41 protein-coding genes (2 of these 41 only partly in view) are annotated in these 57,671 nt (G+C 44.6%); 25 read left to right on the plus strand and 16 right to left on the minus strand.

Annotation, left to right across the window (positions count from 1 at the left end):
• Nucleotides 1-105, minus strand: the beginning of a protein-coding gene (locus tag Q0590_RS04220) for an NAD(P)H-binding protein (RefSeq protein ID WP_302036227.1). The gene continues 780 nt to the left of window position 1, outside the view; the window shows 105 of its 885 coding nt (coding positions 1-105); its start codon is at nucleotides 103-105; its stop codon lies beyond the left edge, outside the window.
• Between the two features lie 105 nt (nucleotides 106-210).
• Here Q0590_RS04220 and Q0590_RS04225 point away from each other — a divergent pair, with 105 nt between their 5' ends.
• From Q0590_RS04225 to Q0590_RS04235, 3 genes are all read left to right on the plus strand, one after another.
• Nucleotides 211-570, plus strand: a complete 360-nt coding sequence (locus Q0590_RS04225) for a winged helix-turn-helix transcriptional regulator (protein WP_302036228.1) — start codon at nucleotides 211-213, stop codon at nucleotides 568-570.
• A 240-nt stretch (nucleotides 571-810) separates the two neighbouring features.
• Nucleotides 811-1,935 carry a glycoside hydrolase family 5 protein gene (locus Q0590_RS04230; protein WP_302036229.1) on the plus strand — a complete coding sequence of 375 codons (1,125 nt, stop codon included), beginning with the start codon at nucleotides 811-813 and terminating at the stop codon, nucleotides 1,933-1,935.
• Nucleotides 1,936-2,185: 250 nt separating this feature from the next.
• Nucleotides 2,186-3,526, plus strand: coding sequence for a peptidoglycan DD-metalloendopeptidase family protein (locus Q0590_RS04235; RefSeq protein ID WP_302036230.1), 1,341 nt, complete (start codon nucleotides 2,186-2,188; stop codon nucleotides 3,524-3,526).
• A 116-nt stretch (nucleotides 3,527-3,642) separates the two neighbouring features.
• Here Q0590_RS04235 and Q0590_RS04240 read toward each other — a convergent pair whose 3' ends face one another.
• Both Q0590_RS04240 and Q0590_RS04245 read right to left on the minus strand, forming a co-directional pair.
• On the minus strand, nucleotides 3,643-4,380 hold the full coding sequence (locus Q0590_RS04240) for an SDR family oxidoreductase (RefSeq protein WP_302036231.1): 738 nt from the start codon (nucleotides 4,378-4,380) through the stop codon (nucleotides 3,643-3,645).
• A 64-nt stretch (nucleotides 4,381-4,444) separates the two neighbouring features.
• Entirely contained in the window at nucleotides 4,445-5,011 is a 567-nt protein-coding gene (locus Q0590_RS04245) for a Crp/Fnr family transcriptional regulator (RefSeq protein ID WP_302036232.1), read from the minus strand.
• A 662-nt stretch (nucleotides 5,012-5,673) separates the two neighbouring features.
• Here Q0590_RS04245 and Q0590_RS04250 point away from each other — a divergent pair.
• A complete protein-coding gene (locus tag Q0590_RS04250) occupies nucleotides 5,674-8,112 on the plus strand; it encodes a TonB-dependent receptor (RefSeq protein ID WP_302036233.1) in 2,439 nt (812 codons plus the stop codon).
• 72 nt (nucleotides 8,113-8,184) lie between these two features.
• On the opposite strand, the gene Q0590_RS04255 is transcribed toward Q0590_RS04250, so the two are convergent.
• From Q0590_RS04255 to Q0590_RS04270, 4 genes are all read right to left on the minus strand, one after another.
• A complete protein-coding gene (locus Q0590_RS04255; RefSeq protein WP_302036234.1) occupies nucleotides 8,185-8,586 on the minus strand; it encodes a DUF1801 domain-containing protein in 402 nt (133 codons plus the stop codon).
• Nucleotides 8,587-8,739: 153 nt separating this feature from the next.
• Nucleotides 8,740-9,504, minus strand: coding sequence for a Stf0 family sulfotransferase (locus Q0590_RS04260; protein WP_302036235.1), 765 nt, complete (start codon nucleotides 9,502-9,504; stop codon nucleotides 8,740-8,742).
• A 119-nt stretch (nucleotides 9,505-9,623) separates the two neighbouring features.
• Nucleotides 9,624-10,028: a hypothetical protein gene (locus tag Q0590_RS04265; protein ID WP_302036236.1), complete on the minus strand. Its 405-nt coding sequence runs from the start codon at nucleotides 10,026-10,028 to the stop codon at nucleotides 9,624-9,626.
• A 179-nt stretch (nucleotides 10,029-10,207) separates the two neighbouring features.
• Complete coding sequence (locus Q0590_RS04270; protein ID WP_302036237.1) at nucleotides 10,208-10,981, minus strand: NUDIX hydrolase; 774 nt, start codon at nucleotides 10,979-10,981, stop codon at nucleotides 10,208-10,210.
• A 196-nt stretch (nucleotides 10,982-11,177) separates the two neighbouring features.
• Here Q0590_RS04270 and Q0590_RS04275 point away from each other — a divergent pair, with 196 nt between their 5' ends.
• From Q0590_RS04275 to Q0590_RS04325, 11 genes are all read left to right on the plus strand, one after another.
• Nucleotides 11,178-12,815, plus strand: a complete 1,638-nt coding sequence (locus Q0590_RS04275) for a carboxylesterase/lipase family protein (protein WP_302036238.1) — start codon at nucleotides 11,178-11,180, stop codon at nucleotides 12,813-12,815.
• A gap of 613 nt (nucleotides 12,816-13,428) precedes the next feature.
• Nucleotides 13,429-14,304, plus strand: coding sequence for an alpha/beta hydrolase (locus Q0590_RS04280; protein WP_302036239.1), 876 nt, complete (start codon nucleotides 13,429-13,431; stop codon nucleotides 14,302-14,304).
• 15 nt (nucleotides 14,305-14,319) lie between these two features.
• The gene (locus Q0590_RS04285; RefSeq protein WP_302036240.1) at nucleotides 14,320-15,456 is read left to right on the plus strand and encodes an esterase; all 1,137 of its coding nucleotides are present in this window, start codon (nucleotides 14,320-14,322) and stop codon (nucleotides 15,454-15,456) included.
• A gap of 27 nt (nucleotides 15,457-15,483) precedes the next feature.
• Nucleotides 15,484-16,365, plus strand: coding sequence for an alpha/beta hydrolase (locus tag Q0590_RS04290; RefSeq protein WP_302036241.1), 882 nt, complete (start codon nucleotides 15,484-15,486; stop codon nucleotides 16,363-16,365).
• A gap of 292 nt (nucleotides 16,366-16,657) precedes the next feature.
• Nucleotides 16,658-18,304: a carboxylesterase/lipase family protein gene (locus tag Q0590_RS04295; protein ID WP_302036242.1), complete on the plus strand. Its 1,647-nt coding sequence runs from the start codon at nucleotides 16,658-16,660 to the stop codon at nucleotides 18,302-18,304.
• An 80-nt stretch (nucleotides 18,305-18,384) separates the two neighbouring features.
• Nucleotides 18,385-19,941: a carboxylesterase/lipase family protein gene (locus Q0590_RS04300; RefSeq protein ID WP_378410405.1), complete on the plus strand. Its 1,557-nt coding sequence runs from the start codon at nucleotides 18,385-18,387 to the stop codon at nucleotides 19,939-19,941.
• Nucleotides 19,942-20,411: 470 nt separating this feature from the next.
• On the plus strand, nucleotides 20,412-22,019 hold the full coding sequence (locus Q0590_RS04305; protein ID WP_302036243.1) for a serine hydrolase domain-containing protein: 1,608 nt from the start codon (nucleotides 20,412-20,414) through the stop codon (nucleotides 22,017-22,019).
• A gap of 154 nt (nucleotides 22,020-22,173) precedes the next feature.
• Nucleotides 22,174-23,469: a CitMHS family transporter gene (locus tag Q0590_RS04310; protein WP_302036244.1), complete on the plus strand. Its 1,296-nt coding sequence runs from the start codon at nucleotides 22,174-22,176 to the stop codon at nucleotides 23,467-23,469.
• Between the two features lie 9 nt (nucleotides 23,470-23,478).
• On the plus strand, nucleotides 23,479-24,801 hold the full coding sequence (locus Q0590_RS04315; protein ID WP_302036245.1) for an acyclic terpene utilization AtuA family protein: 1,323 nt from the start codon (nucleotides 23,479-23,481) through the stop codon (nucleotides 24,799-24,801).
• Nucleotides 24,798-25,109: an AtuA-related protein gene (locus tag Q0590_RS04320; RefSeq protein ID WP_302036246.1), complete on the plus strand. Its 312-nt coding sequence runs from the start codon at nucleotides 24,798-24,800 to the stop codon at nucleotides 25,107-25,109. The genes Q0590_RS04315 and Q0590_RS04320 overlap by 4 nt, the downstream gene beginning before the upstream one ends.
• 227 nt (nucleotides 25,110-25,336) lie before the next feature.
• Nucleotides 25,337-25,849: a DoxX family protein gene (locus Q0590_RS04325; protein WP_302036247.1), complete on the plus strand. Its 513-nt coding sequence runs from the start codon at nucleotides 25,337-25,339 to the stop codon at nucleotides 25,847-25,849.
• 79 nt (nucleotides 25,850-25,928) lie between these two features.
• On the opposite strand, the gene Q0590_RS04330 is transcribed toward Q0590_RS04325, so the two are convergent.
• Complete coding sequence (locus tag Q0590_RS04330) at nucleotides 25,929-29,426, minus strand: ThuA domain-containing protein (protein ID WP_302036248.1); 3,498 nt, start codon at nucleotides 29,424-29,426, stop codon at nucleotides 25,929-25,931.
• A gap of 148 nt (nucleotides 29,427-29,574) precedes the next feature.
• Between Q0590_RS04330 and Q0590_RS04335 the strand changes: the two genes are divergently transcribed.
• Nucleotides 29,575-30,342 (plus strand): NUDIX hydrolase, encoded by a 768-nt coding sequence (locus tag Q0590_RS04335; RefSeq protein WP_302036249.1) that lies wholly within the window; start codon nucleotides 29,575-29,577, stop codon nucleotides 30,340-30,342.
• A 5-nt stretch (nucleotides 30,343-30,347) separates the two neighbouring features.
• On the opposite strand, the gene Q0590_RS04340 is transcribed toward Q0590_RS04335, so the two are convergent.
• The 4 genes from Q0590_RS04340 to Q0590_RS04355 form a co-directional block, all read right to left on the minus strand.
• Nucleotides 30,348-30,524, minus strand: coding sequence for a hypothetical protein (locus Q0590_RS04340; protein ID WP_302036250.1), 177 nt, complete (start codon nucleotides 30,522-30,524; stop codon nucleotides 30,348-30,350).
• A 170-nt stretch (nucleotides 30,525-30,694) separates the two neighbouring features.
• On the minus strand, nucleotides 30,695-31,579 hold the full coding sequence (locus Q0590_RS04345; RefSeq protein ID WP_302036251.1) for a CE1 family esterase: 885 nt from the start codon (nucleotides 31,577-31,579) through the stop codon (nucleotides 30,695-30,697).
• Nucleotides 31,580-31,740: 161 nt separating this feature from the next.
• Nucleotides 31,741-32,994, minus strand: coding sequence for an aminotransferase class V-fold PLP-dependent enzyme (locus Q0590_RS04350; RefSeq protein ID WP_302036252.1), 1,254 nt, complete (start codon nucleotides 32,992-32,994; stop codon nucleotides 31,741-31,743).
• A 141-nt stretch (nucleotides 32,995-33,135) separates the two neighbouring features.
• Nucleotides 33,136-35,058 carry a hybrid sensor histidine kinase/response regulator transcription factor gene (locus Q0590_RS04355; protein WP_302036253.1) on the minus strand — a complete coding sequence of 641 codons (1,923 nt, stop codon included), beginning with the start codon at nucleotides 35,056-35,058 and terminating at the stop codon, nucleotides 33,136-33,138.
• A gap of 572 nt (nucleotides 35,059-35,630) precedes the next feature.
• On the opposite strand from Q0590_RS04355, the gene Q0590_RS04360 reads away from it, so the two are divergent.
• Together Q0590_RS04360 and Q0590_RS04365 are read left to right on the plus strand one after the other, a co-directional pair.
• Entirely contained in the window at nucleotides 35,631-35,984 is a 354-nt protein-coding gene (locus tag Q0590_RS04360; protein WP_302036254.1) for an EthD family reductase, read from the plus strand.
• A gap of 174 nt (nucleotides 35,985-36,158) precedes the next feature.
• The gene (locus Q0590_RS04365) at nucleotides 36,159-36,698 is read left to right on the plus strand and encodes a DinB family protein (protein WP_302036255.1); all 540 of its coding nucleotides are present in this window, start codon (nucleotides 36,159-36,161) and stop codon (nucleotides 36,696-36,698) included.
• Between the two features lie 301 nt (nucleotides 36,699-36,999).
• On the opposite strand, the gene Q0590_RS04370 is transcribed toward Q0590_RS04365, so the two are convergent.
• The 4 genes from Q0590_RS04370 to Q0590_RS04385 form a co-directional block, all read right to left on the minus strand.
• Entirely contained in the window at nucleotides 37,000-39,441 is a 2,442-nt protein-coding gene (locus tag Q0590_RS04370; RefSeq protein ID WP_302036256.1) for a TonB-dependent receptor, read from the minus strand.
• Between the two features lie 443 nt (nucleotides 39,442-39,884).
• Nucleotides 39,885-40,415 carry a VOC family protein gene (locus Q0590_RS04375; RefSeq protein ID WP_302036257.1) on the minus strand — a complete coding sequence of 177 codons (531 nt, stop codon included), beginning with the start codon at nucleotides 40,413-40,415 and terminating at the stop codon, nucleotides 39,885-39,887.
• 188 nt (nucleotides 40,416-40,603) lie between these two features.
• Nucleotides 40,604-41,500: an SDR family oxidoreductase gene (locus tag Q0590_RS04380; protein WP_302036258.1), complete on the minus strand. Its 897-nt coding sequence runs from the start codon at nucleotides 41,498-41,500 to the stop codon at nucleotides 40,604-40,606.
• An 89-nt stretch (nucleotides 41,501-41,589) separates the two neighbouring features.
• The gene (locus Q0590_RS04385) at nucleotides 41,590-42,975 is read right to left on the minus strand and encodes an FAD-binding oxidoreductase (RefSeq protein ID WP_302036259.1); all 1,386 of its coding nucleotides are present in this window, start codon (nucleotides 42,973-42,975) and stop codon (nucleotides 41,590-41,592) included.
• A gap of 547 nt (nucleotides 42,976-43,522) precedes the next feature.
• Between Q0590_RS04385 and Q0590_RS04390 the strand changes: the two genes are divergently transcribed.
• From Q0590_RS04390 to Q0590_RS04420, 7 genes are all read left to right on the plus strand, one after another.
• Nucleotides 43,523-44,167 (plus strand): RNA polymerase sigma-70 factor, encoded by a 645-nt coding sequence (locus Q0590_RS04390; protein ID WP_302036260.1) that lies wholly within the window; start codon nucleotides 43,523-43,525, stop codon nucleotides 44,165-44,167.
• A 349-nt stretch (nucleotides 44,168-44,516) separates the two neighbouring features.
• Nucleotides 44,517-45,557 carry a FecR family protein gene (locus Q0590_RS04395; RefSeq protein WP_302036261.1) on the plus strand — a complete coding sequence of 347 codons (1,041 nt, stop codon included), beginning with the start codon at nucleotides 44,517-44,519 and terminating at the stop codon, nucleotides 45,555-45,557.
• 170 nt (nucleotides 45,558-45,727) lie between these two features.
• Nucleotides 45,728-49,147, plus strand: a complete 3,420-nt coding sequence (locus Q0590_RS04400; RefSeq protein ID WP_366970305.1) for a SusC/RagA family TonB-linked outer membrane protein — start codon at nucleotides 45,728-45,730, stop codon at nucleotides 49,145-49,147.
• An 11-nt stretch (nucleotides 49,148-49,158) separates the two neighbouring features.
• On the plus strand, nucleotides 49,159-50,679 hold the full coding sequence (locus Q0590_RS04405) for a RagB/SusD family nutrient uptake outer membrane protein (RefSeq protein ID WP_302036262.1): 1,521 nt from the start codon (nucleotides 49,159-49,161) through the stop codon (nucleotides 50,677-50,679).
• Between the two features lie 126 nt (nucleotides 50,680-50,805).
• Nucleotides 50,806-53,406, plus strand: a complete 2,601-nt coding sequence (locus tag Q0590_RS04410) for a PSD1 and planctomycete cytochrome C domain-containing protein (protein WP_302036263.1) — start codon at nucleotides 50,806-50,808, stop codon at nucleotides 53,404-53,406.
• A gap of 60 nt (nucleotides 53,407-53,466) precedes the next feature.
• The gene (locus Q0590_RS04415) at nucleotides 53,467-54,909 is read left to right on the plus strand and encodes a DUF1501 domain-containing protein (protein WP_302036264.1); all 1,443 of its coding nucleotides are present in this window, start codon (nucleotides 53,467-53,469) and stop codon (nucleotides 54,907-54,909) included.
• Nucleotides 54,910-55,163: 254 nt separating this feature from the next.
• Nucleotides 55,164-57,671, plus strand: partial view of a PVC-type heme-binding CxxCH protein gene (locus Q0590_RS04420; RefSeq protein ID WP_302036265.1) — the 5' portion only. It continues 657 nt past the right edge of the window; only the first 2,508 of its 3,165 coding nucleotides appear in the window; the start codon lies at nucleotides 55,164-55,166; its stop codon lies off the right edge, out of view.

Below are 57,671 nucleotides of genomic sequence, written 5' to 3' on the forward strand. Positions count from 1 at the left end.
GGCTTTGCTTGTGATTACCTTCACCTCTTTCCCTTGCTTTACCAGGCCTTCTACCAGGGGCCGGCTAATGTTTCCTAAGGAACCTGTTATTACATATTTTTTCATAGTCTTAGTATTTTTTTCTTCAAAGTTACAAATTAGTCTTATTTTTGTAAGTAGTTATAAAAAACTGATATAGTTACAAAAAACAGACTAATATTGATTATCAGCATGGTAGAGAAAATAAGTTATGAGAATATAGAACGTTGTCCGGTAACCACAACGATGGAAATTATTGGCGGCAAATGGAAAATTTTAATTTTGTACCTGATTAGCAATAAGATTAACAGGTTTGGCAAAATGTCTATGATGCTTCGCAACATCAGTAAACAAATGCTTACCTCACAACTCCGGGAACTGGAAGAAGATGGCCTGATTGAGAGAAAAATCTATGCGGAAATTCCACCCAGAGTAGAATATTTTTTAACAGCCAAAGGTCATTCGTTGCTTCCGGTAATAGAAAGTATGAAAGAATGGGGCTTAAATCATTTTAAAGAACAGCAAACAGCCGTATTGGCAACGGAAGCTTAATGTAAGCAACAGGTGTAACCTGGCTTCCTAACCTGTTAGATTTCGAAAACCTAACAGGTTTATATATAGCAAGCTGTGTAAGCATTACAAAACCGGTATTGCCATGTGATAAGCTAATCCAAAACCCATAGTCTGGTTCAGCTAAGCTTAACAGATTTGATATTTCAAAACCAAGTTTCTATCTTGTTCTTTCAGTAAGTTTAGCTCAGATATTACCAACCTACTTTTACCCGCTTTCTAATGGTGGCAAAACTATTATTTTCTATTCTGTTTTTTACTGGCTTATTTTTCGTGCAGGGCAATCCGGCAGCTATGGCACAAACGCAAAGCTCAAAACCAGCCGCCATAGATTTTCCGATCAAGCGGGGAATTAACATTAGCCACTGGCTTTCGCAGAGCACAAAAAGAGGGACCGAACGGAAAGAGTATTTTACTAAAAAGGATGTAGCTTACCTGGCCGGTTTAGGATTCGATCACCTGCGCATCCCGGTAGATGAAGAACAACTCTGGACAGCAGATGGCAAGAAAGATCAGGAAGCTTTTGGTTTGTTGCACCAGGCGCTGGAATGGTGTCAGCAAAATAAGCTAAAAGCCATTGTAGATCTGCATATTTTACGTTCCCATCATTTCAATGAAAAAGAAAAACCTTTGTGGACACAACCTGCTGCCCAGGAACGGTTTTTCCAGTGCTGGCGTGACTTGTCGGCTGAACTAAAAAAATATCCGGCAACCAGCCTGGCCTACGAGCTGATGAACGAACCAGTAGCTGACGATCCGGAAGACTGGAACAAGCTGGTAGAAAAAGCCGTAGCGGTGGTACGGGCACAAGAACCGGAAAGAAAGATTGTTATTGGCTCTAACAGGTGGCAAAGCGCCGATACCTTTGACCAGCTACGCGTGCCTTCAAATGACCCGAATATTATTCTCAGCTTCCATATGTATGAGCCTTTTTTGCTTACCCACCACCAGGCTTCCTGGACGGACATTAAAGCCTATAAAGGCCCGGTAAATTATCCCGGTCAGATTGTGAAGAAAGAAGATATAAAAAACCTCCCGGAACCGGTTGCTAAAGCGGTATCCAGCAAAAAATTGTACTATACCAAAGAAGATATAGAAGCCCATTTTCAAAAGCCCCTGGCTGTAGCCAAAAAGTATAACTTACCTCTGTACTGCGGGGAATGGGGATGTTTGGCTACCGTTCCTGAAAAAGCACGGCTGCAATGGTATACAGACATGAAATCGGTGCTGGAAAAACACAATATAGCCTGGGCTACCTGGGATTACAAAGGCAGTTTTGGTATTGTTGACCAGAAGCAAACCGAGCAGAAAGAGATGATCCGGATATTAGTAGGCACTCAGAAATGAGTATAGCAAGCTAGCAGGTATGTTTATAGCCTGATAGAATCTAGGGGTTTACAGAAGCTACGTGCTAATTTTATTCATTTTTGATTCTATTGACAGTCAGGAATTTAGTAACTTATTGAAGCATTACTTAGGAGATAACATACAATAATAGGATTTTTTCGCGTTAGCTTAGAGTGAAATCCCTATATGTCTGAATTCTTCAGGCTGTTATCATATACATAGATTAGTTTTTCTGGTAAACTCTTAACTTATGCGTAAACTTTGGGTTGGACTGGCATGTGGCCTGGTTTTGTCTGTATCCTTTTTTATCTTGTCTACTTTTGGTTATCTCTCCCCGGCTGAATCTACAACCGTAACCGTACTATCTCCCGAACCCTATGTGATAGAACAGCAATTAGAAGAAGTTCCACAAATAAAAGAACCTACCCTCGTATTTGGCATTCCCAGCGATTCATTTCTGGTAATTAATGAAACTATTAAACCCGGGCAGAGTCTGTCGCATATTTTGCAGAAGCACAACATCAGCACTGCCCAGATGGATGAATTAAGGCAAAAATCTAAAAATGTTTTTAACCTGCGCCAGATCCGGGCAAACAGACCGTACACCTTGCTTGTTGAGAATGATTCTGCGCAAACCGCCCGTTATTTTATTTATCAGCCAAGTGATACGGAGTATGTGGTAGTCAACCTGCACGATTCCCTACATATTTACACGGAAGAAAAAGAACTGGAAACCGTAGAGCGGACATTGGCAGGTACCATTCAAAGCAGCCTTTATGTAGCTATGGCAGAAGCAGGCTGTTCTCCAGGCCTCATCAACCACTTTGCCGATATCTACTCATGGAAAATAAACTTTGGGGCTGTACAACCCGGCGACAAATTCAGATTAATTTATGAAGAGCAGCAACTGGAGGGTAAGCCTGTAGGATATGGAAGAGTAAAAGCCGCCGTATTTGAGCACAACGGGAAAGAAATGTATGCCATTTATCACGGGGAAGGCCAACAGGCCGGATACTTTGATGAGGAGGGAAAAAGCTTACAGAAAGCCTTTTTGAAAGAACCCTTAGAATATAGCCGCGTGAGCTCCCGTTTCTCCTTAAAGCGCTTTCATCCGGTGCAAAAACGTTTCAAGGCACATTTAGGTACCGATTTCGCTGCTCCCAGGGGTACGCCTATCCGGAGTGTTGGCGAAGGCGTAGTAATAGAAGCCGGCTATAACCGGGGCAACGGCAACTATGTAAAAATTAAGCACGACAATACCTATACTACGCAGTATTTGCATATGTCTAAATTTGCCAAAGGCGTTAAACGAGGCGTTCGTGTTAAAATGGGGCAAACCATTGGTTTTGTTGGCAGCACTGGCCTGGCCACCGGACCGCACCTCTGCTACCGCTTCTGGAAAAACGGCAGGCAGGTAGATCCCTTAAGAGAAAAACTACCCCAGGCAAAGTCTATAGATAAAAATGAAAAAGAACAGTTCGCCCAACGTAGCCAGGAAATGCTGACCAAACTACAGGAAGTGGAAGAAGGCAAACCGGTGATAGCAGCCGGAGAAAATACCCAGGATAATCTGGATGATGCGGATATGTAAACCTTATGGTAAGTTCATGGTCCGTTGAAAAGAAAACAATGCAACCAAAAACTGGCTTTAGCTAACCCTAAAACCGGTTTTTCTGTTTATGTTGTTTCCCAAAGTTCATCCAATGGTTAGTCCTTATTTAACATTTTGAAAGCTAGGGCAGGAAAAAATCTGGCAAATTTTTCCAAAGCCACAGATTGCCCGATCGTAATGGTTTCTTCACCTTTGGCAAGCATTTTAATAAGCCGGTTGGCAAACGTTTCAGGGGACATTTTAGGAATATCTAGTCCTTTATTAAAATCTGTATCCAGCGTTGGCGGCAATACTTCTATTACCTTTATTGGTGTATCTTTTAACTGATGACGCAAAGACATAGCGAAAAAGTGCATAGCTGCTTTGGCTGCACAGTATCCGGCAAACTTAGCAACCGGCATATACGCTAAACCTGACGTAAGGAATACAACGGTTGGTTGTCTGGATTTCTGAAGAAGATATAACGCTTTTTTGGTGAGTAAAACAGGTGCCATATAATTGGTTTCTATTTCCTGCCTAAGCACATGCTGTAATTCTGTCTCTGGGCATTTGGCAAAATCCACAAAGCTGCCTTTTCCGGCGTTATGAATGAGCATATCTATTCTACCGAATTTTTGAGAAATTACCTCAAGCGAATGCGATACCTGTTCAGGATCTGTTATGTCGGCTTGTATGCTTGTTACCTGGCTAAGGTTTGCTGTAAGCCTGTTAATTTTTTGCACATTGCGATCCAGTGACACAATTGTATTAGCTTTTAGCAATTCCTGTATAATTGCATAGCCAATACCACTGGCCCCGCCAGTAATGACAATAACCTGGTTGTGTATGTTCATTTGTACGCCTTTTCTACAAAAGTAGAAAACCGCTTTCTGCCAGAAGTTGCCTTATGACAAGAAATTAGAAGAGGCTTATTTTTCTCCTAAGCCTACTTAAGGAAGTAGGGGTTACACCTAAATAAGAAGCCAAATATTTTTGTGGAATCAGTTTAAGGTAATCTGGCTCTTTCATTAGCTCCAGGTACCGCTGGTCGGCCGTTTGAGACTGGAAAGAAATCAGCCGGTCTATCACATCTACTATACATTCTTCACAAAGCTTATTATAGAATAGGTTTAACAGGGGTTGCTGCTGGCAAGCCAATACAAAAGCTGCTTTTGATAGATACAGATATTCGGTATTTTGAATAGCCTGCACAGAAAATTTACAAGGCTTGCCACTAATATAGCTTTGAATTTCGGAACCAATAGTAAATGGAAAGCTAAACCATACACTAATTTCTGCTTCATGGGGCATGTAAAAGAAACGCAAACAGCCTTTATTCAAAAATATAAGTTCATTACAGACATCGCCTTCCCTATAAAGGTAATGGTACTTTTTAATGGATTTCTTTTTAAACAGGGAGACAAAAGCATCTAGCTCTTTATCGGGTATTTCTATATAACGGCGGATAAATTGATGTAAAGACATGGGAAATTATATGGCAATAGTTACCATGGGGAGTTTGCTGATTCTGACAAGCCTGAATAACGTTTGTTCGTTAAATTAGAAATAACCTGTACGCAAAACAATAGTAAGTCAGGTTAACCCTTTTTATTGTGCTTACTTCGCTATTCAGCTTTCATTCAGCATTGCATCAGAAAAACAGGCACCGACGCCAGAGGTTAGGACATACTAGTGTCCATGGTAGACCTAACAATGCATACCTGGTAAATAAAACAGCCATTAACAAATCTTTACTGTTGCTACATCCTGGAAACTGGCAGATTTTATATAGTGTTTCAACCACTCATCAAACAAGTGTGTACTCCCTCTATCCTGTTCCGTAATTTTAATCATGCGATTGTCCACTCCCGCACAAAAAGTGTACGATAACGGACAGTTGTTAAGATATAAGCAATCCATAAGAATAACAAAATAACTAACAATCAATACTTTACAGATAAGGCAGATTTATTGAGAAATGGCAAGGCAACTTAAATAGAATTTCGACAGGCATACAGGCTAAAATACTTCTTTAGAGATACGTTTTTTTTGGAAAATACAACCTGTATGCGCTTTTAGAAACACAGTAAACCAATCACCTAGAATACCTTTTAATTCATCACATTAGTATTTTAACCTACGTATCCATGAAAAATAGTTATCGAATTGTTTTCCTTTTTTTATGTATCCTATCGGCTGGAGCAGGGTTTAGTCAGGAGGCAGGAAAGCTTTCGGGAATCGTAATAGACGATAAAGGCGCAGCATTAAGTTATGCTACGGTTGCCATTCTGCAAGCCGCCGACGCCAAATTAGTTACCGGCGGTGTATCGGATGATGCCGGCAAATTTGAACTGAAAACACCTGCCTCCGGCAAGTATACACTCCGCGTAAGTGTAATTGGTTTTACCGAAGTAAACCTGCCTCTGGAAGTAGATAGCCCTGGTTTTTCTAAAGACTTTGGCAAAATTACGTTGAAACAAGACACCAAAGTGCTCAATGAAGTAACCGTACAATCGTTGCGGCCTACGGTTGTCAGCCATGCCGATAAGCTGGTGGTAAGTGTGGAAGGTACAGCCTTAGCAGCCGGAAATACAGCCTATGAAGTATTAGCCAAATCGCCAGGTGTATTTATAGACCAGGATGGCAATATTCAGCTAAACGGCAAAGGAGGCATCCGCATTATGATAGACGGCAAGCTTACCTTTTTGTCTGGCAAAGAACTACAGACCTTTCTTCAGGGCATGTCTGCCGAAAACCTGAAAGATATTGAGATCATTACCAATCCCTCGGCCAAATACGATGCAGAAGGCACAGCCGGTATTCTGAATATCAACTTAAAGAAAAACACCATGACTGGCTTAAATGGAAGCATTAATGTGAGCAGCCAGTACAATGGCATGGCGGGTTATTCTGGTGGTGCCACTATTAATTACAAAAAAGGAAAGTCGAGTTCATTTGTTACAGTAGATCTTTCCCGTCGTCCTTTCTACCGCGATGCTGTATTTACCCGTGAGTTCAACGAGCCCGGAATTTCTACCCGCTTCCTGATGACTGGCCGGCAAGAAGATATGCGGGTAGCGCCCTCTATCCGCCTGGGTACCGATTTTGATATTACCGATAAACATAGCATAGGCGCTACAGCCAACCTGTATTACCAGAGGTTTGACGGGGAATTTGCAAACGTTACATTCCAAAGTAACGGTAACCCGGCTCAAGATTCGCTGATTACGGCAACCAACCTCATGCAAGGCCCTTTTTCCAACCGCAGTTTTAATGTACATTATTTAGGGAAACTGGATACAGCCGGTACTACCCTTTCTGCCGATGTAGACTATGTGATGATCAGTGACCGGACTGATTCCAGGTTTATTAATCAATATGAGCAAGTCAATGGTGATTTCCCCCCCAGACTGGACCTGTTAAGCAGCGATAATCCCAGTAATTATAACATTCTTTCTGTGAAAACCGATTTTACCAAACCCTTTACGAAAGATACCAAGCTGGAACTGGGTGCGAAAGCAAGCCATGTGATCTCGGACAACAACCTGATGTTCTTTACCGATACCGAAACTGCCCGTATCCCGGATATCAGCCGGACCAGCCATTTCATTTATGAGGAAAATATTTATGCAGCCTATGCCAACTTCAATACCAAGCTGAGCGAAAAATGGAGCTTGCAGAGTGGCTTACGGGCCGAAAAAACGGTAGGCAAAGGTAATTTAAAAACCACGAATACCACCTTTACCCGTAACTACCTCAACCTGTTCCCGAGCGTGTTCCTGTTGCATAAAATCTCCAAAAACTACCAGATTTCCTATAACTACAGCCGCCGGATCAGCCGCCCGGATTACGAAAGCATGAACCCTTTTGTGTTCTACCTAGACCCTTATACCTATGCGCAAGGCAACCCCAATTTGCGGCCAGCCTATACCAACTCCTTTGAGGTAACCCAGACGCTGAAATCCAGTTATATTCTGACAGTGGGTTATGCCCTCACTACCGATTTTATAGCCGAGATTCCGGAGCAGTTTATAGAAACCAAAAAAACCATTTTCCAGCAAAGCAATGTAGAAAAATTTAAAAACCTGAATGCCAACTTAGTCATGCCTTTTAAAATCACTAAGAACTGGGAAATGAATAACAACCTGACCGTGGCTTACCAGGATTTCAGTGTAGTACAACAGGGACAAACCCTGCGCAATGAGCAGCTTTTTTACTATGCTCAGTCTACCCAGAATATTAAACTGCCTAAAAATGTATTGATGGAGATTAATGCCGGATACCAGGGCCCGGTAGCCTACGGCTTGTATAAGATTTCCCCCATGTGGTGGGTAGATGCCGGCGTAAAACGTTCTTATATGAAAGACAAAGTGGAGGTAGCCCTGAATGTGACCGATATCTTCAAAACCCGCAGAGTGATAGGCGCAGCTAATTACAATGGCAACATCAATGAGTTTAACCAGTATTTTGGTTCTCAGAGTGTACGGTTAAGCCTGCGGTACCGCTTCACCAAAGGAGCTTCTTTTGAGATGAAAAACCGCAATTCCAACCTGGAAGAACTAAACCGGGCCGGTGGCAATAATTAACTTTCTACATACTTTATACCAAACAATCCCGGTTACCTGCCGGGATTGTTTGTTGTAGTAATTACCAAAATGTTACCTGGCGGCTACTACCCAATCATTTATAAGTGTAGATAGTGCCTGTTTGCTTGCAAGAATTTGCTCCATGTTCTTAAAAGCAGCAATAGCCCGGTCATTGGTTTTCCATGTTAAGAGTCCGGAACGGTCATTAACTAACTTCTCGTTAGGTTGTTCCAGAACCTTAGCTCCCCGATGGAAAATAAGCTGAATTTGTTTGGGTGGCTGTATTCGCATGGTTATCCTATCTTCCCCATGGAAACAGTAATTCGGCCCATTCCACTTAATGTTCTCGGTTAGTCCGGTATTTGCATTCAAAATAGCTTGCCGGAGTTGCGTTATCTCCTTTTGTAATGGATGGTCAAGGCCATCTACAAACCGGGTCACTTCTTCATTTAAATTACTTGTTTGTTTCAGCATAACCAGGATTAGTAATTGTTTGAAATAGTAAAATACTTATATAGGATCGTTCAGCAGCTATGAACGTGCCCCCACGCATATGTTTGCTTCAAGCTTGGGTTTGCTCTACTATTCCATAGTGTAGGATGTATTTGTTGTTACCTGCTGCTTTACTCACCAAATTACATTTTTCCAATCCTTTTGCAGTTGAATCCGGAATCTTTCTACCCATTGATCGGAAAGTTCATCAGCAAGCCTTTCATAGTGAGGCTCTTTAATAGGATACTGTGTATCAGTAATGCCTAAGAAATCAATTACACTCCGTATACTCTGTTGGTATTGCTTAACAAAATCCTCATATACTACTGTGAGAGGTACGATATTTCCTTCTTCTAAAAAGGCTTGAATTTTACTTTCCCGCAGGCTAATTTCTAACAGCAAATGCTTTATTGCTTCAAAATTATAGTGTTGGCTTATAACCTGGCTGTCTACTTTTCTCTCGCCTCCCTTTTCTAAATGCCACTGCCCGGTAACAATAGCTTTCCACCACGAAACTGCCTGCCTGATTTTATTTCTACGAGTAAGAAAAATATGCTTGCCGTTTGGAAAGGCGTTTTCCCATACAGCATACGGGGTAGGAGCCGCTACCTTGAGACCGGATAGTTTGGCTAACTGGCCAATAATTGGATCACTTTCCTTTCTGGGCGCGTTGGCCTTCATGCCAAACACGCCATTTTCAGTCATTCTCTGCTGCCAAAGTTTAGCTTGTAGCGCTGCGTAATCATTAACCTGATAAAAGTCGAGCAATGAGGTAGCTGGCGGTAATTCCAACAGCTCTGCGGGTTTGCCTGCTATCCCGGTAGCTGTTAATCCCTCACAAAGAAGGGTACTTCTGTTACGTTGACTAAACCAAACCGTATAGCAAATCCTCGGTTTCATCTTTGTGCTTGTTTATTATAGGTAATCTACTAAAGCCACCCGGCGGCGTGGCTCCATGCGTAGGCTCTGTGGTGGAGCAGGCTGTTGACCGGTCATGTTTGATGTTGTGGGTTCGGGGTTTAATCGCCTATAAAATTACAACTAATTTCAATCTGTCCTTTTGTTTTTGATGTTGGCGTAAAGCTTATATAACAAATATCCGAATACCAATCGCTCTTATGTTTTATATCTACTCTTCCTGAATCTAATTTAATCGCCCTATATGCTGTAGAGTCATTATATCCAATTGTTAATATGCCTGTTCCATGAATTTCTCCATCAGCCCATATCTCAATTCCTGTAATTGATCCTTTTGTCTCAAATTTTATACTCTTTTCTGATGCCAGATCATTCATATTGTCTAAATAGATTGTTTCAACTTTACAATCCAACGGTGTATTCCGAACTCTATATATGTTTAGCCCATATATCCCGAGTGTAATCAATGCTAATATTAAAAATATTGATCTCTTCTTGGTCATCATTTTATTTTATGGCTGACGCCCAACATCCAAACATACACAACTACTCATTAAAGTAATTGCTTTAGTAATATAGAAAATCCCTGACTAGTGAGCAAAGCCTCCTTCGTCTCCAAACCTGTTAGGTTTTGAAAACCTAACAGGTTTGGAGGTTCATCAACCAACTTAATTTAAGGAAACTGTTATAGGAAGCTTTTTTCTGGCACAGCTACTTCTCTGCTTTGCCGGAAACGGTAGAGATAAGGGGCTTTGTGCGCACCACCAGTCCATTTTTTTTCCAGTCGTTCCAGAATATCCAGGCTTAGTATTTTGCGCTGAAAACTAGTCCGGTTCAGCTTTTCGCCCAATATGGTTTCATACAAACTCTGTAAATCGCCCATAGTGAATGTTTCCGGCAACAAATTAAACCCGATCAGTTTCCGGTCCAGGTTAGCCCGGAGTGTTTCCAGGGCTTTTTCTATCATGGCCTGGTGGTCCAGCATGAGGGGGGGTAAATTGGCTAGGTCGTACCAGTCACAGCGTTCGGAGAGCAGGTCGGGACTGGGTACGGCTTTTGTAAAATCAACGAGTGCATAAAAGCCTACCGAAACAAATCTTTTGAGTAACCAGTGATCATCTCCCGGATTCATCCCTTTGCTCTTCAGAATCTTCCGGAGGGGCTCCGGGTCAAAACGGGAATAATCGCCAAATACATAATACTGCTCCAGGTAAATATTGTGCAGGCCGGTCCGGTGAGTCAACGCCCGTTTAGCTGCCTCATTTAAATTTTCTTTCTCCTTAATAAAGCCGGCCGGTAACCCAAGCAGATTCGTATTCTGGTATTCCAGCAATAATACCTTCAACTGCTTTTCATGAAAACCAAAAATAACCATATCAATGGCCAGGCCAGGTAGATAACCTGACCCATCGGGGTGATCCACCTGCAATTGATTATCGGGAGTGGTTTGTTTACGCATCCTTTCCAACATTTGTAGCTGCACTTAGGGGTATATGAAATACTATTGTCGCAAAATGCAACATTAAATTTGCTTATTCAAGAATTAATCGATATTATTGTTCCACTGTGCGACAATGACATTTTATTTTACTAAAATATAGTTGATTTATTAAATAATATACAAAGACTAGTATCCTAAACCTATTAATTACTTTATGAAAACGCTTATTTTTCTGCTTTTTATGGCTACCTTACTTTCATCTACAGCAGAAGCTCAATCTAAAAACAATGCTGCCACAGGGATGAAGCAAGTAAAAACAGCGAATGGAATGCTGGAAGGAACTGCTGAAAAAAGTGGCGTAGTTTCTTTTAAAGGCGTGCCTTTTGCCCAGCCTCCGGTAGGTGACTTACGCTGGAAAGAGCCGCAGCCAGCCAAGAATTGGCAAGGAGTACGCAAAGCCGATAAGTTTGGTCCCAGAGCCATGCAACGGGCTATCTTTGGTGATATGGGTTTCCGCTCTAATGGCATGAGTGAAGATTGCCTGTACCTGAATGTATGGACACCTGCCAGGTCGGCCAATGAGAAATTGCCAGTATTGGTCTATTTTTATGGCGGCGGATTTGTAGCCGGCGATGGGTCTGAAAGCCGGTACGACGGGGAAAGCATGGCACAGAAAGGCATTGTAGCCCTTACCGTAAACTACCGCCTGGGCTTATTCGGATTTTTGGCCCACCCGGAACTCACCAAAGAATCAGGTAAGAATGCTTCTGGTAATTATGGGTTACTCGATCAGGCGGCTGCCTTAAAATGGGTGCAACAGAACATTGCCGCCTTCGGTGGTGATCCGAAGAAAGTAACTATTGCCGGGGAATCTGCCGGTTCCATGAGTGTAAGCGCCCAGATGGCCTCTCCGCTGTCTAAAAATCTGATTGCCGGGGCCATTGGCGAAAGTGGTTCTATGATCTCTTTACAGCCTATGCCTTCCCTAAAGCAAGGCGAAGAAATGGGTGTAAACTTTGCTAAAGCGGTAGAAGCCAAGTCACTCGCCGATTTACGGGCAATGCCTGCCGAACAACTGCTGGAAGCTACAGCTAAGCCTGGTATTCCCTGGTTCTGGCCCATTGTAGATGGCTATTTCTTCCTGAAATCTCCTGCCGAAATTTTTGCAGCTGGCGAACAAGCAAAAGTACCCTTACTGGCCGGTTGGAACTCAGAGGAAATGGGAGCCCAGTCTATTTTAGGAAAAGAAGCACCCACGAAAGAGAATTATACCGCAGCAGTACAAGAATTATATGGTGATAAAGCGCAGGAAGTGTTAAAACTATACCCTGCCTCCACTGAAGAAGAAGTTATGCAAGCCGCTACGGATCTGGCTGGCGACCGGTTTATTGGTTACAGCACCTGGAAATGGGTAGATGTACACAGCAAAAACAGCAACAAACCAACATACCGCTATTATTATACCCGTCCCCGTCCGGCCATGACAGCCGAAATGGGTGATGCAGCTCCTGGACTGGCTGGCGGGGTAGTAAAAGGGTCTGATGCCAATGCTATTAAAATGCCTCCTGCCCGGGGTGCTGTACACTCAGCGGAAATTGAATATGCCATGGGAAATTTGCCCTACAACAAAGTATACGCCTGGACTCCAGAAGACTATAAAGTATCGGAAACCATGCAAGCCTACTTTGCTAACTTCATCAAAACTGGTAATCCGAATGGTTCTGGCCTGCCGCAATGGCCTGCTATTAAAGGAAATGAGGTACAGGTAATGCAGATTGATGTAACCAGCCAGGCTAAACCTGACCAGACCCGCGCCCGCTACCAGTTCCTCGAACAAACAGCCGGAAAATAGGGAGCCATTGAATAATGAGTATTGACTAAGGAATACCTATTATTGAACGAGGAAGTCAGTAGAAGTAGGTTATACATCCTAGTAAAATCTGGCAGTTCGATGTTAAGAGAAATGATACGTTGGCACTATAAGAGTTACTTCTGTTGAACTAGTTAGCTCTACTTTGTCACTTTTGATAAAACAAATTATTCCATGAGCGCAGGCTTGAAAAAACAGCGGGCTTTGTGTTGGGCGTGAGCGGGGAAGCATTGTTTTTTCTAGATGTTGATTTGCATGGCACAGGCTGGCTCAAAGCATGCGCTTTGCCCCTTTCTTTGCAGCAATGGCACATCGAAGATTCATTAACTCCTTTAAAAATAAAACACATTGTTAATAAAGAAAGTAAGAGAAGCTATCAATAAGGGCTAAGTTTAATCTTTTAGGCCTAATTTAAATGAAGAGACAATATAGAGTTAGGTCCATAGTCCGCTTTACATGCTCATGCACTACTCTTTTAAAAAAAATACAATTAGCTCTATAAACTGGTAAACACTTTTTTAACTGTGTAAACCTGCCCGGCTAGCTACCTGGCAGGTTTACCTTCATTCAATTCATTAATCCTATTAATTTCCCTATGAAGTTCTTCTATACTGTTTTTCTAGTTACCTTGTTAAGCTCCACCATTTCTTCCTTTGCTGCCAGAGTAGATACCTTGAATATTCCCAGCACCGCCATGAAAAAGAATTACCGGGCGGCCATAGTACTGCCAGATTCCTATGCAAAAAGTAAAGGTACCTACCCTGTATTATACCTGTTGCATGGTGGAGGCGGACAGTTCAGCGACTGGCTTAAACAAACCCCGGACAAACAACTGCTACACAAACTGGCAGATCAATATAACCTCATTATTGTAACGCCAGAAGGAGAAAAACTGGGAGGCTATTTAGATAGCCCCTTTCAAAAAGATAACCTGTTTGAGACCTATATTACGAAAGAGGTAATTACCAAAATTGATGATACCTACCGCACCATCCGCAGCCGCAATGGACGGGTAATTACCGGATTGAGTATGGGCGGGCATGGGGCTTTGTATCTGGCCACCCGCAACCCGGACCTTTTCTGCGCCGCTGGCAGCATGAGTGGCGCCCTGGATTTAAATCCGGCCAACTGGCGGATAGACCCAGAATTCGCTGAACGAATCAAGCCAGGATTTGAGCGCATTTTAGGACCACAAGGTGGCAAGCCCGATCAGTATGCCGCTCACTCTGTAGTAAACATGGCCGATCAGATAAAAGCCAACGATGTGAAGCTGATTATTGATTGTGGGGTAGATGATTTTCTGATTGAGCCAAACCGGGAACTGCATCGTCGGCTGGTGTATAATAAAGTAACGCACGACTATACGGAACGTCCGGGTGGCCATACTTGGGATTACTGGGAAAACTCCCTGCCCTACCATGTGTTGTTTTTCAACAAAATCTTGAAATCAAACAGCGTAGTTATTCCTTAATGTATAATAGAAATAATGCTGAACAGATATCTCTTTGCTCTTTTAGCCACCTTGCTGTCCGGAAGTATAGCACAGGCACAGCAATTTCCCGGACGTACACCTACACCAAATGACACCCTGGTTTCTCCGAGAATACTGCCGGATAACCGGCTAACTATCAGCATCTATGCACCCAAAGCCAGTGAAGTTACGCTTATGGGCGATCTGCTACCCACATATACACCAGTAAAACTGGTAAAGGATGAAAAAGGTGTATGGACGCATACCTTAGGCCCGCTAGCTCCTAATGTATATACCTACGACCTTAATGTGGATGGTGTAAAAACCTTTGACCCGAAAAATGCGAAGTTCAAAGAAAGTCAGAATGGCATATCCAATATTGTGGAAGTGCCCGGCAAGGAAACAGCTTATCTGGCAGTTAAAAACGTACCGCATGGCAGGGTAGAATCGGTGTGGTATTACTCTTCTTCTTTAAGCGATACCCGCCGGATGCATATTTATACCCCTCCAGGGTATGACCAACTGAAAGAAGCTTTGCCAGTGCTGTATCTCTTACATGGCGGAGGGGATAACGATGCTTCCTGGACTACGGTAGGCAGGGCTAATTTTATTCTGGATAATTTACTGGCAGAAGGCAAAATGAAACCCATGATAGTAGTTATGCCTGCCGGACATGTGCCTGGCAAAGGACCTGCGATGGGTGCCGGACCAGATCAAGACCCTTTTGCCAAAGATTTTCTGTCTGATATTATTCCCTATGTAGAAAAGAACTACCGGGTATCTGCCAAGCGGGAGCACCGGGCACTGGCTGGTTTATCGATGGGTGGTATCCAAACAATGAATATTGCCTTGTTCAACCCAGATAAATTCAGTTATGTACTGCCTTTAAGTACTGGTTACTTTCCCCCGGTTTTAGAAGAACTGGAGAAAAAATACACCAGTGTGCTGAAAAATCCGAAAATAAATCAGTGGAAACTGTTCTGGATTGCTATGGGTGGCGAGAAGGACATAGCTTACCAGAACAACAAGAATACGATGGCCCTTTTCGATAAATATGGCATCAAATACAAATATATTGAGGTGCCTGGTGGTCATACATTCCTGGCCTGGCGGGACAACTTGTATACATTTGCTCCTTTGTTATTCCGGTAAGCCTTTTTAACTATTTTACATTCTGCTATGAACCTGTTCCCTAAACTTATTTTTTTCGCCTTTCTTAGCCTGACTACAAACCTTTGTTCGCTTGCTGCCAAAGTAGATACCCTGGATATAGCCAGTACCGCTATGCAGAAAAACATCCGGGCAGCGGTAATTATACCAGATAGCTATAAGAAAGCAAAAAAGCCTTTTCCGGTATTATATCTGCTGCATGGGGGCACCGGCAGTTACCGCGACTGGCTTAGCAAAACTCCCGACAAACAATTACTACACCGGCTGGCAGATCAATACAACATCCTGATTGTAACGCCAGATGGCGGGCCTACCAGTTATTATTTTGATAGTCCACTGGATAAAACGAGCCAGTACGAAACCTTTATTTCCAAAGAACTGATAGAGAAAATAGAGGCTACTTATAAGACCATTAAAGAGCGTAACGGACGGGTAATTGCCGGCTTATCCATGGGTGGCCACGGGGCGATGTATATCTCTACCCGCCATCCGGAACTGTACTGTGCTGCCGGAAGCATGAGTGGCGTCATGAACATTAACACGGCCACCTGGAAAGTACCGGCCGATTTTGCAAAGTTACGTGCTGAAAACTTTGCCAAATTATTAGGGCCTCCACAAGATGCCACTAACCCTTATCCGGAATACACCGCCGTTGGCCGGGTAAACGAATTTAAAACGAGTGGCTTGAAGCTAATTTTTGATTGTGGCGTAGACGACTTTCTGATTGATACGAACCGGGACCTGCATCAAAAACTAGTAGCCAGCCAGGTACCGCATGATTACATTGAACGGCCGGGAGCGCATACCTGGGAATACTGGGAAAATGCCCTCCCCTACCAGGTCCTGTTCTTTCACAAAATACTAAAGGCAAATGGAGTAGCTATTCAATAGCCTGAGTAATTCTCACATGTGCTTTTCACTAAACTGTCAAATTAAAAAAATCCTTGAGCGTGGACCCGAAAAAATAGCGGGGTAAGCGTGGGCACTGTGCGTGGAAGCATTATTTTTTCTAGACCTTTTTTGTTACTTTTTTGTGGCAATGACAAAAAAGTAAAAGACAGTATCGATAAGAACAGAATTTAAATATTTGAATATCCATCAATTAAATAGGAAAAAATTGCTTAACAGAACTAATACTATTCAAAGAGCCTAAATAACACTAAACCTTAACCCAAACCCATTTATGACTCATAAACTGTCCCTTTTATCTCTACTCCTGCTACTCCTGCCTGCACTGGTATGGAGCCAAAGCAAAACCCCATCTGCGGCTTCCACAACTCCTATTATGGCTGGTAAGGATATAGCCGTTGTCCAAACAAACTATGGTAAGGTACGCGGCTACATTCACAATGGTACGCATACCTTTAAAGGCATTCCTTATGGCAAAGCAGAGCGGTTTATGGCACCCTCCAAACCAGACACCTGGGAAGGCATCCGCAGTTCAATGACCTATGGCCCGGTCTCCCCAACAGACCCTACCACCACTGTATATGATGAAATAGAGTTTCCTTTTCAGCACAACTGGGGTTATACCAATGAAAATTGCCTGACCCTGAATGTATGGACACAAAAGGTGAATGATGGCAAAAAACGCCCCGTAATGGTATGGTTCCATGGTGGTGGATTTACAGGAGGCTCCTCTGTGGAATTACCTTCCTATGATGGAGAAAATCTGGCAAAAAGAGGAGATGTAGTAATGGTTACAGTAAACCACCGCCTGAACATACTGGGTTTTCTGGATCTATCTGCTTATGGAGATAAATACAAATCGTCTGCCAATGCCGGTTTGATGGATCTGGTAGCCTCCCTGGAATGGGTAAAAGCAAATATTGCTAATTTTGGCGGAGACCCTGCGAATGTAACCATTTTCGGTCAGTCTGGGGGCGGCGGCAAAGTAACGTCGCTGATGAATGCTCCATCTGCCAAAGGATTATTCCATAAAGCCATTGTGCAAAGCGGCAGTTATATTACTAACTTTACCGAAGCTTCTTTAGCCAAACAAGTAAGTGCCGCCTTGCTGGAAGAGTTGAAATTACAACCTTCTCAAATTGATTCCCTGCAAAACATATCTTATGAACGCCTAGCGGCTGCCGGCAAAAAAGCCATGCGGAAAGTGCAGGATGATTTAAAAGCACAAGGCAAACCAGTAGGAGGCTTTGGATTAAGCTGGGGACCTGTTCTGGATGGAAGTTTTCTGCCTTATCAGCCTACGGAACCTGCAGCAATAGAGCTTTCTAAAAACATACCGCTGCTGGTAGGTTCTACTAAAACAGAATTTGGTCCATTCAATCCGGCTGTACGGAATTTAGCTACCATGGATGCAGCCAAAACAGACCTGCAAAAAAGATATGGCAACAATACCGATGCGTATGTAGCAGCTGTAAAAAAGGCCTATCCGGAAACCACTGCTCCTACCGACTACGCCAATATTGATATCAACTTCCGGTCCCTAGCTATCAAGCAAGCCAATGAAAAGTCTGCTGTACCAGGGGCGGCGCCAGTGTATATGTATTTGTTCACCTGGGCATCCCCGGTAATGGATGGTATGTACAAATCGATACACTGCATGGAACTTCCGTTTGTGTTTGACAACATTGCCCGTTGCGAAGAAATGACAGGAGGCGGAAAAGAAGCACATGCCCTGGCTGCCAACATGAGTATAGCCTGGATCAACTTTGCCAAAACCGGCGATCCGAATCATAAAGGCTTACCCGCATGGCCAAAGTATACGGCTCAGAATGGTGCCAACATGATATTCGATACCCAGTGCCAGGTGAAAAGTCACCACGATCAGGAGTTGCTGCAGGTAGCTTCCGGAAACAAATTATAGCATATTAACCAGTAAAAGAACTCATCAGTAGGCAACTAGAGGTGAGTTCATTTTACATTTTCTACCCAACTTACACTTCTATGCAATTCTCTCTCCGGTTGTTCTTTATGGCTTTTGTAGCGGTGATGGGCTTTGTATCCTTTACGCCTACAACGGCCGATCTTGCAACGGTTAAAACAGACGCCGGCCTGGTTTCCGGCACCAAAAATACAGATGGTACTATACAGATTTTCAGAGGTATCCCTTTTGCAGCCCCGCCAGTAGGAGATCTCCGCTGGAAAGCCCCACAACCAGTAAAACCCTGGACGGGTGTAAAAAAATGTGAGGCATTCAGCGCAAGCCCGATGCAAGCCAGTCCGGCTCCCTTCAGTATGTGGTCCGAAGAATTTCTTATTCCCAAAGAACCTATCAGCGAAGATTGTTTGTACCTGAACGTGTGGACTGGGGCCAAAACAGCAATAGAAAAACGGCCGGTGTTGGTATGGATTTATGGAGGTGGCTTTAATAGTGGCGGCAGTGCCGTACCAATTTACGACGGAGAAGCCTTGGCAAAAAAAGGAATTGTGTTTGTCAGCATTAACTACCGGGTAGGGGTATTTGGTTTTCTGGCGCATCCGGAACTTACGAAAGAATCTGGGAAGAATGCTTCCGGAAATTATGGATTGATGGACCAGATTGCGGCTTTACAATGGGTACAGAAAAACATTGCCGCTTTCGGGGGAGATCCAAAGAATGTAACCATCGCCGGACAATCGGCCGGCTCCATGAGTGTAAATGCCCTGGTTGCCTCCCCATTAACCGCAGCTCTGTTTCAGAAAGCCATTGCCCAAAGTGGAGCTAATTTTTCCAGAGGTACAGTAAGCCTGCAACAAGCGGAGGAAAACGGAGTAAAATTCGCACAATCGGTCAATGCTTCTTCCATTAAAGAACTTCGCAGTATAACGGCCCAGGAACTGATGCAGAAATCCCAGGGTATGCGTGGAGTTATCGTGGATGGTTATGTGCTGCCAGATGCCATTGCTAACATCTTTGCCACAAACAAACAGAATAATGTAGCCCTATTGACCGGGTGGAATGAGAATGAGGGCTTGGTATTCGGACCCATCAAAAATGCAGATGAGTTCCGGAAAGAAGCAGAAACACAATACGGCACAGAAACCAGTACATTCCTGAAGCATTACCCGGCCACCACTGATTCCGTAGCGGCTGTTTCTCAACTGAACCTGTCCAGAGATATGATTTTTGGCGTGCAGAATTATACCTGGGCCAATGTACAAAGCAAGCAGGGAAAATTGCCAGTATATGTGTACCGCTTTACCCGAAAAGTGCCGGCTACCGGAGAATATGTAAAATTCGGTGCCTTTCATACTGGAGAAGTACCGTATGCGTATGACAACCTAAAATTCGTAAACCGGCCCTGGCAACCCGTAGACCGTGAACTGGCTAACAGTATGTCTTCGTACTGGGTAAACTTTATTAAGTCTGGCAATCCCAATGGTAAAGGTCTGCCTCAGTGGCCTGCCTATACCACCAAAGACAAACAGATCATGATACTAGGTGATAAACCGGGAGCCACTACATTACCAGACGAGGCAGCCCTGGATTTTATTTCAGAGAAAATGAATAGGCAGCAATAGTCAGTGGTCATTGGTAAGTAGTCAGCAAAATCTATATGATTAATCTTTATGCAACTATTGAGTAGTAAATTTTAGTAATCTTTGCCCTCGTGGCCGGGCAGGCCACGCCTTTGCAACACCGCTGTATAGAATCCGCACAAACCTACTCCCAGTGCCAAAGATTCTATAAGGCGTCTTTTGCAAAGGCTGTTGTCGGTTTATTAGCATTAATTTTTGATGAATGCTAGATTTCAATAAAACATAAAGTCTTTATGTGTTGGCCTGGAAAAACTGCAGGCCATGTGTAGGCCAAGAGCGGGGAAGCGTTGTTTTTCCTAGACCTTTTTTGTTACTTTTTTGTGGCAATGACACATGCGAAGCATTCATGAACACCTTTGAAAATTATTTGATTGTGAATAAAAAAGTAAGAAGACACGGTCAAAACTATCTAGTTTAGTCAACATTTTCTTCAAAAAACTCTTTACAACCCCATGACCCTAACCCGTAGAGATTTCCTCAAACAGCTAAGTGCAGGAACAGCCGTAGTGGGCCTAACTGCATGGCTCCCCTCCGCTTATGCCAGTGACCTAAAAAGAACCAGTGGCCTGGCCCGCAGCATTCCAGAACTACAAGGATTATCCTCCAAACATATCCTGGCTTTTATAGAGGCAGTGGAGAAAGCTAATCTGGGTTTGCATAGCCTGATGATTGTACGGCATGGCAAAGTGATAGCCGAAGGATGGTGGGACCCCTATAAAGCCGATTTGAAACACACCCTTTTCTCTCTAAGCAAAAGTTTTACCTCTACGGCCATTGGCTTTGCCGTAGCCGAAGGGCGGTTAACCGTAGAAGACAAAGTAATCTCCTTTTTTCCGGAGGAGAAACCAGCCGCGGTAAGTCAGAACCTGGCAGCCATGCGCATCAAAGACCTGCTCACGATGACGACAGGGCATGAGAAAGATACCATAGGGCCGCTGCTGGGAGAAACAGAATGCTGCTGGGTAAAACGTTTCTTGTCCCTGCCGGTAGAACGGGAACCGGGCACCCACTTCCTGTACAATACTGGAGCTACCTATATGCTGTCGGCCATTTTGAATAAAGTCACGCAAACGAGCTTACTAAACTACCTGACACCCCAGCTATTTAAACCGCTTGACATAAAAGGTGCCGATTGGGAAACAGATCCGGATGGCATAGATACCGGCGGTTTTGGGCTACGGCTTACTACAGAAGATATTGCCAAGTTTGGCCAGTTATATCTCCAAAAAGGAAGCTGGAATGGTAAACAACTCTTACCTGCCAAATGGATCGAAGAAGCGACTTCGTTCCAGGTACCCAATGCGCCCCTTACCGGCAAAACCACCGAGCACGAGTGGAACCAGGGCTATGGCTACCAGTTCTGGCGGTGCCGGCACAATGCCTACCGGGGAGATGGAGCGATGGGCCAATATTGCCTGGTGATGCCAGACCAGGATGCAGTGATTGCTATCACCAGCGAAACGCACGACATGCAAGCCATCATGACACAAGTATGGGAAATTTTGCTGCCTAACATGACTAAAGGACCACTGTCCCAGGATGCGAAAAGCCATACAATGCTGAAACAGAAACTAGCTACCCTTACCTTGCTTCCACCAGTAGCTGCGCCTGCTTCTTCCCTTGCGTCTACCTTGTCAGGCAAAACGTATAAGCTAAAAGAAAATACACTTAACCTGGAAAAAGCCTCTTTCACTTTCCGCAAGAACAGCTGCACCTTTACAGTAAAAGATACCAAAGGCGAACATACCATTGTTTGTGGCTTCAACCACTGGGAAAAAGGCGAAACCCAGATGCCCGGTGATCCGCCCAAGTTTGTACCCTTGAAAAATACAATGGATACCGCTAAAGTAAAAGTGGCCGCTGTAGGCACCTGGAAAGACCCGGATACATTCGTGATGACCTGGAATTTCTATGAAACGCCTCATTCTGATATAGTCACTTGCCACTTTGAAAAAGACACCGTACGGATGGAATTTATGAATAGTGTAGATACCAAAGCCAGAAACAGCAAAGAACCCAGATTGATTCTGGAAGGGAAACTGGAAGAAATGAAAGGCTGATAAAGTCAGTCATTCCTGACATTTGCTGACCTTTTTGCAAGATTAAACTCGCCTTTATGAGAGTTTAAGCAAATCAACAAAAGCAGTTTGTAGAAACAATGCTACAATGATGAGCAAAGTATAATTTTCAAATTTTCACATCTACAATTTACGTATGCTGGCTTTTTTAGGGCTTCTAACGATTATACTTCTGTTGATTCTGGTCATGGGGAAAATGGTGTCACCAGTAGTGGCCCTCATTGTGGTACCTATTGTTACAGCCCTGATGGGAGGGTTTACTGCGGAGATACTTACTTTCATTACAGAGGGCATTAAAACTATTTCTACCACAGCCGTCATGTTCATCTTTGCTATTCTCTTCTTTGGTATACTGATGGATGCCGGCACCTTTGATCCCATTATTTCCCATTTGCTAAAAGCCGCTGGCAACGATCCACCCAGGATAACCGTAGTTACGGCCATACTCGCCATGATTGTACACCTGGATGGCTCCGGAGCTGTTACTTTTCTGGTAACTATTCCTGCTTTACTTCCCCTTTATGATGCGCTGAACATGCGAAGAACCACCCTGGCTACTATTGTAGCACTATCGGCAGGCACCATGAATATATTGCCTTGGGGAGGCCCCACCATCCGGGCAGCTACTGCTTTAGAGGTGCAGGTTACGCAACTGTTCAATCCTTTACTTGTTCCAGCGCTGTGCGGGTTGCTTACGGTTTTAGGAATTGCTTACGTTTTGGGTATGAAAGAAAGACAATATGTACGAATTCCAGAAGTAACGTCTATAGAAACGCAAACTCAGGCGGCTGCAAAAACAAATAGCCTAGCCAGGCCAAAGTTATTGTGGTTTAATATACTTTTAATCATTATATCAATTATAGTCCTAATCTCTGCCTGGGCACCGCCGCATATTATCTTTATGATAGCTTTTGCGATTGCCATTAGTATAAATTACCCCAATCTGAAAGACCAACGGGAACGGATAGATGCCCACGCCAAAGCGGCGCTGCTAATGGCAAGTATTTTATTTGCTGCTGGTTGTTTTACCGGAATTTTGAAAGGCTCAGGCATGATAGAAGCCATGGCTTCCTCTGCCGTAAAGGTGATCCCTGCTTTTGTGGGCAATCACTTAGCGTTGGTTACCGGCCTGCTCTCCATGCCCGCTAGCTTACTGTTCGACCCGGATTCGTTTTACTTTGGGGTACTTCCTCTCTTAGGCACTACGGCTACGCATTTTGGAGGAGAAAGTATAGAAATAGGCCGGGCAGCTATCCTGGGCCAGATGACTACTGGTTTTCCTATAAGCCCCTTGACTGGTGCTACGTTCTTATTAATTGGCTTAACAGGGGTAGACTTAGGCGAACATCAGCGGAAAACCATTCCTCTGGCTTTTCTGGTGACCATGGTAATGTTACTGTTTTCTCTCCTGTTAGGTGTTATTAGCTTATAAATACATTAGATGAAAAATAAAATCAGAATTGGTTGTGGGGCCGGGTTCTCCGGAGATAGACTGGAAACAGCAGTGATTCTGGCAGAAAAAGGCGAACTGGACTACCTAGTACTGGAATGCCTGGCAGAACGGACCATTGCCTTAGCCCAGAAACGGAAAATGCAGGATGCCAGCAAAGGCTATGATCCCTTGCTGGAACGCCGGATAGAATTGTTGCTGCCTATCTTAACACAGAAGAAAGTAAGGTTAATTACCAATATGGGAGCCGCCAACCCGATAGCAGCCGCCCAGGTTATTTGCCAGATTGCTACCCGGTTGAATATTTCAGTCATGGTAGCTGCTCTTACCGGAGACGATGTATTGTCACAGCTTACAGGCGAAGAAATGGCTTTGGAAACCGATAAACCTCTTAATGCCTCCGGGCAGCCCATTTCAGCCAATGCCTATCTGGGCATTGAAGCCTTACTACCCGCTTTAGCTACCAGTGCAGATATCATTATCACAGGCCGGGTGGCAGATCCATCCCTGTTTGTAGCTCCACTGGTACATGAGTTTGGTTGGTCTACAGATGATTATGAGAAGCTCGGGCAAGGAACTGTAATCGGCCATCTGCTGGAATGTGCCGGACAACTAACCGGGGGTTATTTTGCAGATCCGGGTAAGAAAGACGTACCTGATTTTGCCCATTTAGGCCATCCCTTTGCCGATGTATCACCGGATGGAACAGCCCTATTTTCTAAAGTAGAAGGAACTGGCGGGATATTGAGTCTGGCTACGGCCAAAGAACAATTGCTGTATGAAGTGATGGACCCCAGCCAGTACATTACCCCGGATGTAGTAGCTGATTTTACGGGTGTGTATTTACAGGAAGTGGAGAAAAACAAAATCAGAGCCTGGGGTGGACGAGGAACCGCAAAGCCTGCCACGCTAAAAGTGAGTGTAGGCTATGCAGCAGGGTTTGTAGGCGAAGGAGAAATATCCTATGCAGGGTCTAATGCCTTAGGCCGGGCACAGCTCGCCGGACAGGTAATTAAACAACGGCTGGCATCTTCTTTTTCTGACTTGCGCATTGATTACATCGGCAGTACATCTGTTCACCGTAAAACATTCGGGCAGCACCCGGAACCGTATGAAGTTCGCTTGCGTGTGGCAGGAAAAGCGAAAACTGCTGCCCAGGCGGCAACTATTGGGGAGGAAGTAGAAGCGTTATATACCAATGGCCCTGCCGGAGGAGGAGGAGCCAGAAAATATGTACATGAGGTAGTAGGCATAGTGTCTACTTTGATACCCCGAAATAAAGTAAATTCTACCGTTACGCTGGTAAAATCATGAAAACCAAACTTTACGACATAGCTCACAGCCGGGCAGGCGATAAAGGCAATACCCTCACCCTATCTCTAATTCCTTACCTTGCAGAAGATTACCATCTGTTATGTGAACAAGTAACGGCTGAGGCAGTAAAGAAACAGTTACAAGGGATAGTAGCTGGAGAAGTTACCCGGTACGAATTACCCAATCTGCCTGCCTTGAATTTTGTCTGCAAACAAGCCCTAATGGGTGGCGTTACTATCTCATTAACTATGGATACCCATGGAAAAAGCCTGAGTTATGCTTTGCTGGAGATGGAAATTGAGAAATAATACATTTCTACATCAGGTGTAATAACTTTCTTGCGTAACTGCCTTTTTATTAGTACCTTACCTTTATCATTTCTGTCATAGGAACGTTTCTTCTGTGGAGCGTCGTCACAGGCATTTATCCTGCTTGCCTGGTTTTTATTTATTCTTTTTTGCTTTTACCAAACGTACCTGCTCAAACCTTCTAATTAGGTATTTTATAAAGCACTCTTCTCTTTAATCCTCATTTTATGGAAACCCACACACCTATTGATGAACATCCTGGTGGCCCTGTACTGGCGCACCATGGTAAAAATGTATTGCTCAGCACAGATGCTACCGATATGGCAAGTTTTTGCTTACGGGTTACGCTTGGCCTGGTTATGTTTCCGCATGGTATGCAGAAATTGTTTGGCTGGTTTGGCGGTGCAGGGCTACAAAATACCATCGGATATTATATTACCAACTACGGAGTACTTCCCATGATTACCCTGCTGGTGATTGTAGCTGAAGCAGCAGGTTCCATTGCCCTGATCATCGGATTCTGGAGCCGTTTGGTAGCTGCAGGTATCGGACTAATCATGATTGGAGCTATATTCTCCGTGCATTTTCAGCATGGCTTTTTCATGAACTGGACCGGACAGCAAGCCGGGGAAGGATTTGAATTCCACTTACTAGTAATTGGTATGTGTATAGCCCTTATTATTCGGGGCAGTGGCAAATGGTCGGTAGACAGTTATCTGGATCACAGGCTAAACCCTTAACAATAATAGTTACCTTTGTTAAACAAAAAAGCTGCTGAAGGAGTACTTCAGCAGCTTTTTATGTATTAACCTATTCTGATTACTTTACAGAACCAACCGCTGCGCCAGCCTCACTGTTGCTTTCAAACAGCATGTTTATGACAGAAAATATCATTTGTCCGCTGGCGGCTTTATCGTTTTTGAAAACAAAATGCAGATCATGTACGCCGGTGGCTCCTTTCAAACCAACTTTTACTTGCTGAGGTGGAACTGTATTCGCTGCTCCTTCGGCTGGTGTTATAAAGTCAGATTTGCCCACAAGTGGTCCGGTGGGTGAATCCAGATGTACTTCAATTTCGCCACCCAAAAAGTTATAGGCTTTCGGAGCCGATGCTGTGAAGGTAATCTGATGGATACCTGTCAGGTCTATTTGTTTCAAGCCGATACCCGACTTAGCTCCGGAAGCAATTACCAAAGCTGGTCCGCCCGGAATCTGGAACTTCTGTACGCCATCAAAAATATCTACGGTACTGGCCGCTACACTGGGGTTACGCAACACAATAGATTGTTCGGCAGGAATACCCGCAATACCATTGGCTCCCTTATCCTGGTAAGCAGCCCGTAACATATATACGCCTACACCCTTATCGCCGTCTGGCAGGCTGGTTGTGAAGGTGCCTTTTGCCGGCATAGAAGTGCCATTTGCTTTTTCATCGGATAAGCTCAAGATATACTGCACCATTTCCGTAGCATCCGTTACGGATAATTGCGGGTGTGCACTCATAGACACTTCTCCCCAAACGCCACTTCCGCCAGAAATCACTTTCTTCGCCAGGCGTTCGGTAGCACCTGCATCTCCCTTGTATTTTTTGGCTACTTCTTTATAGGCCGGACCAATAGACTTTTTATCAGTGCTATGGCAGGCTTTGCAGTCGCTGCCTTCTACCAGCTGCAAACCTTTGGCAAACTGGGCAGACGCATCGGCGCTGCGGTGGCCCTGGGCAATACTTACTTTATCAAACCCTTCCGGCAGGTAATCTATATTAACAGCCACTTGTGCCGGTGTGATCTTGCCACTAGCCAGGCTGCCATCTTCCTTATCAGATACTTTTACATCGTAGGCAATGGCTTTGCCAGGGAAGAAGAAGGTTTTGTTGCCTTTGGTAATATCAAAAGCTACTACCGGAGGTTCATTGCCTGCTTTAATATCCAGCGTCTGGCTGCTTTTCTCGCCCTTCGGATCAGTTACCGTAAGGGTAGCTTTGTATTCACCGGCTTTTGCCAGCGTAACGCTTGGGTTAGCTTCTTTAAAAGTTTGAGAAGCGCCAGCGGCAGAGGTAATTTTCCACTCATAGGTCAGTTTATCCCCATCAAAGTCCTTGGTACCTTCAGATGAAAGCTTTACTTTGAGCGGCAAGGCTCCGGCTTTTTTATCTACACTGACAGCAGCGATGGGTTTGCGGTTGCCACTGGTGTACTCAATGCGTACCAGGCGGGCATCGTCGTTGCCCTGGAACCAGCCGGTACCGTATTCCAGCATGTACAAGTCTCCGTCCGGACTGAATTCCATATCCATCGGGTTAGCGAATTTATAGCTTGGCATAAACCGCTCCATCGATAGATAGTTCCCATCTTTATCCATCGTTACGGCCATTACCCAGCCCCGCATCCACTCATAAATAAACAGTTTGCCATTATAATAATCCGGGAAGGCACGTTTGGCTCCTTTAAACTGATCCTGGTAATATACCGGGCCGGCCATAGCTGAACGTCCGCCAGTACCTACCGCCGGAAACTCTTTGGATTCTGCGTAGGGATACCAGATAAAGGCCGGTTGGGCAGCAGGCAACTCTTTTAAACCAGTGTTGCTGGGCGAATTATTGATAGGCTTGGCTACATCATAGAGAGGTCCGGAGGTGCTATCGGTAAAGTTGAAATAATGATAGGGTTTGTTGTTGCCAATGAAATGAGGCCATCCGAAGTTACCAGCTTTGCGGGCCTGTCCTACTTCATCATGACCTTCCGGACCACGTTTTTCTCCGGGCTTGTTGGCATCTGGCCCTACTTCGCCCCAGTATAAGAACCCGGTCTTTGGATCAACCGAGATACGGAACGGATTGCGATGGCCCATGGTATAAATTTCCGGGCGGGTTTTGGCAGTGCCTTTCGGGAATAAGTTGCCTTCCGGAATGGTATAGGTGCCATCTGGCTGGGGTTTAATGCGGATGATTTTTCCGCGCAGGTCGTTGGTATTGCCGGAAGATTTCTGGGCATCCCAGGCTTCCCGGCCCGGGCGTTCGTCTATCGGGTTGTACCCATTAGAACCATGCGGATTAGTATTATCCCCAGTAGATAAATATAAATTTCCTTGTGCATCAAAGGCCATAGAACCCCCTGTGTGGCAGCATTGCTCCCGCTGGGTAGCTACTTCTAACATTACTTTTTTGCTATCCATCAGCAATTCATCGCCGCGCATCTGGTAGCGGGTAAGTATATTTTTAGATTCCCCTACTTCCGAATAATATAGGTATACAAATCCGTTTTGTGCAAAGTTAGGATCTTGTGCCAGGCCCAGTAACCCATCTTCTGCTTCGCTTACTTTACCTGTTTTATCAGTGTATTTGGTGCTTACCGGGATAGTTGCAATTACTTTGGTTTGTCCGGAAGTGGGGTTAAATAACTTTACCTTGCCTCTTCTTTCAATCAACAATACCTGTCCATCTTTCAGCACGGTTAGTTCCATGGGTTCTTCCAGCTTCTCTTGCAGCACTACTTTATTGAAACGGTTTTCTTCCGGTATTTTCGGTGTACGTACCTTGGCGTAATCTACTGGTTTAGGCGCCTCGCCCCCCATTACATACTTTAAGCCTTCCCATAGATGCCGTACCATCAGCGGCTCTTCAAAAGATTTGTCGGTATGGCCCATACTGGAATAAAATGCCCGTCCACCGTCGTATTCCTGATACCAGCTCATGGGATGATAGTCGCCGTTGGTGCCGCCAGTGTAGGTTTTTTCGTCAATAGTCACCAGCACTTTTATTGCCGGACTAATCTGCTTATAGCTGTAAAATTCATCTTCCCGCTCAAAACGGTCGGGCAGGAAACTACTGGCCGGATGGTTTTTATCTACGGTTACAAACGTACCCTTCTTTACATTGGGATTATTGGGGTGGCTTTCAAAATAAGCGCCTACCAGCTTACCATACCAGGGCCAGTCGTATTCTGTGTCGGCAGCGGCATGTATACCCAGATAGCCACCGCCTGCCTGGATAAACCGTTCAAACGCATTTTGTTGCTCGGCATTTAACACATCGCCGGTGGTGCTTAAGAAAATAACCGCGTTGTAGCGCTTTAAGTTTTCTTCCGTAAATTTGGACGCATCTTCGGTAGTATCTACCGCAAAGCCTTTCTCTTTGCCCATTTTAATCAGGGCTGCCTGTCCGGCAGGGATCGACGTGTGACGAAAAACAGTTGTTTTGCTGAATACCAGAATTCTGGGTTGTTGCTGAAAGGTAGCAAAAGACCAGAGGCCAAAAAGGAGTACCAGCAATCCGGCAGCAAAAACCAGGGATTGAGGAAAACGTACGAAACGAAACATACAGGTTTAGGATTAGTAAAGGTCTTTAAAGAAATAAAAGATATAAGATTATATACTACATTGCGTTACACTAACACAATGATACTCATTATTTAGTAATTAACAAAAGATATATGATTCGTTATATTCCAAGCCAGTCGAAACTCTAATGTCTGCATCTATGGAAAGTAGTATGTTCACCCCACACAAGTATTTTTTAGCACATATCTCCCTGGATTGTGTGGTTTTTGGTTTTCATGAAAATCAATTAAAAGTTTTATTAGCTAAACTGAAAGGCCGGGATGAATGGGGGTTACCAGGTGGATTTGTAGGAATCCAAGAAACAGCCGAATATGCAGCCAGCCGGGTGTTGAAAGAACGTACCGGATTGGATCAGGTATTTTTGCAGCAATTTTATGTATTCAGTGATCCAGACAGGGGTGAGCAGCTCAAAGAAGTAGAATCATTAAAAGCCATTAGTGGATCGGCTATTGATATAGAATGGTTTAAGCAACGGTTTATTTCTATTGGCTTTTATGCACTGGTAGAATTCTCCCAGGTTGAACCAACACCTGATGTTATTTCAGATGCCTGCCAGTGGTGGGATCTGGCAGAGGTAAGCAAACTGATGCTAGACCATAATCTGATCTTGCAGAAAGCCCTGGAAACCCTACGGCTGCAACTGAACTACCAACCTATTGGGTATAATTTATTACCCGCTACCTTCACGATGCCAGAACTTCAGCGGCTGTACGAAGCCATTCTGGGCAAACAACTCGACCGCCGCAACTTTCACCGGAAAATTACCGGCTATGGCATTCTCAAAAAGCTGAATGAACGCCGCACCGGTGTAGCCCACAAAGCTCCTGACCTCTACAGTTTCGATCTGGACAAATATCATCAGGCATTAAAGGAGGGGTTACAGGGCGGGTGGTAGATTAATTACTTCTTTGGCTTCTGAAGCAAATCAAATACTACCGGGCTAAAAAAGGCAAGGTTTTCCAGGATACAGGTCATGTTGTAGAACTTATCTACCGGCACTTCCGGACTATCCGCCATCTGTTCAATCAGGGTATCCAGGGTCTCCCGGAATTTATCAGTAAACTCTTCTTTGCTCATATTCATTTTTACGCATACGCTAGCTTCTGTTTAACCATAATATCCGGAAGAAAATTTCATGCAGGAATGGGTATTTACCGGCTATTTTCCATATTCTTACAAAGGGTGACATACACTAAAGAAAGAAAAACGTATGAGAGCCTACCTCTTATAAAAGGTAAAAGTCTAGTTTAGTTCTTAGTTGCCGCCAGTTGCCGCTTGAAAAATGCCCAGGCTTCTTCATAAACATCAATATCATTCGGGTAATCATGTTTGCCGCCGATTACCTTGAGAAGCACCACCTCAGGCTTCCCTTTTTGCTGATACGTATAACGTTCAATAGTTTTGCCATCCTGCGGATCTGTATCAGGGAGCGATTCTTTTTTGGGTTTTTGCCGGTAGCCTGCTAACTCTGCCCAATATTGCAATGTCTGATCGGTTGAACGTACCTTGCCCAGATATACCCCGGTGCCTGCCTGTACCAGGCCCCCCTCATATGGATTTACCAGGTCGCTTGTTCCGTTAACGATCAGTACCGGAACGGCGATTTTTGCCTCTGTGCAGTCCAGGTTGTCGGGTGTAGGTAAGTTTGCAATTAAAGCTGTAATGGCCCGGATACGGTCTGGCATTGTTAGCGCAAGTTTGTAGCACATATGTCCGCCGCCGGAAGTACCTACGGCAAATACCTGCTTTTCATTAATGGCATGTTTCTTCTTGAAGTAGTCAATAAGTGCAGTAAAAAAAGCTTCTTCATTTATATTTTCCACGTTTGCCGCAGAAGTAGCGGCTTTCCGGCACTCGTTCCAGTAGTTTTTATACCCATCCGGATACACTATCAACAGGTTTTCCTGGGAAGCTCTTTGGGCCAGTTTTTTTGTACCATCTATCACTCCCTTGCCATTGCCTCCGGAGCCATGCAATGCAAATAGTAAACTAGCCCCGGTTTGTAGCCCATCTGGCTGCTGGTAATGAAAACTCCTGTAATGCCCATCTACTAACAGAGAATCGCTGACCAGCTGGCTTTTGGCTAACAAAGAACTAAATAACCCAAGCAGGAGAAGGAAGTAGTTTCGCATAGTTGTATAGTAACAAGGTGATAGAAGTTGATTTTTGCTTTTTACAGAAAGACATTTAACATATAAACTTTCCCCTATCCTTTGAAAATTGTTGGTTCAAATACAAACCATATTTTTGAGAATAAACACTCAGTAAGATAAGCTGGCTGTAAAAATAGCATTCAACACAGTTGCTTAATTGCTTCAACAAATTGTTTCAATTCTTCCAGACCCGTATATACATTGGGCGTCACCCGGATGCCTTGCATATTCTCCCAGGTTACAGCCGTTATGTGGATTCTGGAGTTTTCGAATAGGCGTTTTTCCAAAGCAGCTGGTTGCCAGTCAGCTAAAGCCATATTCACAATTACACAGCAACGGTTTTCTACCAGCGGTGTATGAAACCGGATATTCTCCAATTCTTGCAGTTGCGTAGTCCAGTATTGCCGCAGGTAGCGTAAACGTTGTTCTTTGTTTTCGCGGCCTAGCCACAGGTAATATTCGATGGCATAGCCCAGGGCCAGTATAGCGGGCATGAGTTGAATACTGAGTTCTTCAAACTTGCGGATGTTATCAGACAGCGGGTTGGCACCGGAAGCCAATGGCCAGAGCTTAGCTATTTTCTGTTTGTTTACATACAACACGCCTCCGGGAATCGGCCCGGAAAGCCATTTGTGTGAGGCAGCCGCAAAATAATCGCAACCTAGTTGGGCCATATCGGTTTCCAGCAGGCCAAAACTATGGGCACCGTCTAACACCACTTCTATATTCCGGGCTTTTGCCTCCTCAATAAGCCGTTTTACCGGCAGTATCTGCCCGTTCCAGTTGATTACGTGTGTGAGATGCAGCACTTTTGTTTTTTCGGAGAAAAGCGCCACATAACTGGCAATTACTTCTTCGTCTGTCTGGGCAGGGCCTTCCAGGTTTACCCAACGTACGTTTATTTTATCGCGTAGTTCGCGCTGTTTCCAGGAGGCTACCGCTTTTGAGTAATCCTGTTTACAGGCGACTACCTCATCGTCTTCCTTTAGTTCCAGGCCAAATATCACGTTATTCAGGGCTTCGGTAGTATTGCGCAGCATGGTTACTTCTTCTGCTGAACAGTTCAGCAAGCTTGCCAGCCCTTCGCGTATCAGTTCCCGGCCCTGCTCCATGTATTTAAAAATCTGATAACTAGGTATCCGATTTGCTGTCTGATAATACGTTAAAAAGGCTTTTTCTACTAGATGAGGAGAGGAACTGACAGCCCCACTATTCAGGTTGATGAGTCCTTCTGATGTGGGATACGTGGATTTGATCTGCTGCCAGAAAGCTTCATCGGTGGCCAGTATCTTCGCAGAGCCTGCCGGTACGTGTAAAGAAGGTATTTCGGGTTTTATATTTAAGGATGGATGGGTATGCAGAAATTGCTTCCATTGAGAGGTCCAGTTAGCCATACTAGGAGTAAGTGGTTGGTTTATGAAGCGGAAATTTATGCATTCTTTTTTACTCCTGCACCAATCAGGTATAAGATGATTGCAGCCACTAAAATTTACCTTTGCAGACCAGTTTGGCTGAAGTATATAATCCGGGTTATGCTATTTTTTCTCCTCACTATAGATATTGTTCCGCTGGTATTCGGTTGGCGTCTGGCCGTAATACTCTCTGAAACATTTGGTAAAATAATTTAAGCTACTGAACCCAACCAGGTAGGCTACTTCACTTACATTGCCACAATGTTGTAACAGCAGGCTGGCTGCCCGCTTCAAGCGGAAGTGCCGGATAAACTCACTGGGCGACTGGGCTGTAAGTGCTGTCAGTTTCCGGTGCAGGTGTGCCCTGCTCATCCCAATTTCCTTGCTGAAGCCCTCCACATCAAATTCTGTGTTGGCTACATTTGCTTCTACAATGGCCAGGGCTTTTTGCAGAAATCGTTTATCAGTAGAAGTAAGTTTTACTTCCTGCGGATTAAGCTGAATGTGTTGCGTATACTTTTCCTGCAACCTTGCACAGGCCTCAATCAGATTTTTTATGCGGATTTCCAGTTCGGGTATCTGAAAAGGTTTTACTAAATAAGCGTCTGCCCCGGTATCTAGCTCCTGCCATTTGCTTTCGGTATCCGCTTTGGACGTAAGCAGCAATACCGGTATGTGAGAGGTCTGTTCGTTGGTTTTAAGTTTATGGCAAAGGGTAATTCCATCCATATCTGGCATCAGCATATCAGAAATAATCAGGTCTGGCATGGTTTCCAGAGCCTGGTGGTAGCCTGCCTGTCCGTTTTCTGCGGTTAGCACATGGTAGCTGGCCGCTAAGTGTGAACTAATGAAATAGCGGAGGTCAGCATTGTGTTCTATGAGTAATAGTTGCTTTTGGGAATGTTTGGCTATTTCCGGTGCAGCCGTTTTGTCTTCCATACCATTAGTAGAAACCATGGCTGCATAAAAAGGAAGATGGATGGCAGGTGGTTCCATACCCGCCTCCACAGGACATCTATCCAGAGGCAATTCGATATAAACCGTATTCTCTTTGTCTGGCACACCTTCTACCCATACCTTTCCCCGGTGTAAGGCTATCAATTCTTTTACTACAGCCAATCCAATACTTGCTCCTTCATAGGCTCTGGTTAGCGGTGTATCTGCTTGCTGGAATTGATTGAAAATTCCGGTTAACTGCCCGGAAGCAATGCCCATACCTGTAGCTGTTATGTGAATGTGTAGATCTGTGTGCTGATTGTCCTTATCTACTATTGTCACAGACAATTGAACCTGCCCTTGAGGCGGAGTACATGCATATACGTGTGAAAGCAGGTTGCCTAGTAGTTTTTCCAGTTTCTCTGGATCAAACAGTACATAACATGGCCCTGCAGGTAGTTGCTGGTGGTAAGCAATTTTTTTGCTTTCAAACAGGGAAGTATATGCACTGCCCAGAAGCTTTACATATCTGGTAAGCTCGCCCGGTTGTAGTTGTAGGGTAAGTTGGCCTGCTTCCAGCCTGGAAAGGTCCAGTAACTGGGTAATCAGTTGCAGCAGCTGGTTGCTATTGCGGATAATTAAATCAAGGTCTGGTTTAGCAGCTGTATGAGCATAGTTGTGCTGAAGTTTTTCTGTAGTGCCTTTGATCAGGGTAAGGGGTGTATGGAACTCATGGGTGATAGCAGCAAAGAGATGCGATTTTAGTTGATTTAATTCATGCCGTTTCTCTGCCTCTAGTTGTCTTATTTGTGCGTTAGCTTTTACCCGTTCTCTGCGGATTATTTCTCTGATAAGAAGCACGAGTATACTTGCCGCCAGTAGCGCATATAAGCTATATTCCCATCCCATATTTGGCTGAAAAAATATAAAGCCATTCCGAGCATCAAGCCACAAGAAACGATCCTGCAACATGTTGTTTACATAGGTATAAGAGAGCCCTGGTTGTGTAGCCAGATGCTTAAATTGCAAGGAGAACCAGCCAAAACTGCTGCACCAGAAGCCAGTCAGCACCACACTACCCAGTAAGACTACAATGGACAATGGCTTCATAGGTCACAGAAAATACGCGTATAGGTAAACAGGAACTTTGTACTTACTGATTAATTCTTGGCTTTTTCAGAGAATGGCCGCTGACTGGAAAAAAAGGATTAGAGTATATTAGTTAGGAGAAGGTATATTACCTTAACTTATTCGCTGATTGAAGTGCTGCAATTATCTGATGAAACTAACGAACGAATGAGCCAAAGTCAATACTTAAAATTAGGTATTTTGCCAGTTCAGCAGCTTATGCGACATACGTGCTATGGAATGCGACATATGTGCTACTAGTTTTACCGGAACCAGGCAAATCCGATGTGTCAGAAGAAAGAGAAGTTAGAAAGGAGGCCTTGCTGTTGATGAACAGACCATCTTCCCCTCGTTCTGATTTAAAAAAGTAGATACTAAATGTGACCGTAGCAACAACCTTTGAGACATCTGTGCTAACACACCGGTGTTTGATTTTAGTAGATTTAGGTTAGATATAAGCTGTTTTCTGATTGAAAGAAAGCCACCTTCCCAGCGGGTGGTACTGCCAGGCTCTTCATTAATTACTTTCTGCTAACTTCTCCCCCTTAATCTCTATGATACGCATAACTGTACTTTACCCCAATACCGAAGGTAGCCACTTTGATATGAACTACTACCTAACCACCCATATTCCCTTGGTTAAAAATCGTTTAACACCTCTGGGATTACTCCGTGTAGATCTGGAAGAAGGCTTGTCAGGAGCGGCACCTGGTACCCTGCCACCTTACTGGCTAATTGGTAGCCTCAGCTTCGATTCTATAGAAAGTCTGCAAAAAGCGATGGCTACACATGGGGAAGAATTGATAGCTGATATAGCTAATTATACTAATATACAAGCACAAATGCTGATATCCCAGGTAGTTGAACCTATAGAAATGCCTATGCCTATGGCAGCAGTTGCTACATAGCTTAACTCCCTTGTTATATACAGGCACAACTTTACTACAGCCTGTTTTTTTGTATTTGCGGGTGGACCATTTTTTATCCGGCAGGTATTTCCGGCTATGTTCACCCGCATTTTTTTGTGTACTGGCTTATACCTATATTCAGGTCTGAACTTTTTACACCTCCACTTTTATCCGATGAATAGCCTAACCCGTTTTGCTGGTTTCCTGCTCTTACTTGTTACCAACAGCCACACCCTTTTTGCTCAAACAGATAGTTTTCTAAGAGATTTTGCTGAACGCTGGGAAACCTCCCGCCAATACATGCTTACGGTGGCCGAAGCAATGCCGGAAAGTGCGTACACCTTTAAGCCTACACCCGAAGAAATGACTTTTGCCCAGCAACTTATGCATATTGCCGTTATTATTGACTGGCATGCATTCAGCAAGGCTGACGGGCAGGAATACAAACCCCGCTGGGATGAATTTAAGGCAGAAGGCCGTTCCAAAAAAGAACTACTTGACATAGTAAACCGGGAATTCGCACGGACAACTACGCTGCTTGCTTCTTTCGATCCGGCTAAGCTGGACGAAACCGGCAGCTACGACAAGTTTACCCGTACCCGGCGTCAGTTCCTGCTATTACTAGCCGATCATGTCACTCACCACCGGGCACAACTTCTGGTGTATTTGCGGCTAAAAGGAATCACACCACCCAAATACTGGGAGTTTCAATAGGTATCGAAAAAGTTTGCTAGCACAACAGTTGCTATAAACCTTCAAGATGAGGGCAACCGAATTTCCGACAGTTACAAGCTGGTTAGGCAAAGTTTTCGTGAGTGTATAGCTGATACTATAGGTATCATTGCTCCCGGCACTATCGGTATAGTACCAACGCTAAAATATATCTATCCTCCAGTTCACTAGTACTCACTTTATAGCTTTTACAGGGAATGATTACCCAAGTAGAAACCTGTTAGATTTTGAAAACCTAACAGGTTTGAGCGTAAATCTCAAGTAATTATTTGCAAAAAAAACTTTAATTTCCTACCCGTTTACGCTCTTCATCCGAACCGGTAGCCCGGCGGTTAACAGCCTTCACCGTTTTGCTGCCAAAGTTACGCGAGTAGGTAAACCGCACCACACGGGGTTCACTGAAAAGCCCGAGAAAGCGGTGATGCAAATTCAGGCTTGGCTGGTCGTTAACCATATAGAAGCGTTGAGTCCAGAATACATCGTCTATGGTGAGCCGGAGGGTGCCGCCTTCATTCCGTAATTTTTTCTGTAAGCCAGCATTAAATGTCCCTAAAGCTTTCATGTAGGCTATTCCCATAAGGCTACGTGTCTGGTAAAAACCGGTCAATTCCAGAGTAAAATCGGCAGGCAAAGTAAAAGTGTGGGTAGCATTTATCCGTCCATAGCCAGCTTGCACCTGCACGTTTGCCCCATTGTAGGTGGTATTGTTTTGCTGCCATGTTCCTAACAGGTTGTACTGCATCTGCCACCAGTGGCTTATGCGGAAGGGAAAAGAGAATGTTAGTGAATAGGTATGCGAATTCTTCAGGTTTTCGGCACGGGCATACTGCTTGTTTGTCTGGGGGTCTACATGCACCTGCCAGGGAATAATAGTATGCTTGTCGTAGCTGTAGCCCAGGCTAATCAGGTAACTTTCTTTAAACCGGTAGTTTGCCAGCAGGGCATCGGTAATGGCAGGTAACAGGTAAATATTGCCGGAGAAAAAGGTACTCGGATCGGTAAAGTATACAAAAGGAGCCAGATTATTATAGGTAGGCCTGGTAATGCGCCGTCCGTATGAAAGTTGTAAGCTGCTTCCTTTCCGTAAATCGCGGGCAATGAAGACACTGGGGAAAAAGTTACCATACCGCCGCCTGATCAGGTCGGGTTTTTCAAGGGTACCCAGATCCGTACGGGTATATTCGTAGCGTACCCCTGTTTGTAGCTTAGTTTTAGCATTTACCTGGTGATTCATAGTTACATATGCAGCAGCTATATCTTCGGGCATGTCCATCTGACCACTGAAATCCGGATCTGTTATCCATTCTCCCTCTTGAGACTGCCTTACCAGAACATCATTCTCCAGCCAGGAAATCGTGGCTTTTACTCCAGCTTCGAGTTTAGTTTTGCTGCTAAAGGTTTTAAAATAGTCTGCTTTGCCTACCCACAGGCGAATAGGTGTCTGCTTACTCATAGTCAGCTCGTTTTGTTGCGTTGTGTTTTCGGCAATATGCTGAAAGTTGTTTGTATAGGTATGCGGGTTATCGTTATCATAGAGCAAATAGTCCAGATCAAGGTTTATTTCCTGATCATGCGCAAAGGAGTGACGGAAATTCAGATTCCCCATCAGGTGACGCCAGAGATTTACTTCCCAGTGATGTACATCAATAGCCGTAGCAGCTGCCCGATTTTTCCAGATAGCTGTATGCACATCTTCGGTAATTTTATATTTATTGCTGAAGCCGGAAATCAGTCCGCTGAGGGTTGTACGCGGACCAATGGAATAATCGAACCCCAGCTTGGCTGTATGGCTTATGGCATAGGGTTCACGCTTGCTACTGCCCTCGGTCTGCGTGAACTGGCCTTGATAAGTTACTTCCCGGTAGTTGTAAAACTGCTGCCGTAAATGATTCCACAGGAAGGAATAGTCGCCGTAGAAGTTGAGTTTGGAAGTACGGTGGTTAAAGCTGACATTTGCCCCCGGCTTTTCAAAAGCCCCATAGCCCATCGTTAAAGCCATTGAGCCATTTGTACCGTATTCCGTATTCTTTTTAAGCACAATATTAATTACTCCGGCATTTCCTTCGGCATCATAGCCCGCTGAAGGAGTTGTAATCAGTTCTATCTTTTCCACATTGCTTGCCTGCATACCACTCAGCATCTGAAGCACAGCCGCCATAGGGATCCTGGTAGGTTTACCATTAATGAGTACATTCACCCCATCTTTGCCACTCATGGAAAGACTATTACTTTGCTGATTTACACTAATCCCTGGCGAACGCCCTAGCACATCCAGTACGGTGCTTCCGGCCGCTGTAATAATACTTTGCACATTCACTACTAGTTTATCCATCTGCTGTTCAAAAATAGGCTTAGCCGCCTTAACAGCTACTTCTTTCAGTTCATAGGTTTCGGGCACCAGCACTAAGGCCTGCTGATTTACCTTATCGTGGTTGCTAATAATGGTAAAGGGTACAGAATACGTTTTTTTGTAGCCCACCAGTGAAGCCATTACTAAGTATCTGCCCTGGGGTATATCTTCCAGAGTGTACAGCCCTACCTCGTTGGTGACCATTCCCTTTACCAGGGATGAATCTTTGGCCGACAGCAACAGCACATTAGCAAAAGGCAGGGGCTTGCCCTCTCCTTCTACTTTTCCGCTAAGCTGGGCATATCCGTAAAAAGGCATCCAGCAGAAGATTACCAAACACAACAGCAGGAAACAGGATCTAGTAAAGGTATGCATAGGAATGGCAGGTAAAATGACCGGAACAAAACGAAAATGTAGCAACCCTAAAAATCAGTAGCCTTCTGGCTTACATGCTATGAAGCAACAGAACAAGCGGCTTTTACTGATCTGTGAAATGCCACCATTTGTCTTCTCCAACAGAAGACATCTATTCCACAAAGGGCCAGATTATTGGCGACTTCCAGGTTTGCTAAGAAAAATTATTATGTAGGGCTTATGGTTGAAAGGAAAAGCTTGATGTTTTCCCAAAGAGAATTGTATGTTTTAGTGTCCGGAAAACGGACGTGAGTGTACTGTCTTATAAAGATAAGAATAGCGTAGGTATGGGGGTTAGTACGTATGTTTCAATTATTTATACAAATGTAACATCACGCAAGAGACTTTACCTTTATTGCCTGCTACACCCGCAAGAGAAGTGTAGCAGACAGTTTTCTAGCTTACTACTCTCCACGCTTCAGCTGTTCTACAAACTCAACGCCAGCCTGAGTAATACCAATTACTTCGGTAACTACCCCTATCTGTGCATACGTATCAAAATAGGCAGCCTTTGCTACTGGCAGGTGCAAGCCTTGAAGTACCGGAAATCCTCGGTTAGCCATTTGTGAAACGGCTTCGTCAAAATCTGCTTCTGCCACCACATAGGCTATGTGCTGTACACCGCCTTTGGGTTGAGTAGCCAGAAAATCCTGATACATGCTATTGCCGGAAACAGGCTGTATTAGTTCCAGCATCGAGTCTCCGGAGTAAGCGAGGTATAGATGGAACTCAAAATCGGCCGGCTGTCCCTTATAAGTTCCGGCTAGCTCTTGCGCACGTAAATTCCGCATCTTAAAAAATGTTGGAATCCCCATACTTTCCTGAAAGAACTTGGCGGTAGCTTCAATATCTGGTACTACCCAGGCCACCTGGGCAAATTGCTTTCCAAATAAAGTATTCCCTGTGGCGGGTGATGATTGTGTTTGTGTTTGCATGGCGTAACTTGCTTTTGTATAGATAAGGGGTAAACCTGTTGATTATGGCAATGCGATAGCTTCCGGAAATGCCGGATGTATAAGGTAATTCCTGGAAGAACACCCTTTCAATCAGTGCTCATAAAATGCAAATGAGTATACACCGCTTGCTTTCTATGAGCACTAAGTCATACGACTGTTAGAGAAAGTTAAGAGAGCACAGCAGCCTGCGGCTGTTTAGGCATATACGGCATTACCTCTAAATGCAAGCCTTCTTTCATTCCGGCTGCCCAGGTCTGTTCATCTACCATCACGGAGTTTATCCAGTCTTCATCGGTTAGCGAACTCCTCCAGCCTAGCAATGGCAACGCATCGGGGCCGGCGGTATGTCTTAGCTGGGTGGTATCACTTTCGATGATATTTCTAATCACTTCGGCTACTACCATTGGGGATACGTGGTTTTCTTTAGAAGCGGCAAAAAAGGCTCTGAACCTGGAGATATTGGGGTAATTGGAGTGCTCATCGGCAGATTTCATTTTTTCCAGGATAGGCGTTTCGATAACCCCGGGCTCGACAATAGCTACCCGGATACCAAAAGGTTTAACTTCCTGCCCTAGTGATTCGCTCAACGCCTCTACGGCTGCTTTGGAGGCACTATAGTGTGAATGAAAATTGCTAAATATTTTACCTGCAACCGAAGATATATTAATGATGCAACCGCTTTTTCTCTCCCGCATAGCAGGCAGCACGGCTTTTATGCAACGGAGCGTACCAAAGTAGTTGGTTTCCATAGTTGCTCTGAATACATCCATAGGTGTATCTTCTAGAGGAGAGAGTGGGCCAATACCTGCATTATTCACCAATACGTCAATGCAATCTTCTTTGTCTAACACCTGCTGTATAGCCTTTTCTACCGATGCATCCGTATCTACATCCATCGGGAGTACGGTGAGCGGAAGATTTTCTTTAATGGCCAACTCCTGCAAATAGGGAGAATGTTGAGGGGTACGCATGGTGGCATATACGGTGTGCCCATGCCTGGCAAGTAACTCTGCTGTAGCCAGGCCAATGCCTGTACTACAGCCTGTAATTAATATAATAGCCATTGATGATAAGGGTTAAGGTAGATAAATTGAATTTCTATATTCGGGCCAGGCAGGTAAATCCTATGTATTATGTCAGGAGAAAGGAAGGGCTAAGGCACTATGTTATTATTAATGCGGAACAAATTAGCCGGATCGTATAACCGCTTAAGCTCCACCAGCCGATCATAATTTACTCCATAAGCTGCCCGTACCCGGTCGTTTCCTTCATCGTCGCTCAGTGCATTAACGTAGACTCCATGCCGGTAAAAAGGCTTCATGGCTTCAAAAAATTCGCGGGTCCAGCGGACATGGGTAGGTGAATCTTTGGGATCTGTCCAGAGAGAAAGAATAACCAGGTCATAACATTCTTCCCGGTGACGGAAAGCAGTTGCCTCAGGATCTACACGGCTCATGGCTCCATGGTGATGCTCGATGAGCACAGCTGTACGCGGAGAGCTAATAGGGCTTACATATTTTACAAAGGTATCAATGGCTTCATCCGTAAGACCATCCAGCTGATTAGCTTTCCAATAGCTTTGCAACCCATGCGGAGCTGCCGCATCAAAAAGTGTTTGTTGCTCCAGGTAGGGCATAGGACGGAGCATATCTACCATAGGTGGGCCAAATTGCCGTACCGGGGCTATCAGCCGTTCGCCTTCTTCCATATCAGCTCCGCAATAACAAAGCACTATTGCAAGCATAGGATGGCCGTCGGGCGAAGTAAGGGCACCAGCATAGGTGGTAAGCTCATCTGGTGCAGTGGCTGTAAATTCGCGGTAAAACTGAAGCACTTCTTTAGCACGGCTTATTGGATGGAGCACCATGCCGCCAAGCACCTTTCCTACCCGGTGTAGCTGGTACTCAAAAGAAGTAACCACGCCAAAGTTGCCACCTGCCCCGCGAACCGCCCAGAAAAGATCTTCGTTCTGTGTTCGGCTGGCTGTGCGTACCTGTCCATCGGCGGTAACTATTTCTACCGAAAGCAGATTATCACAACTGAGGCCATATTTTCCCATAAGCCAGCCGATGCCACCGCCGAGCGTAAGTCCGGCAATGCCAGTAGTGGTAACCACGCCACCTGTGGTAGCCAGGCCATGCTGTTGGGTTGCCTGGTCAAACTCTCCCCACAATACACCGCCTTGTGCCCGGGCTGTCATCGTAGCAGGATCTACTACAATCTCCTTCATCAACGACAGATCGATTACCAGCCCATTGTCGCATACAGCTAAGCCTGCTGCATTATGGGCACCACCCCGGATGGCTACTGGCAATTGCTGCGTCCGGGCAAAGTTTACCGCGTGTACCACATCAGCTGTATTAATGCATTGCACAATGAGGCAAGGCCGGCGGTCAATCATCGCATTCCAGACTTTGCGGGCCTGGTCATAGCCTGCGGCATCGGGTAAAAGTATGGGCCCTTGAACAGCCGTTCTAAAAGCCATGAATGCTTCGGGAGAATAAAAACCGGAAGCTGTGTGTGTTTCGTGAGCAATCATATTACCTAACGTTTAAGTGGTGGCAGATAACTAACATACACTCTCCATAGCTGTTGGGGTGACCCGCAAAAAATAAGGCAGGCATTGCTGGTATAGAAATACGGCTGTATGTTGTTTCCTGACAGGAACAGGGTAAAATGTGTTGAAATAAACAAGCAGGCGGACAACATGCGGCTAATCAAATCTACTGCTTAAAACCTCAGGGGGGTTAGTACATATGTCTCAGGAATTATAACATATGTAGCATTTGCCTTTTTACTCAGCAATGCCAGTCTGCTTTACCCCGTATATAGAAGAAGGCGGAAAAGCAAAGGTGCATGTAACGGCGACTATGGTTGCATTTGCCCATACTCACCGAACGTGAGTATATATGATTCAGTTGTTAATTTTTCATTGGCTTTATCCAAAAAAACCAACATAATTTCATACTTAGTCTTTCTTTTCTTTAATTTAATTAGTAGTTTACCTTGCATAAATGTTCAGACTTCTATTTTGATTGCCAAATCAGTCTTTCCTGTTGATAAGTTGTTTGTATTATTTTTTTCTGATGAGTATAGAAGCCAAGAAAGCCTATGTCAAAGAGTTGCTTCACCGTATAGCCGAATACGATGACAAGGAAGCATTCAATACTTTTTTCTCTTTATATTATACAAAGCTGATCAGGTTTGCCTTACTTTTTGTGCCGTCCAAGCAACAGGCAGAAGATATTGTATCAGAGGTATTGATCCGGCTGCTAAAACGGCGGACTACGTTACCCACCATTGAAAACTTTGAAGGATACCTGTTTTTATCAGTAAAGAACCAGGCATTAAGTTTTATCAAACATACTTCCTCCAGAATGTCTTTTCATGCCGTAGATCCGGAAGGGGTATTACTACAGAGTGAACAGGTAAACCCCGAGAGATTATTGCTGGATGATGAACTCCGCAACCTTATTCACCAGACAGTCGAAAACCTGCCACCCCGCCGGAAAATGATCTATAAGCTCATTAAAGACGATGGCCTGAAATACAAAGAGGTGGCCGCTTTACTGGATATTACCCCTAAAACGGTAGAGAATCATCTGGATATTGCCATCAAAGAAATCCGCAAATCAGTATCCTTTTACCTGAATGGCAAAAAGGTAAAGACGGTGCTGGAAAAAATTCCCCAGAACCTAATCTTTCTTTGTGTGCTTTGCACCCTTGTTTAGTTAGGAATATTTTTTTGTTATCTACTCTTTTCCAATTAATCATCAGATACTATATGCATGCTGCGCACCAATCCGATCAGGAGTCTTGCCTGGGCATAAGTAAAAATCTACCTAAGATAGCCACAGGTAAAGCATAGAATAAAAGCTGTACCATTCTTTGTATTCTCTCTTTTTAAATCTCTTTAACCACACTAGATGCTAAAGCATATAGCATTTAAAAAATATTTTTTATAAACAATTGGGGGTTTTGTAACTGTCAGGAGTTTTTAGTCTAGCAGGCCAATAAGTATGCAACGAACAGAGAGTTTACCTGGGTTAGGCATACTTGTGCAGTAAGGCGCTTAATTGTATGCAAGAAAAAGATATTGATGAAATAATCCGGTTGGTTCTTACTGGCGAAGCCACCAGGGAAGAAGCCAGTATACTGGCTCAATGGCTAGCAGCCTCTGACGAAAACAGGCAGGTGTTTGAACACATGCAGCAGCTGTGGCAGGAAAGAACCCCCGAACCTCCCCTACCCAATGCCGGACAGCTAAGCAACCAGATATGGGCCAAAGCTTTACAAACAGACCCAACACCCCAGCACCTACACCCAGCTCCTGCCCCTTCGTTACTTACGTATTATACCAGAGTAGCAGCCATTGTGCTGTTCATTATTGGCCTTCCACTGCTTATTTTCTTCTATATGGCTACTCCGGCACACAAACCGGAGAAAACGCAGGTTGTCTATACAGAAAAGAAAAGTGCCATCGGGCAAAAGCTGAAAATTACCTTACCCGATGGTTCCCTGGCCTGGCTCAACGCCGATAGTAAAATACAGTATGCGGCTAATTTTGAAGGTAACACCCGTACCATAGTTCTGGAAGGAGAAGGCTATTTTGAAGTAAAGAAAAATGCCAGCAAACCATTCATTGTAAAATCAGGCAAGGTTTCTACGACTGCCCTTGGTACGTCTTTTAATATACAGGCCTATCCGGAAGATAGCACCATTCAGGTAGCCCTTCTGACAGGCAAAGTGCAGGTAAAGTCGCCACAGGTAGGTACGGCGGGCATTGCCTTTAGCCTGCGGGAAGGCATGGGTATTCACTACAACAAACAGATGAATCAATCCAGTAAATACAAAGTTGATCAGGACCAGGTAATGGCCTGGAAGCAAGGCATTTTGCTGTTCGACGGCGATTCTTTTGAAGAAGTAACAAGCAAAATCAGGCGGTGGTATGGAGTGGAAGTTACCGTTACAGGCACCCCGCCCAATGACTGGAAACTTACCGGAAAATTTAAGAATGAGGCCCTAACATCGGTTCTGGAAAACATCCGTTTCGGCCGCAGTTTCTCTTACCAGTTAGCTGGCAAACAACTGACCTTTCTTTTCGATACACCTAACCCTTGATACACTTAACCCCTAAGCCTATGACCTAACACAAACACATCAAACACTCAAGCCTTACCATGGCTACACCTTAAAAAATAAACCTGGGTAAAAATAGGGACAGTTGGCGCTAGAGCTATTTTATACCCAGGTATAGTTTATCTTTTATCTGAAATAAACTCCCCAAAAGTATGAAAATTAAGATTATACAACAACTGCTTATGTTGTCCAAATATGCGTGTATCGGGATGTTGTGCCAGTGCCTGCTACTGAATCTGGTACTGGCTTCGGAGACCAATGGGCAAAACTCTCCGAAAATGAAAGATGTGGTAGTAGAAGTAGAGTTTACTAACGAAGACCTGCTAGAGGTATTTAAAAAACTGGAATCTATTACGGAGTATGTATTTATCTTCCATGCCAATGATGAATACCTGCAAGATAAATTTACCCTGCCCAAGAGTAAGCTAAGCGTAGAAAAAATATTACTGCTGATTTCTTCCCAGTCTGGTATTGATTTCCGCCAGTTTAATAACAACATCAGTATTAAAAAACTACCGGCTGGCAAAGCAGCTAAAATGCAAACTTCCCTGCTAATTACTCCAGAAAGAAATATTACCGGCCGCGTAACTTCGGAAGAAGGTGAAGGGCTGCCGGGGGTAAGTGTGCTGCTAAAAGGAACAACCACCGGAACCTCTACGGATATAGATGGAAAATTTACGATCTCTGTACCCGATGAGGGAGGCTCCTTAGTTTTTTCCTACATCGGCTTTATGACCAAAGAAGTAGCTATTGGTGCCCAGGCTACCATAGATGTAACACTGGCCGCCGATATTAAATCTCTGGAAGAAGTAGTGGTTGTAGGCTATGGTACCCAGCGGAAGCGGGACATTACCTCGGCAGTATCCAATATTAACATGAAAGACATTGGCGAAGTACCTGCTTCGAATTTAAACAGATTACTTCAAGGACAGGCGGCTGGGGTTACGGTGCGGCAGAACCATGGAGCGCCCGGAGGCCAGTTTCAGGTCCGGGTACGCGGTATTGGTTCATTGGGAGCAGGAAGCGACCCTTTGTATGTAATTGATGGCTTTCCGGTAGGCAACAATATAGGGCAGAACCTGAATCCCAACGATATTGAAACCATTACGGTACTGAAAGATGCCGCTTCTACTGCCATTTATGGAGCCAGAGGTTCCAATGGAGTAGTTTTAATTACTACTAAAAATGCCCAGGCCGATAGAGTAAATCTGAACTTCTCAGTAGATTATGGAATCCAGAACATTCCGCAATCGCGCCGGGTAAATGTATTGAATGGAGTAGAATTTGCCCAGTTTAAGAAAGAAGTATTTATGGATAATATCCGCTACTTCCAGAACAGGGAACCTGCCATAGAAGAAGTACCAGCCAGCTACCGCTTTCCTGAGCAAACCCAGCATTCCACCGACTGGTACGATGCTATTCTGCACGACAATGCTCCCTATAAAGACATAAATATGACGCTTGCAGCCGGCAGAGGCCCTATCAAAACTTTGTTATCCTTAGGCTATTACAAAGAACAAGGGTCAGTTATCAAAACTGATTACGACCGTATTTCTGCCCGGGCCAATATAGGCGGCGATGTAAACAAGTTTATCCGGGTAGGGTTTAACCTGAACGGCACCTACTCGAAAAAAAATCTGGCTAGCTTAGATGAATCTGTTGCCGGACGCAGTGCTTTAATAGGATCTACCTTGCTGATGGACCCCAGAGAACCCATATATGACGAACAGGGCAACCTGAGGCCATACATTGGAGGGGTAGATGGGGTATTTGGTTTTCCTAACCCAGTATATGTATTAAACAATGCTATCCGGAAAAGAAACATTGCGGAAGTGTTATCCAATGTGTATGTAGAACTAACTCTTTTAAAAGGGCTAAAATTCAGAACATCTGCCAATGCCAAACTAAACTATAATACCTGGAAAGAATATGTTCCTTCTACCATTGGTACGCCGCTGAATGGATTCCCGCCACGGTTAGCATTTGGCAGTGAAACTACGGAACAATTATCCAACCTGTCTGCCGACCAGTTGTTGACCTACACACCAGAACTAGGTGAAAACCATCATTTTGATGTAATGGTTGGTTATACGGCGCAGGAGGAAAAAGTAAGAGGCGTTTCAGGTTCCGGCAATACCTATCCCGATGACCTGGTACCATTTTTAGGTTCCGCTATTATCCGTTCTTCTAATTCCTATGAGTATGGCTGGACCTTATTAGCTTACCTGGGCCGGATAAATTATTCATTCAAAGAGAAGTATTTGTTCTCGGCATCTATGCGCCGGGAAGGAAGCTCCCGGTTTGGAAAAGTAAACAAATATGGAAACTTCCCGGCTGTATCTTTGGGCTGGCGGGTTTCCGAGGAATCCTTTATTCCCAAATTTACCTGGCTCGACGATCTGAAACTGCGGGCCAGCTGGGGTATGACCGGTAATAACGATATTGGAAACTACTCCCACCTGGCGTTTATGAATACCAGCAACTACATTCTGGGCAATGCCATTGCTCCAGGCCGGGTGGTAAGTTCATTTGCCAATTCAACGCTGGAGTGGGAAAAATCCAATCAACTGGACCTGGGTTTAGACTTAACGGTATTCAATAACTCGCTAACCTTTACAGCTGAGTATTATGACAAGATCACCAATGACATGCTGCTGCCAATCTCTATTCCATCTGTTTCAGGGTTTACTGTCAGCCTGGCTAACATCGGAAAAGTAGAAAATAAGGGTGTTGAACTGGCGGCAGACTATCGGCTGAGAATTGGCCAGGTAAACTTCCGCACCAGTCCCAATATTTCATTCAACCGTAGCAAAATCCTAGCTATTAAAGGCGAAAATGATATGCTGTGGTATGGTAGTTTCTATGGTGGCTACAATGTACAGAAAGTGGGCCGGCCTATCGGGATGATCTATGGCTATAAAAAATTAGGCATCTTTAACACGCAGGAAGAAATAAATGCCTCGCCCAAGCAAGATGGGGTAATTCCTGGTGGCATGAAATTCTGGGATGCCGATGGCAATGGCGAAGTTACCTACGATACCAAAGACATGGTAGAAATTGGCAACCCAAATCCTGCCTTTACCTGGGGCTGGACGTTTGCCGCCGACTACAAGCGGTTCGACATTAGTATTTTGCTGATGGGTGCTCACGATTATGATATATACCGGAATATTGAAGCGTCTACTATGAATATGGATGGCGTATTTAATGTATTAGATAAAGCCAAAGACCGCTGGCGTTCACCTGAAAATCCTGGTTCTAACCCGAATGCTAAAAATTCCCAGGGGGGCACTAACTATTTTAAATGGTCACGGGAAAGCAGCGAGCGGTACATCTACGATGCCAGCCATATGTGGGTACGGAACATCACTTTTGGGTACAACCTGCCGAAGTTTACCTCTGTTATTAGTGATGCAAGAGTGTTCGTTAACGCAGCCAATGTTTTCTTGTTCACCAAATACCCTGGGGGTAACCCCGATGCCAGTGTACGTGGTGGCACTGAGTTGAACAACGACGATGAAACCTATCCTATTCCGAGAGTATTTTCTGTTGGCGCCCGTGTAAACTTTTAAATCCTACTGACATGAAGAAACAAATCAAACATATTGTAGCTGCCAGTATTCTGGTAATTGGCCTTGCCCAAACTTCTTGTAAAGATGATTTTCTGGACACCACCGACCCAACCCGCGTTGGAGCTGACCTTTTCTACAAAGATCAGAAGCAATTAGAACAAGCATTAAATGGAGTATATGGCTATCTACAGGCTGTTACCAATACTGCCTATATTTTTCAGGAGTTTAATACCGATAATACTACGCTTGACTTCAACCCCCTAGACCGCGGAGGAGCTGCCGGATGGGAGGCCTTTGAATTTTCTACAGTAAATTCCGGAAATGGGGAAATCTCCAACATGTGGAATGCCTATTATGCGGCCCTCTATAATGTGAACTTTACCCTGGAAAAAATTGCTGCCAGCACCGCTACTATTGATCCTACAGCGAAAGCAGAAATAGAAGGACAGCTGAAGTTTTTGCGGGCATACTATTACTTTCATCTGGTGCAGTATTTTGGCGATGTGGTATTGGTTACTTCGACCCTGAAAACACCAGACGAAGCCTTTACTCTGCTGCGGTCGCCGGAAGCCGAGGTATACGCCCAGATTGAGAAAGACCTGAAAGAAGCCGCTGAAGCACTGCCTGTTAAATACAATGCAGCTAACGCAGGCCGGGTTACCAAAGGGGCTGCGCTAAGTTTATTAGGTAAAGTGTATCTGACTAAAAAGCAGTATGCTGAAGCAGTAACCACTCTCCAACAGGTATTGCCCTTAGGCTATGGCCTAAATACAAATTATGCCGACAACTTTGATCCAACGAAGAAAAATGGCATAGAATCCGTATTTGAGGTACAATACCAGGGAGGAAATGACTTGGGCGAGTGGAGTAATTTTATCTATGTATTTGCCCCCAGGCTGTCTCTGGGAGCCATTACCGGCTATGCTAATGTCAACCCAAGCGGACGTAACATTCCTACCCGGGATATGATTGCTGCCTATGAGCCCAACGATCTGCGGAAAGATATATCCTTAAAAGAAGGCTATACCAATGCCAAAGGGGAATATATAGCTATTCCGTTTGTTAATAAATATAATTATAAGCATACCATTGCCGGCCGGACAGACACTAATTGGCCGGTTATCCGCTATGCCGATGTACTGTTAATGCTGGCAGAAGCCATAAATGAACAGACCGGGCCAACCGATGAAGCCTATGGTTATCTGAACCAGGTACGCGCACGGGCCGGACTCGATCCGGTGAGCGGACTGGATGCCAATGCTTTTAGAGAAACCGTGCTGCACGAGCGGCGAGTAGAACTGGCTTTTGAAAACCACCGCTGGTTTGACCTGAGAAGGACCAAAAATCCAACGGAACTAGCAGCATTCCTGAATGCCTACGCTGCCCAGGAAAAAGCTAGCCCAACAGTAGATAGAGGCGGCGTGGCCTTCAATGCCCTGGACTATGTGTATGAGCCGCATGAATATTTGTTCCCCATTCCGGCGCCGCAGATTCTGATAAATGATAAACTGACCCAGAATCCCGGTTATTAAAGGAAACTATTATCAGGGTTGTATGCGTTGCCTATATAACCCTGATAATCAAAATTTTAGTAAAACAATAAATAGAAAGCGTATTGCTGCGCACTAAGTTTTTAATCAACACCACCCTGGTATCTGATGAATAAGCCTATAACTAATCTGTTTACTACTAAAAAAGGATGCATGCTTACCGGTATGCTTTTTATGCTAAGCCTGCTGCATCCTCTTTTACTTTCTGATGGATATGCCGCAGGCCTGCAAGAGGTAGCCGAGGAAGCTCAGCCTTTCTGGCTTTGGCAGTTTCTGGGCAGGCTTCATCCCTTAGCTGTACATTTTCCGGTAAGTCTGCTGCTATTAGCCGCGGTGTTAGAACTTTTTACCTTCAAAAATTATCGGTCCAGCCTTCGTCCAGGCATCAATCTACTGGTCTATATAGGAGCTTCTACGGCCATTATAGCCGCTGTATTGGGCTGGCTATTATCCACCCAGGAAGAATATGGCGGAGACACCTTAGCTATCCATCAGTGGTCTGGCTATGCTACGGCTTTTCTGGGGGTCATTACCCTGGCTTTTCTCTTCCTGGTCGAACGGAAAAAGCAACAAACCTTTGTAAAACCTTACCGCAGCATCTTGTTTTTTACGGCTTTTGGGGTTTCTGTAGCCGGGCACTTCGGCGCTTCACTCACCCATGGCAATGAATACCTAACCAGTGTGCTTCCCTGGAACCAGGATAATGCACTCGCCCAATCTGGCAGTAAATTTAACTTTGTATCCCTGAGGAACGATACTACTAAACTCAGTGAAGCGCAGGAACTAGACCTGAATGGACAGATACGGGCTATTTTTGCCCACAACTGTTATAGCTGCCACAGTGCCGAAAAAATAAAAGGCGAGTTGCGGTTAGATAAAAAACGTATGGTCTTTAAAGGGGGCAAATCAGGCGAGGTAATTGTCCCTGGCAACTCCGGAAAAAGTGAACTGATGCGCCGGATTACCTTACCGCATAATCACAAAGAAGTAATGCCCGGCAAAGGCAAAAAACTATCGGAACATGAAATAGACGTTATTAAGTTTTGGATTGATAAAGGTGCCCCCTGGCCAGATGTAGCTGATGGGCAAAGTGTATTCCGCGTAGCCAAACTGGAACCCAGAATGCCTGCTCTGCCTGCCAGTAAACTGCAAAGTCCAATTGATGCGTTTGTAGATTCGTATTTCAAGAAAAAGAAAACAGCTTGGCCGGAGGTAGTGGACGACAAAACCTATTTAAGAAGAATTTACCTGGATATTATTGGCCTGGTCCCCACCCCGGAAGAACAACAAGCCTTTCTGCAAGATACCCGCCCCGATAAACGGGCCATATGGGTTAAGCAGTTATTAAACCGGGAAGATGACTATGCCATGCACTGGCTCACCTTCTGGAACGATGCTCTCCGCAACGATTATACTGGTACTGGCTACATTACTGGCGGACGTTATGATATTACCAGCTGGCTCTATAAAGCCATCAAAACCAACACACCGTATAATCAATTTGTAAAAGAACTCATCAGCCCGACGGATGATTCCAAAGGATTTGTAGCTGGTATTAAATGGCGCGGTACCATCAATGCCAGCCAGCGGACAGAAATGCAGGCAGCTCAGAATGTAGCCCAGGTATTTTTAGGATTGAACCTGAAATGTGCCTCCTGCCACGACAGCTTTATCAGCGACTGGAAACTAACTGATGCCTATGCTTTTGCTAATATATTTGCTGATACTACCCTGGAAATAAACCGCTGCGACAAACCCACTGGCAAGTTTGCCAGCACCCGTATTCTTTGGGAGGAATTAGGCACGATAGATAGTACAGCTATTTCCGCTGTAAAACTGCAACAACTGGCCGAGAACCTGACCAAACCTGCCAATGGCCGCCTGTACCGGACTATTGTAAACCGGATATGGGCGCAGCTAATGGGCCGGGGTATTGTGGAGCCAGTAGATGCCATGGATAACGAACCCTGGAGTCAGGACCTGCTCGACTGGATGGCTTCCGACTTTGTAAAGAATAATTACAACATCAAAGAACTCATTTATCAGATTGCTACATCCAAAACGTATCAGTTGCCTTCTGTCGGTATTAAAGATGCTAACTCTTTAATTGCACAGGATTTTGAGTTCAAAGGTATGCTCCGGCGGAGAATGACGGCTGAACAATTTTCCGATGCCATAAGCAGCATCATAGAGCCCGTTTTTGCCGATACCGCCTTGCATTTTGATCCATACAATCCGGATAAACACAAAAAAGTAAAAGATTCCAAAAAGAAAAAAGAGCAGAAAAAGGTAGTAAAACTGGTAAATGATTCCAAAGAAGAACCGGCAAATGCTCTGCATCCGAACATGACGTTTGTGCGGGCTTCCTTGGTGAAGAACAATAGTTTCCTCACAGCGCTTGGCCGACCTAACCGCGAAACTGTTTCTACCGGAAGGGATTCACGGGCTAATCTATTACAAGCCTTGGAACTGACAAATGGAGAAAGATTAAATGAAGTACTCCAAAGAGGTGCAGAAACCTGGAAGCAAAAATATCCTGGCACAGATGAATTGATAAACGAACTGTACAGGCGTGCCTTAGGACGAAAACCACAACCCAAAGAACTGAAAGTAGCTAAAGATGTATTGGGAGAGAAACCCACCACCGAAGGCATACAAGATCTGTTCTGGGCCATGACGCTGCACCCCGAATTCCAGCTGATTTATTAACCATACTAAAATCTCAGCTTGCATTTTTCATCATACTCTTAATAATCTAATTATACCTAAATGAAAATGAATTGGAACAGAAGAGAGTTTTTAAAGAGAACCAGTGCAGCTACCTTGGCTGCCATGGCTGCCGGTGCTCCAATGACCAGTTTTTTATCTTCCTGCAACAAGAAGAAAACCATTACTTCCAAAGCCGATACCATTATCTTGCTATGGATGGCCGGAGGTATGGCGCATACCGAAACCTTTGATCCTAAAAAATACACCCCTTTCGAAAAAGGCCTGGAGTCGAACCGGGTGTTGAGCACCTTCCCCTCCTTCCCTACATCTTTAGATGGCGTTTCCTTTTCTGAAGGTCTGCAATCCATTGGTAGTGTCATGGACAAAGGAACCATTATCCGCTCGTATGTGGCCGCTGACCTGGGGCATATTCTGCACTCCAGGCATCAGTACCACTGGCACACCGGTTACGAACCTCCTCAAACCGTGGCAGCTCCGCATATTGGCGCCTGGATAGCCAAAGAACTAGGTCCAATGAATCCAGTAATTCCGGCCTTTATTGACATTGGACAACGCTTCACAGTGGGTGAAGGGGAAGAACTGAAAGCTTTTCATACAGCCGGTTTTTTAGGCAATGAGTTCGGCCCATTCCTCATTCCAGATCCCTCACAAGGACTAGATAGCGTTCGGCCACCAGTGGGGATGTCCAGCAAACGGTTTGAGCGGCGAAACCAGTTGTATAATGACCTCATTAGTCAAAGTCCGGTAGGTGAGTTTGGCAGCGATTATCAGAAAGAATCGCTAAAACGGTCTATGGAACAAGCTTATATTCTGCTCAATTCACCCGAAGCAAAGGCATTTGATCTGAGCCAGGAGCCAAAAGAAATCTATGATATTTATAACACCGGCCGCTTTGGCTTAGGTTGCCTGATGGCCCGCCGCCTTACTGAACAGGGTGCCCGCTTTATTAGTGTCACAACGGAGTACGAACCATTTATGGGTTGGGATACGCATGAAAATGGACACACCCGGCTGAAAGACATGAAAAAGCAGATTGATGGCCCGGTGGCCCAATTAATAAAAGATCTGGAACGAACAGGGCGCTTAGACCGCACCATGGTTATACTGGCCAGTGAATTTAGCCGGGATATGTTAATGGAAGGCCGCCCAGGCGCAAAAGTACTAGACCAGGTAGATCAACCGGATGTAATCCAGGATATTAAGAACTATGGCATGCACCGGCATTTTACCGATGGATGCTCTATACTGATGTTTGGTGGAGGTATAAAAAAAGGGTATGCCTATGGAAAAACAGCCGATGAACGGCCTTGCAAAACCATAGAAAAGCCTATCAAAATAGACCAGATCCATCAGACGATTTACCATGCCTTGGGTATTGCCGAAGATGCACATTATGTAGTGGAAGAACGTCCATTTTACACAACGCCTGATGGGTTAGGCAAACCTGTAATGGAACTGTTTGGGCAACCGGAAAAAGCATAATCTATCTAAGTTGAAGTCTTGTTACCTAGATGTAACCGCTTATAATATTGAATTTAACCCTGAAAAAATGTATCTATTTTAATAATTTTAGCTAACTTTCTGCAATTAAATATGTCATTATAGAAGAGCTAGAAAGTCCTATACAGTTAATCCCTGATTTAATTTTTGAGTAAAGAAGACCTGATTTTTTAAAGAAGTAACCGCTTTAGCTGCTTACTGCGAAAGCAAGAATTACTTATAAAAGCAACAAATAAATGAAACCACCTAAACTCATTTTCTTGTCCTTTGCCGCTTCTTTACTTCTGGTGAATTGTGTAAAAACCACAACAAAAAATAATCAGCCAGCTCAGCAAACTACAGCAGACCAACCTGTAGTCGAACGGCCAGTAACTGAATTAACAGAAGGCGTATTCAGTGGCAAACATTTTAGTGAACACGTACGGCCGACAGAAGCCCGTAGCCCCGAGGAAGAACAAAAAGGGTTTAAAGTGCCGGATGGTTTTAAAATAGAATTGTATGCCTCTGAACCAGATATAGGCAAACCCATCAACATGGCTTTCGATGCCCAGGGCCGCTTATGGGTTACCCAATCTTTTGAATATCCATTTGCTGCCAAACCAGGCGAAGGCAGCGACCGGCTGACGATTCTGGAAGATACGAACCACGACGGCAAAGCCGACCGCTTTACCCATGTTAATGATACTTTAAATATCCCTATTGGTGTTCTGCCTCTGCACGATGGGGCCGTTGCCTATAGCATTCCGCATGTATACCGGTTTACGGATGCAAATAACGATGGCAAGGCAGAAGGTAAGAAAGCCCTGTTAAGTCCTTTTGGGCATAAAGATACGCATGGCATGGTCAATAATCTGGTGCGCGGCTACGATGGCTGGATACATGCCGGGCATGGCTTCTCCAATACGTCGGTTGTGGCCGGTGCCGATGGCGACTCTATCCGCATGGAATCTGGCAACACCTTCCGCTTCCGGCCAGATGGCAGCCGGGTAGAACAAACCACCTTTGGCCGGGTAAATCCCTTTGGATTGGCCTATGATGAACTAGGATATCTGTACTCAGCCGATTGCCATACCTCTCCCCTGTACCAACTAATTTTTGGAGCTGATTACCCGCACTTTGGTAAATTACCAGAAGGCATCGGATTTGGCCCGGATATGAAATCCCTGGAGGAAGAATCTACCGCATTAGCCGGATTAGCGTACTATGCTTCTTCACAATTTCCTGCCTCTTTTCACATGAATTTTTTCATTGGCGATGTAGTTACCTGCCGGGTACACCGCTATTCTTTTGAGTTCAAAGGCACCACACCAGTAGGAAAGAAGGAAGAAGACTTTGTGTTGAGTGCCGACCCCTGGTTCAGGCCGGTAGATGTAAAGATGGGGCCTGATGGAGCCATTTATATTGCTGACTTCTACAACAGCATTATTGGCCATTATGAAGTTCCTTTAGAACATCCCAAGCGGGACCGGATCAGAGGCCGCATCTGGCGGGTTTCCTACAAAGGTAATAGCAGCCAAACAAACTTAGCGCATCAGACAAACTGGACCACAGCTACTGCAGCAGAACTAATACAAGCATTAAACCACGATAACCTGCCTATTCGCATGGCAGCTGCCGATCAGCTTGCCGACCGTATTGGAACAACTGCTGTACCCCCTTTAACCCAGATACTGAACAATCCGCAGACCAGTGCCCGGCAGTATATTCACAGCTTGTGGGTACTACACCGGCTCAAGGCTCTTTCCGATGAGATACTTACCAAATCCGCTAAACATGCAGATCCATTGGTTAGGGTACATGCCATGCGGATTATGAATGAAAAACCGCATACAGCACCCTATTTCTCTTTGCTTGCTTCTGCACTGAATGATACCGATGCACATGTGCAACGGGCAGCTGTAGAAGCCATAGGTAAAAATACCACTGTAAAAACCGTAGAAGCTCTTTTGGCACATCAGCAAAAAATACCTGCGTATGATACCCATCATTTGTACACGACACGCCTGGGGCTACGGAATGTCCTCCGGAATGATCAAACGCTGGCGCAAGTACTAAACAGAAAATGGAAGGATGAGCAAGGAGCTATTCTGGCCGATGTACTAACGGGCGTAAAAGCAGAAAAAGCTGCCCTGTTTTTATTAGATTACAGCACATCCCATGCCTTGCCCAGTCAGCAACAAGCCATTGCATGGCAGCATATCGCCAAGTTTGCACCAGCAAGTCACGTAAGCAAAGCAATTAATTTAGCTAGACAACAATCTGCAGGCAATAAAACCAGTGCTTACCAAACCTTTACCGCTATCCGGAAAGGTATGCAAGAGAGAGAAACGAAGAATGCAAGCTTACTGAAAGAGTGGGGTACGGAAATCGCACAAAGTTTACTGACTGAACATTTTCCAGACAATGTGGCAACGCAAGTAAGCAATAAAACCCAGAAGCTACCAGATTCAGTTATTGCCCAGCAACGCCTTGCTGTAGAAATAGCCGGCGATTACAAACTATCAGCTCTGGAGCCTCACCTAAAAACAGCCCTGCAAGGGATAACAACCGACAAAAATGTACAACTAGCTGCCGCCAGAAGCCTGCTTCAGCTAAATGCTGAAACAAATATAAAACTGATAGAACAATTGCTGCAAGATAGTAGTCAACCCCTGTGGTTCAGAAGGCAATTGGTAAGTGTATTAGGCGAATTTCCTGGCAGTGCCACCAGAAAAGTATTAGCCAACACTACTAATCTCTCACCT

This window comes from Rhodocytophaga aerolata, from assembly GCF_030503435.1.
Taxonomy (GTDB): Bacteria; Bacteroidota; Bacteroidia; order Cytophagales; family 172606-1; genus Rhodocytophaga; species Rhodocytophaga aerolata.

Excerpts from the sequence above, each read along its gene's own strand:
- Q0590_RS04225 (WP_302036228.1), top strand. The coding sequence starts at position 211 with ATGGTAGAGAAAATAAGTTATGAGAATATAGAACGTTGTCCGGTAACC.
- Q0590_RS04230 (WP_302036229.1), top strand. The coding sequence starts at position 811 with ATGGTGGCAAAACTATTATTTTCTATTCTGTTTTTTACTGGCTTATTT.
- Q0590_RS04235 (WP_302036230.1), top strand. The coding sequence starts at position 2,186 with ATGCGTAAACTTTGGGTTGGACTGGCATGTGGCCTGGTTTTGTCTGTA.
- Q0590_RS04240 (WP_302036231.1), bottom strand. The coding sequence starts at position 4,380 with ATGAACATACACAACCAGGTTATTGTCATTACTGGCGGGGCCAGTGGT.
- Q0590_RS04245 (WP_302036232.1), bottom strand. The coding sequence starts at position 5,011 with ATGTCTTTACATCAATTTATCCGCCGTTATATAGAAATACCCGATAAA.
- Q0590_RS04250 (WP_302036233.1), top strand. The coding sequence starts at position 5,674 with ATGAAAAATAGTTATCGAATTGTTTTCCTTTTTTTATGTATCCTATCG.
- Q0590_RS04255 (WP_302036234.1), bottom strand. The coding sequence starts at position 8,586 with ATGCTGAAACAAACAAGTAATTTAAATGAAGAAGTGACCCGGTTTGTA.
- Q0590_RS04260 (WP_302036235.1), bottom strand. The coding sequence starts at position 9,504 with ATGAAACCGAGGATTTGCTATACGGTTTGGTTTAGTCAACGTAACAGA.
- Q0590_RS04265 (WP_302036236.1), bottom strand. The coding sequence starts at position 10,028 with ATGATGACCAAGAAGAGATCAATATTTTTAATATTAGCATTGATTACA.
- Q0590_RS04270 (WP_302036237.1), bottom strand. The coding sequence starts at position 10,981 with ATGCGTAAACAAACCACTCCCGATAATCAATTGCAGGTGGATCACCCC.
- Q0590_RS04275 (WP_302036238.1), top strand. The coding sequence starts at position 11,178 with ATGAAAACGCTTATTTTTCTGCTTTTTATGGCTACCTTACTTTCATCT.
- Q0590_RS04280 (WP_302036239.1), top strand. The coding sequence starts at position 13,429 with ATGAAGTTCTTCTATACTGTTTTTCTAGTTACCTTGTTAAGCTCCACC.
- Q0590_RS04285 (WP_302036240.1), top strand. The coding sequence starts at position 14,320 with ATGCTGAACAGATATCTCTTTGCTCTTTTAGCCACCTTGCTGTCCGGA.
- Q0590_RS04290 (WP_302036241.1), top strand. The coding sequence starts at position 15,484 with ATGAACCTGTTCCCTAAACTTATTTTTTTCGCCTTTCTTAGCCTGACT.
- Q0590_RS04295 (WP_302036242.1), top strand. The coding sequence starts at position 16,658 with ATGACTCATAAACTGTCCCTTTTATCTCTACTCCTGCTACTCCTGCCT.
- Q0590_RS04300 (WP_378410405.1), top strand. The coding sequence starts at position 18,385 with ATGCAATTCTCTCTCCGGTTGTTCTTTATGGCTTTTGTAGCGGTGATG.
- Q0590_RS04305 (WP_302036243.1), top strand. The coding sequence starts at position 20,412 with ATGACCCTAACCCGTAGAGATTTCCTCAAACAGCTAAGTGCAGGAACA.
- Q0590_RS04310 (WP_302036244.1), top strand. The coding sequence starts at position 22,174 with ATGCTGGCTTTTTTAGGGCTTCTAACGATTATACTTCTGTTGATTCTG.
- Q0590_RS04315 (WP_302036245.1), top strand. The coding sequence starts at position 23,479 with ATGAAAAATAAAATCAGAATTGGTTGTGGGGCCGGGTTCTCCGGAGAT.
- Q0590_RS04320 (WP_302036246.1), top strand. The coding sequence starts at position 24,798 with ATGAAAACCAAACTTTACGACATAGCTCACAGCCGGGCAGGCGATAAA.
- Q0590_RS04325 (WP_302036247.1), top strand. The coding sequence starts at position 25,337 with ATGGAAACCCACACACCTATTGATGAACATCCTGGTGGCCCTGTACTG.
- Q0590_RS04330 (WP_302036248.1), bottom strand. The coding sequence starts at position 29,426 with ATGTTTCGTTTCGTACGTTTTCCTCAATCCCTGGTTTTTGCTGCCGGA.
- Q0590_RS04335 (WP_302036249.1), top strand. The coding sequence starts at position 29,575 with ATGTCTGCATCTATGGAAAGTAGTATGTTCACCCCACACAAGTATTTT.
- Q0590_RS04340 (WP_302036250.1), bottom strand. The coding sequence starts at position 30,524 with ATGAGCAAAGAAGAGTTTACTGATAAATTCCGGGAGACCCTGGATACC.
- Q0590_RS04345 (WP_302036251.1), bottom strand. The coding sequence starts at position 31,579 with ATGCGAAACTACTTCCTTCTCCTGCTTGGGTTATTTAGTTCTTTGTTA.
- Q0590_RS04350 (WP_302036252.1), bottom strand. The coding sequence starts at position 32,994 with ATGGCTAACTGGACCTCTCAATGGAAGCAATTTCTGCATACCCATCCA.
- Q0590_RS04355 (WP_302036253.1), bottom strand. The coding sequence starts at position 35,058 with ATGAAGCCATTGTCCATTGTAGTCTTACTGGGTAGTGTGGTGCTGACT.
- Q0590_RS04360 (WP_302036254.1), top strand. The coding sequence starts at position 35,631 with ATGATACGCATAACTGTACTTTACCCCAATACCGAAGGTAGCCACTTT.
- Q0590_RS04365 (WP_302036255.1), top strand. The coding sequence starts at position 36,159 with ATGAATAGCCTAACCCGTTTTGCTGGTTTCCTGCTCTTACTTGTTACC.
- Q0590_RS04370 (WP_302036256.1), bottom strand. The coding sequence starts at position 39,441 with ATGCATACCTTTACTAGATCCTGTTTCCTGCTGTTGTGTTTGGTAATC.
- Q0590_RS04375 (WP_302036257.1), bottom strand. The coding sequence starts at position 40,415 with ATGCAAACACAAACACAATCATCACCCGCCACAGGGAATACTTTATTT.
- Q0590_RS04380 (WP_302036258.1), bottom strand. The coding sequence starts at position 41,500 with ATGGCTATTATATTAATTACAGGCTGTAGTACAGGCATTGGCCTGGCT.
- Q0590_RS04385 (WP_302036259.1), bottom strand. The coding sequence starts at position 42,975 with ATGATTGCTCACGAAACACACACAGCTTCCGGTTTTTATTCTCCCGAA.
- Q0590_RS04390 (WP_302036260.1), top strand. The coding sequence starts at position 43,523 with ATGAGTATAGAAGCCAAGAAAGCCTATGTCAAAGAGTTGCTTCACCGT.
- Q0590_RS04395 (WP_302036261.1), top strand. The coding sequence starts at position 44,517 with ATGCAAGAAAAAGATATTGATGAAATAATCCGGTTGGTTCTTACTGGC.
- Q0590_RS04400 (WP_366970305.1), top strand. The coding sequence starts at position 45,728 with ATGAAAATTAAGATTATACAACAACTGCTTATGTTGTCCAAATATGCG.
- Q0590_RS04405 (WP_302036262.1), top strand. The coding sequence starts at position 49,159 with ATGAAGAAACAAATCAAACATATTGTAGCTGCCAGTATTCTGGTAATT.
- Q0590_RS04410 (WP_302036263.1), top strand. The coding sequence starts at position 50,806 with ATGAATAAGCCTATAACTAATCTGTTTACTACTAAAAAAGGATGCATG.
- Q0590_RS04415 (WP_302036264.1), top strand. The coding sequence starts at position 53,467 with ATGAAAATGAATTGGAACAGAAGAGAGTTTTTAAAGAGAACCAGTGCA.